Source organism: Streptomyces sp. NPDC002057 (assembly GCF_040296665.1).
Taxonomy (GTDB): domain Bacteria; phylum Actinomycetota; class Actinomycetes; order Streptomycetales; family Streptomycetaceae; genus Streptomyces.
In genome coordinates this window covers 1-56,843 of the sequence record NZ_JBEOXR010000048.1, presented here as the reverse complement: position 1 = coordinate 56,843, position 56,843 = coordinate 1, and the positions used below count along the sequence as shown (strand labels likewise).

Annotated in this window: 48 protein-coding genes and 3 pseudogenes; 28 read left to right on the top strand and 23 right to left on the bottom strand. The window is 70.9% G+C overall.

The genetic code is table 11. From position 1 onward, the window contains the following. Positions 1 to 69: 69 nt before the first annotated feature. Both ABT129_RS29365 and ABT129_RS29360 read right to left on the bottom strand, forming a co-directional pair. The gene (locus ABT129_RS29365; RefSeq protein ID WP_502981951.1) at positions 70 to 462 is read right to left on the bottom strand and encodes an STAS domain-containing protein; all 393 of its coding nucleotides are present in this window, start codon (positions 460 to 462) and stop codon (positions 70 to 72) included. Between the two features lie 121 nt (positions 463 to 583). Beyond that, positions 584 to 1,745: pseudogene (locus ABT129_RS29360) on the bottom strand (PP2C family protein-serine/threonine phosphatase). A 242-nt stretch (positions 1,746 to 1,987) separates the two neighbouring features. On the opposite strand from ABT129_RS29360, the gene ABT129_RS29355 reads away from it, so the two are divergent. Then, positions 1,988 to 2,569 carry a DUF2231 domain-containing protein gene (locus ABT129_RS29355; protein ID WP_351907606.1) on the top strand — a complete coding sequence of 194 codons (582 nt, stop codon included), beginning with the start codon at positions 1,988 to 1,990 and terminating at the stop codon, positions 2,567 to 2,569. Between the two features lie 16 nt (positions 2,570 to 2,585). Here ABT129_RS29355 and ABT129_RS29350 read toward each other — a convergent pair whose 3' ends face one another. Then, the gene (locus ABT129_RS29350) at positions 2,586 to 3,845 is read right to left on the bottom strand and encodes a preATP grasp domain-containing protein (protein WP_351907604.1); all 1,260 of its coding nucleotides are present in this window, start codon (positions 3,843 to 3,845) and stop codon (positions 2,586 to 2,588) included. 129 nt (positions 3,846 to 3,974) lie between these two features. Continuing rightward, positions 3,975 to 5,566, bottom strand: a pseudogene (locus ABT129_RS29345) (phytoene desaturase family protein). A gap of 609 nt (positions 5,567 to 6,175) precedes the next feature. On the opposite strand from ABT129_RS29345, the gene ABT129_RS29340 reads away from it, so the two are divergent. The 3 genes from ABT129_RS29340 (at position 6,176) to ABT129_RS29330 (ending at position 8,376) form a co-directional block, all read left to right on the top strand. Continuing rightward, on the top strand, positions 6,176 to 6,655 hold the full coding sequence (locus tag ABT129_RS29340; protein WP_351907602.1) for an MSMEG_6728 family protein: 480 nt from the start codon (positions 6,176 to 6,178) through the stop codon (positions 6,653 to 6,655). Between the two features lie 909 nt (positions 6,656 to 7,564). After that, entirely contained in the window at positions 7,565 to 7,720 is a 156-nt protein-coding gene (locus ABT129_RS29335) for a DUF6131 family protein (protein WP_351907600.1), read from the top strand. A gap of 329 nt (positions 7,721 to 8,049) precedes the next feature. Further along, positions 8,050 to 8,376 (top strand): hypothetical protein, encoded by a 327-nt coding sequence (locus ABT129_RS29330; protein ID WP_351907598.1) that lies wholly within the window; start codon positions 8,050 to 8,052, stop codon positions 8,374 to 8,376. An 840-nt stretch (positions 8,377 to 9,216) separates the two neighbouring features. Here ABT129_RS29330 and ABT129_RS29325 read toward each other — a convergent pair. Next, the gene (locus tag ABT129_RS29325) at positions 9,217 to 10,335 is read right to left on the bottom strand and encodes a spore photoproduct lyase family protein (RefSeq protein WP_351907632.1); all 1,119 of its coding nucleotides are present in this window, start codon (positions 10,333 to 10,335) and stop codon (positions 9,217 to 9,219) included. 832 nt (positions 10,336 to 11,167) lie between these two features. Between ABT129_RS29325 and ABT129_RS29320 the strand changes: the two genes are divergently transcribed. From ABT129_RS29320 to ABT129_RS29300, 5 genes are all read left to right on the top strand, one after another. Next, positions 11,168 to 11,920 (top strand): VOC family protein, encoded by a 753-nt coding sequence (locus ABT129_RS29320; RefSeq protein ID WP_351907630.1) that lies wholly within the window; start codon positions 11,168 to 11,170, stop codon positions 11,918 to 11,920. A 184-nt stretch (positions 11,921 to 12,104) separates the two neighbouring features. Continuing rightward, a complete protein-coding gene (locus tag ABT129_RS29315; protein WP_351907596.1) occupies positions 12,105 to 12,608 on the top strand; it encodes a GNAT family N-acetyltransferase in 504 nt (167 codons plus the stop codon). Between the two features lie 271 nt (positions 12,609 to 12,879). Then, a complete protein-coding gene (locus ABT129_RS29310; RefSeq protein ID WP_351907594.1) occupies positions 12,880 to 13,596 on the top strand; it encodes a nitroreductase family protein in 717 nt (238 codons plus the stop codon). A gap of 281 nt (positions 13,597 to 13,877) precedes the next feature. Beyond that, the gene (locus tag ABT129_RS29305) at positions 13,878 to 15,563 is read left to right on the top strand and encodes an alkaline phosphatase D family protein (RefSeq protein WP_351907592.1); all 1,686 of its coding nucleotides are present in this window, start codon (positions 13,878 to 13,880) and stop codon (positions 15,561 to 15,563) included. Between the two features lie 153 nt (positions 15,564 to 15,716). After that, positions 15,717 to 16,160, top strand: coding sequence for a hypothetical protein (locus ABT129_RS29300; protein WP_351907590.1), 444 nt, complete (start codon positions 15,717 to 15,719; stop codon positions 16,158 to 16,160). An 88-nt stretch (positions 16,161 to 16,248) separates the two neighbouring features. Here the strand turns inward: ABT129_RS29300 and ABT129_RS29295 are convergent, their stop codons facing one another. After that, positions 16,249 to 16,821, bottom strand: a complete 573-nt coding sequence (locus ABT129_RS29295; protein WP_351907588.1) for a GNAT family N-acetyltransferase — start codon at positions 16,819 to 16,821, stop codon at positions 16,249 to 16,251. Between the two features lie 245 nt (positions 16,822 to 17,066). Between ABT129_RS29295 and ABT129_RS29290 the strand changes: the two genes are divergently transcribed. Continuing rightward, on the top strand, positions 17,067 to 17,990 hold the full coding sequence (locus ABT129_RS29290; RefSeq protein WP_351907586.1) for a serine hydrolase: 924 nt from the start codon (positions 17,067 to 17,069) through the stop codon (positions 17,988 to 17,990). Between the two features lie 153 nt (positions 17,991 to 18,143). On the opposite strand, the gene ABT129_RS29285 is transcribed toward ABT129_RS29290, so the two are convergent. From ABT129_RS29285 to ABT129_RS29275, 3 genes are all read right to left on the bottom strand, one after another. Continuing rightward, the gene (locus ABT129_RS29285) at positions 18,144 to 20,006 is read right to left on the bottom strand and encodes an FG-GAP repeat domain-containing protein (RefSeq protein WP_351907584.1); all 1,863 of its coding nucleotides are present in this window, start codon (positions 20,004 to 20,006) and stop codon (positions 18,144 to 18,146) included. A gap of 341 nt (positions 20,007 to 20,347) precedes the next feature. Further along, positions 20,348 to 20,872, bottom strand: a complete 525-nt coding sequence (locus ABT129_RS29280) for a hypothetical protein (RefSeq protein ID WP_351907582.1) — start codon at positions 20,870 to 20,872, stop codon at positions 20,348 to 20,350. Positions 20,873 to 21,062: 190 nt separating this feature from the next. Then, positions 21,063 to 22,070 (bottom strand): ArsR/SmtB family transcription factor, encoded by a 1,008-nt coding sequence (locus ABT129_RS29275; protein WP_351907580.1) that lies wholly within the window; start codon positions 22,068 to 22,070, stop codon positions 21,063 to 21,065. Between the two features lie 85 nt (positions 22,071 to 22,155). On the opposite strand from ABT129_RS29275, the gene ABT129_RS29270 reads away from it, so the two are divergent. From ABT129_RS29270 to ABT129_RS29255, 4 genes are all read left to right on the top strand, one after another. Further along, positions 22,156 to 23,226, top strand: coding sequence for an alpha/beta hydrolase family protein (locus tag ABT129_RS29270; RefSeq protein WP_351907578.1), 1,071 nt, complete (start codon positions 22,156 to 22,158; stop codon positions 23,224 to 23,226). 134 nt (positions 23,227 to 23,360) lie between these two features. Then, positions 23,361 to 24,104 carry a DUF6426 family protein gene (locus ABT129_RS29265; RefSeq protein ID WP_351907576.1) on the top strand — a complete coding sequence of 248 codons (744 nt, stop codon included), beginning with the start codon at positions 23,361 to 23,363 and terminating at the stop codon, positions 24,102 to 24,104. Positions 24,105 to 24,172: 68 nt separating this feature from the next. Beyond that, a complete protein-coding gene (locus ABT129_RS29260; RefSeq protein WP_351907575.1) occupies positions 24,173 to 25,228 on the top strand; it encodes a Fic family protein in 1,056 nt (351 codons plus the stop codon). A gap of 332 nt (positions 25,229 to 25,560) precedes the next feature. Further along, positions 25,561 to 27,423 (top strand): glycosyl hydrolase family 18 protein, encoded by a 1,863-nt coding sequence (locus tag ABT129_RS29255; RefSeq protein WP_351907573.1) that lies wholly within the window; start codon positions 25,561 to 25,563, stop codon positions 27,421 to 27,423. Between the two features lie 136 nt (positions 27,424 to 27,559). Here the strand turns inward: ABT129_RS29255 and ABT129_RS29250 are convergent, their stop codons facing one another. The 3 genes from ABT129_RS29250 to ABT129_RS29240 form a co-directional block, all read right to left on the bottom strand. Next, entirely contained in the window at positions 27,560 to 28,816 is a 1,257-nt protein-coding gene (locus ABT129_RS29250; protein WP_351907571.1) for a hypothetical protein, read from the bottom strand. A 10-nt stretch (positions 28,817 to 28,826) separates the two neighbouring features. Beyond that, a complete protein-coding gene (locus tag ABT129_RS29245; protein WP_351907569.1) occupies positions 28,827 to 29,357 on the bottom strand; it encodes a GNAT family N-acetyltransferase in 531 nt (176 codons plus the stop codon). Positions 29,358 to 29,440: 83 nt separating this feature from the next. Then, on the bottom strand, positions 29,441 to 30,379 hold the full coding sequence (locus tag ABT129_RS29240) for an alpha/beta fold hydrolase (protein ID WP_351907567.1): 939 nt from the start codon (positions 30,377 to 30,379) through the stop codon (positions 29,441 to 29,443). A 127-nt stretch (positions 30,380 to 30,506) separates the two neighbouring features. Between ABT129_RS29240 and ABT129_RS29235 the strand changes: the two genes are divergently transcribed. Both ABT129_RS29235 and ABT129_RS29230 read left to right on the top strand, forming a co-directional pair. After that, on the top strand, positions 30,507 to 31,142 hold the full coding sequence (locus ABT129_RS29235; RefSeq protein WP_351907565.1) for a TetR/AcrR family transcriptional regulator: 636 nt from the start codon (positions 30,507 to 30,509) through the stop codon (positions 31,140 to 31,142). A gap of 122 nt (positions 31,143 to 31,264) precedes the next feature. Then, positions 31,265 to 31,642, top strand: a complete 378-nt coding sequence (locus tag ABT129_RS29230) for a hypothetical protein (RefSeq protein WP_351907563.1) — start codon at positions 31,265 to 31,267, stop codon at positions 31,640 to 31,642. A gap of 91 nt (positions 31,643 to 31,733) precedes the next feature. On the opposite strand, the gene ABT129_RS29225 is transcribed toward ABT129_RS29230, so the two are convergent. Then, positions 31,734 to 32,666 carry a YihY/virulence factor BrkB family protein gene (locus ABT129_RS29225; protein WP_351907561.1) on the bottom strand — a complete coding sequence of 311 codons (933 nt, stop codon included), beginning with the start codon at positions 32,664 to 32,666 and terminating at the stop codon, positions 31,734 to 31,736. A gap of 430 nt (positions 32,667 to 33,096) precedes the next feature. Between ABT129_RS29225 and ABT129_RS29220 the strand changes: the two genes are divergently transcribed. The 3 genes from ABT129_RS29220 to ABT129_RS29210 are packed head-to-tail and all read left to right on the top strand — an operon-like array spanning position 33,097 to position 36,205. Continuing rightward, entirely contained in the window at positions 33,097 to 34,674 is a 1,578-nt protein-coding gene (locus ABT129_RS29220) for a PP2C family protein-serine/threonine phosphatase (protein ID WP_502981952.1), read from the top strand. Next, complete coding sequence (locus ABT129_RS29215; protein ID WP_351907559.1) at positions 34,671 to 35,795, top strand: cobalamin B12-binding domain-containing protein; 1,125 nt, start codon at positions 34,671 to 34,673, stop codon at positions 35,793 to 35,795. Before ABT129_RS29220 ends, ABT129_RS29215 begins: the two co-directional genes overlap by 4 nt. After that, positions 35,792 to 36,205 (top strand): STAS domain-containing protein, encoded by a 414-nt coding sequence (locus tag ABT129_RS29210; RefSeq protein ID WP_351907557.1) that lies wholly within the window; start codon positions 35,792 to 35,794, stop codon positions 36,203 to 36,205. Before ABT129_RS29215 ends, ABT129_RS29210 begins: the two co-directional genes overlap by 4 nt. Positions 36,206 to 36,276: 71 nt before the next feature. On the opposite strand, the gene ABT129_RS29205 is transcribed toward ABT129_RS29210, so the two are convergent. Further along, complete coding sequence (locus ABT129_RS29205) at positions 36,277 to 37,404, bottom strand: NHL repeat-containing protein (protein ID WP_351907555.1); 1,128 nt, start codon at positions 37,402 to 37,404, stop codon at positions 36,277 to 36,279. 154 nt (positions 37,405 to 37,558) lie between these two features. On the opposite strand from ABT129_RS29205, the gene ABT129_RS29200 reads away from it, so the two are divergent. Beyond that, on the top strand, positions 37,559 to 38,272 hold the full coding sequence (locus ABT129_RS29200; protein WP_351907553.1) for a hypothetical protein: 714 nt from the start codon (positions 37,559 to 37,561) through the stop codon (positions 38,270 to 38,272). 223 nt (positions 38,273 to 38,495) lie between these two features. After that, positions 38,496 to 39,434, top strand: a complete 939-nt coding sequence (locus ABT129_RS29195; RefSeq protein ID WP_351907551.1) for a hypothetical protein — start codon at positions 38,496 to 38,498, stop codon at positions 39,432 to 39,434. Positions 39,435 to 39,721: 287 nt separating this feature from the next. On the opposite strand, the gene ABT129_RS29190 is transcribed toward ABT129_RS29195, so the two are convergent. Further along, complete coding sequence (locus ABT129_RS29190; RefSeq protein WP_351907549.1) at positions 39,722 to 40,849, bottom strand: PI-PLC domain-containing protein; 1,128 nt, start codon at positions 40,847 to 40,849, stop codon at positions 39,722 to 39,724. Positions 40,850 to 41,235: 386 nt separating this feature from the next. On the opposite strand from ABT129_RS29190, the gene ABT129_RS29185 reads away from it, so the two are divergent. The 3 genes from ABT129_RS29185 (at position 41,236) to ABT129_RS29175 (ending at position 45,059) form a co-directional block, all read left to right on the top strand. Beyond that, the gene (locus ABT129_RS29185) at positions 41,236 to 43,188 is read left to right on the top strand and encodes a bifunctional phosphatase PAP2/diacylglycerol kinase family protein (RefSeq protein ID WP_351907547.1); all 1,953 of its coding nucleotides are present in this window, start codon (positions 41,236 to 41,238) and stop codon (positions 43,186 to 43,188) included. Then, on the top strand, positions 43,154 to 44,131 hold the full coding sequence (locus ABT129_RS29180; protein ID WP_351907545.1) for a YihY/virulence factor BrkB family protein: 978 nt from the start codon (positions 43,154 to 43,156) through the stop codon (positions 44,129 to 44,131). The genes ABT129_RS29185 and ABT129_RS29180 overlap by 35 nt, the downstream gene beginning before the upstream one ends. 124 nt (positions 44,132 to 44,255) lie before the next feature. Then, a complete protein-coding gene (locus ABT129_RS29175; RefSeq protein WP_351907544.1) occupies positions 44,256 to 45,059 on the top strand; it encodes a phosphatase PAP2 family protein in 804 nt (267 codons plus the stop codon). Between the two features lie 204 nt (positions 45,060 to 45,263). Here the strand turns inward: ABT129_RS29175 and ABT129_RS29170 are convergent, their stop codons facing one another. Next, positions 45,264 to 45,803, bottom strand: coding sequence for a hypothetical protein (locus tag ABT129_RS29170; RefSeq protein ID WP_351907542.1), 540 nt, complete (start codon positions 45,801 to 45,803; stop codon positions 45,264 to 45,266). Between the two features lie 461 nt (positions 45,804 to 46,264). Here ABT129_RS29170 and ABT129_RS29165 point away from each other — a divergent pair, with 461 nt between their 5' ends. Then, positions 46,265 to 46,930: a deoxynucleoside kinase gene (locus ABT129_RS29165; RefSeq protein WP_351907540.1), complete on the top strand. Its 666-nt coding sequence runs from the start codon at positions 46,265 to 46,267 to the stop codon at positions 46,928 to 46,930. A 239-nt stretch (positions 46,931 to 47,169) separates the two neighbouring features. On the opposite strand, the gene ABT129_RS29160 is transcribed toward ABT129_RS29165, so the two are convergent. From ABT129_RS29160 to ABT129_RS29140, 5 genes are all read right to left on the bottom strand, one after another. After that, positions 47,170 to 47,640, bottom strand: a complete 471-nt coding sequence (locus ABT129_RS29160) for a Dps family protein (protein ID WP_351907626.1) — start codon at positions 47,638 to 47,640, stop codon at positions 47,170 to 47,172. Positions 47,641 to 47,782: 142 nt separating this feature from the next. Then, positions 47,783 to 48,829 carry a fatty acid desaturase family protein gene (locus ABT129_RS29155; RefSeq protein WP_351907538.1) on the bottom strand — a complete coding sequence of 349 codons (1,047 nt, stop codon included), beginning with the start codon at positions 48,827 to 48,829 and terminating at the stop codon, positions 47,783 to 47,785. 255 nt (positions 48,830 to 49,084) lie between these two features. Next, positions 49,085 to 50,629, bottom strand: a complete 1,545-nt coding sequence (locus ABT129_RS29150) for an oxygenase MpaB family protein (protein ID WP_351907536.1) — start codon at positions 50,627 to 50,629, stop codon at positions 49,085 to 49,087. Next, positions 50,626 to 51,345, bottom strand: a complete 720-nt coding sequence (gene uppS, locus ABT129_RS29145; RefSeq protein WP_351907533.1) for a polyprenyl diphosphate synthase — start codon at positions 51,343 to 51,345, stop codon at positions 50,626 to 50,628. The genes ABT129_RS29150 and uppS overlap by 4 nt, the downstream gene beginning before the upstream one ends. Before the next feature lie 592 nt (positions 51,346 to 51,937). Beyond that, on the bottom strand, positions 51,938 to 52,369 hold the full coding sequence (locus tag ABT129_RS29140) for a response regulator (RefSeq protein ID WP_351907532.1): 432 nt from the start codon (positions 52,367 to 52,369) through the stop codon (positions 51,938 to 51,940). 483 nt (positions 52,370 to 52,852) lie between these two features. Here ABT129_RS29140 and ABT129_RS29135 point away from each other — a divergent pair, with 483 nt between their 5' ends. Then, the gene (locus ABT129_RS29135) at positions 52,853 to 54,451 is read left to right on the top strand and encodes a sensor histidine kinase (RefSeq protein ID WP_351907531.1); all 1,599 of its coding nucleotides are present in this window, start codon (positions 52,853 to 52,855) and stop codon (positions 54,449 to 54,451) included. Then, the gene (locus tag ABT129_RS29130; RefSeq protein WP_351907530.1) at positions 54,448 to 55,644 is read left to right on the top strand and encodes a PP2C family protein-serine/threonine phosphatase; all 1,197 of its coding nucleotides are present in this window, start codon (positions 54,448 to 54,450) and stop codon (positions 55,642 to 55,644) included. The genes ABT129_RS29135 and ABT129_RS29130 overlap by 4 nt, the downstream gene beginning before the upstream one ends. Positions 55,645 to 55,755: 111 nt before the next feature. Here the strand turns inward: ABT129_RS29130 and ABT129_RS29125 are convergent, their stop codons facing one another. Both ABT129_RS29125 and ABT129_RS29120 read right to left on the bottom strand, forming a co-directional pair. Then, positions 55,756 to 56,205 carry a GvpU-like protein gene (locus ABT129_RS29125; RefSeq protein ID WP_351907528.1) on the bottom strand — a complete coding sequence of 150 codons (450 nt, stop codon included), beginning with the start codon at positions 56,203 to 56,205 and terminating at the stop codon, positions 55,756 to 55,758. A gap of 112 nt (positions 56,206 to 56,317) precedes the next feature. Continuing rightward, positions 56,318 to 56,485 (bottom strand): annotated as a pseudogene (locus ABT129_RS29120) (CsbD family protein); the annotation flags it as partial. Between the two features lie 77 nt (positions 56,486 to 56,562). Between ABT129_RS29120 and ABT129_RS29115 the strand changes: the two are divergent. Continuing rightward, entirely contained in the window at positions 56,563 to 56,724 is a 162-nt protein-coding gene (locus tag ABT129_RS29115) for a hydrophobic protein (protein ID WP_351907526.1), read from the top strand. Positions 56,725 to 56,843 lie beyond the last annotated feature (119 nt).

Sequence of the window (56,843 nt, the reverse complement as noted above, 5' to 3'; positions counted from 1 at the left end):
GTGCTTGTCGGCGCGCGCCCGGCCCGCTCGGCCTTGGTGCGCTCGGACTTCGACGCACTGCAGCGGCATCTATGGGACGGGCGCATCATCGTCGCCGGCGACTGTCGGTCTCGGCCCGGTGGGGGCTGGACCGGTTGCGGTTTCGGGGGCGGGCGGCACGTGGAGGATCTCTGCCAGGCCGAGTACGTGCAGGACGCGCAGCGTATGGGCCGGCACGGCGGAAAGGGCGATGGCGGCATCGGCGGCAACGGCGTGATTGCGCGCGGCGATCATGCCGCCGATACCGCTGGAGTCACAGCACTCCATCTGTGAGAGGTCCAGGGTGAGAAGCTGGCCCGCCGTGAGCCCCAGCGCATAAAGCCCTTCACGGAGGACGGGCGTGGTGGTGTGGTCGAGTACGCCGATGATCTCCATGACGGGACCGGTCCGGGCGTCTCGGACCGCGATACGCAAGGGGCTCATGATGCTTTCTTCGTAGCGGGACAGAAGGGCGGATGGGTCATGGAGCCATGCTGAGTGCCACCGCTCGGTTCCAGTCCTCACCGCCGACCCGGCAGTCGACCTCGTACTTCAGGGTCCACCGTCATCCACGCCAGTCGAGGCACAGGACGGTGGCGTCGTCTTGGGGCGGTCGGCCGTCGTAGGCGTCGGTGACGGCCGCGACCAGTGTCCGTACGACTTCGCGGGGATGCTCGGTCGCGGTCTCGCGCAGGAGGGCGGGCAGGTCCACCGTCTCCGCTTCGCGTTCCTGCATTCCGTCGGTGTGGAGCAGGAGGCGGTCACCGGGGCGCAGGTCCAAGGCTTGCACCTGATAGGCGCCCTGCGGCGCGACGCCGAAGGGCAGGTTGACCTTCAAGCGCACTTCTTCGACCGCTCCGTCGCGCAGTCGGAGTGGCCAGGGGTGGCCGGCGTTGACGAGTTGGGCGCGGGATCCGTCCAGGGCGATGCGCACCAGCTGGCCGGTGGCCAGGGTGTGGCGGCCGTGTTCGAGGAGGGCGTGGTGGGTCTGGCGGGCCTGTTCGGCCAGGTCCTCCCCCGCTCGGCGGGCGCCTCTGGAGGCGTTGACGAGGAGGGTGGCCATGAGGGCGGCGCTGACGTCGTGGCCCATGGCGTCGGTGATGGACAGGTGGAGGGTGTGGGTGTCGAGGCTGTAGTCGTAGGTGTCGCCGGCGATGTCAGAGGCAGGGACGAGAGTGCCGGCGAGGGTGAACCGGGGAGTTTCGCAGCAGGAGGCCGAGGGCAGCAGCTGGCGCTGGATCTCCGCGGACAGGCTGACGTCGGCGGTGCGGTTTCCCCAGTGGTAGAAGTCGGTGAAGCGTCGGTCGGTGACGATGATGTAGGCCAGCGCGCGGGCGGCTTCCTCGACTTCCCGCAGCACCTCCTGGGGAGCGTGGGTGAGGAGGAGTTCGAGGAGCCCGATGACATCACCGCGGTTGGTCACGGGGGCGAGCACTCGTACTCCCTGATCCCCTTCCGGGAACGACACCAGCCGCTGACCTCGTAGCACTTCGTCGTAGGCCCCGGAGACGGAGAGCGGGTACCTGGGCAGCTCGCTCCTTCTGATGTGCGGCCGCGGTGTCGTGGACTCGGAGCAGACGCCGACCGATGATGTCGACGAACAGGAACGACACATACCGGGCACCGAACCGGTCGCGGAGATCCCCCGCCACGACATCGAGGGAATCGACCGGCGCGGCAGCCTCAGCCGCCGCCAGGACCTCCGCCAGACCGTTCCGCTCGCCCATCACATCCGTCTCAGAACACCCAGCCGCCACGGCACAGAGCGGCCAGCGCCGGCTGCCCTCCTCGGGACGCTACACACTCAGGGATCGCAGACCTGTTCCCACGCCGTAGCGCCGGTTCCGGACGGCGGAAGCCGTGGCACCCCCTACCTCTTGCGAGGTCGTGGTCCCGTCGGCGGGCTCGTCGTTCGGGTGCAGTCGGCGCCAGGCCGGGATGGCGGCGTGTGGGCGGGTAGGCGTCGTGTATGAACTCACGCACCCCGGACACCTCACCCACGGCCAAGCCGACCGCGGCCCTCGACAGTGCCTCGGCATGTTGGCTCACATCCCTGGACCGGCTCGAGCGGGCCACGGTGGCCGATCCGGCCATCAGGGTCCTGCAGCGGGGAATCCGCTCACTCCCCTTGGGCCGGATGCGCGATCTGCTGCGCGGCAGGCATCTGGGCCACCCAGTCCACCCCGTGCTCGTACAGGTGCCCATCGGATGCTGGCTGTCGGCCTCTGTACTCGACTTCGTGCCCGGGACACGCCACGCGGCGACCACCCTGACCGCCGTTGGACTGGCCGGCGTCGCCCCGGCAGCGGTCGCCGGCTGGGCGGACTGGGCGGACCTGCCGCCGGAGCAGGCCCGGGTCGGCTTGGCTCACGCCGCGACCAACGTCGCCGCGGTGGCCTGTTACGCCGCTTCCCTGACCGCACGGCTCCGCAGCCACTCGGCGAAGGGCCGACTGTGGGCACTGGGCGGGATGGCCGCCGTGGCCGTCAGCGGTGCGCTGGGCGGACACGTGGCGTACCGGCAGGCCGTCGGAGCGCACGCCGCAACGTGAGCCGGCCGAAGGCGGGTCAGACGCCCTCGAATTCGAGGACCTCGGCCAAGGCGGCTTCCTGCTCCTCGACATCCCCAGCGCTCCCGGCGATGACCACATACCGCCAGGAGCGGCCGTCGGGTGGTGCGTCCGCGTACAGGACAACCCCCTCGCCCCGGTCCGGGTCGAAGGCGAGACGGGAGGCGCCCAATCGGGCAAGCACCTCGTCGAAATCCAGGGGAAGACCTGTCCGGCCCTTCGACACCGACCATGCCGGACGCGCGGTGGCGGAACCCTCAGTCAACCGGGTGACCATGGCGTGTGGTGTGGTGGTGGCTGTACGACGGATGTTGCTCTCACTCGCGTACGCGACACCGTCCACGTCCACCAGCGCGTCGAGCCCGAAGGGCCCGGCGTAGGGCCGGCCAGGTAGCGGCCCAGGGCCGTCCCCCACGTCTCCAGCTCGGCGGCCACGTGAGCGCAGGACGGCGGCAGCGGAGAGGCGTATCCCGTGAAAGGAGCCCTGCACCGTGCGCATCGCTCCGCTGAAGATGACGCGCGTTCCGGAGGCGGTGACCTCCACCTGGACGCTGACGGAGTCGGCCACGCGGAGGTACTCCTCCACCACCCACAGTCCTTCGGGCCCACCCACCGTGCCGAGCGCCAGGCCCGCCCCGCCTCTCAGGTCGTCGCGGGACACGAAGCGCATGCCGTGTCCTCCGGCCGAACGGTCGGGTTTCACCACCACGCGCTCGTGGTCCCGCAGGAGATCGAGCGCCGTGCCCTCGACCTCCGGGCGCCGGCACGTCCGCCCTCTCGGCAGACGCATGCCCAAGCGCTCAGCCGTCCGGCGGAAGCCGCTCTTCGTGTTGAGCAGCATGGTCGTCCTCAGGGCCGCCTCTGCCGCTTCGACCGTGGGGTGCAGGTGGACGTCGATGCCCAGGTCCCGGGCGAACGCGATCGCTGACGCGTCGAGCGCCGTCGGCAACAGCGCCGCGCCCCGGTCAGCGGCGAGAGCCCGAATCCGCTCGACGAGGCCGGCCTGGCGCACCGCCCACGCCAGCGGGACGGCTCCGGCGGGAGGCACCTCGATCACCGCCACGGATTCCGGGGGCACCCCCGTCAGGCCGTGCACGTATCGCAGGAACTCCCGGCTCAGCGGCACGGGAGTGACGAAAATGTCCCCCGGCCGAAGCAGCCACGTCTTCCGCGGCGCCTGTTGCGCCCACGTCGTCAGGATCTGCCCCTCGTCGAGATCCACCGCCACGTCGGAGAGGAAGTTCGCGAACACGATCATCGGGGCCGTCTCCGTCACCGCTCTGCTCCTCTGGTCGTCGCGCAGCCGTCCGCGGTCGGGCCGGGATCCCCTGCTCGGCCCATCGCGGGCGGGGCCGGGCGCGGGACGGGGAGCCGCGTGCCGTGCGGCTCACACACGCTGGGCTCGGTGGAGGAGGGCGTGAAGCCCGTGTGCGCGCAGGGCGGCCCGAGCGGCGTTCGCGCCCGGGGCACCGTGTACGCCGCCTCCGGGGTGGGCGGCCGCTGAGGCCAGGTAGAGGCCCTTGACCGGTGTCTCGGGGCGACCGGTGCCCGGGGTGGGGCGGAAGACGGCCTGCTGGTGCAGGGCGGTGGTGCCGTTGTTGACGGCTCCGTTGTGCAGGTTCTCGTTCATGTCCTGCAGCGTGGTGGGGGCCAGGATGCGGCGGGCGCCGATGAGCCGGCGGAAGCCCGGCGCGAAGCGCTCCACCTGTGCTTCGACGCGGTCGGCCATGGCCTCCTGTTCGCGGGGGTCCCCATCTGCCGGTGATGTTGTCGGGGCCGGCGTCGGAGGTGATGTGCTGCGGGAGGTGCGTGTAGGCCCAGGCCGACTCCGTCCCGGCCGGTGAGGGGGTGGGGTCCGCGGTGGTCATCTGGCCGAAGAGGGCGAAAGGCTCGTCGGGGACCTGTCCCATGGCGAGTTGTGCGGCGAACCGGGTCAGGCCGTCGGCGACGTCGGCGACGTGGACCGTACCCGCTCGGGCTGCCTGCGGCGCCGTCCACGGCACCGGGCCGGTCAGCGCCCAGTCGACCTTGAACGTCGCGAAGTCCCACTGGAAGTGATCCAGGTCCCGCAGGAGACGGGACGGGAGGTGCTCTTCGCCGACGAGGTCCCGGTGCAGGGCCGGCGCCGATGTATCGGCCAGCACGGCCCTCCGCGCGCGGACGGTCTCCCCGCCCGCCGTCCGCACCCCGACCGCCGTGCCACCGCGTACGACGACCGCCGCGACCCGCTCCCGGCAGCGCAGCACTCCTCCGAGTCGTTGGAGACGGCTCACCAGTGCCACGGTCAGGGCGCCGGCCCCGCCGACGGGGACCGGGAAGCCGTGGCCCTGCCCGAGCATCGACATCAGCCAGCCGAAGCCGCCGCTGCCCGCCGCCTCGGGGGCCAGGTCGGCGTGCAGGGCGTTGCCTGTCAGCAGGAGCCGACCGCCCTCTCCCTGGAACTCCTCCTCACTCAGGAGGCGTACGGGCAGGGACAGCTTCCGGGCCAGCCGCAGGCCCCCGGAGGTGCGCAGTTTCGCGGCCAGCCGAAGCCCGGAACGAACCGGGGGGGAAGGGTGTGAACAGCGCCTGTACGAGGTCCGGCCCCACGCGTGTCCACGTCCGGTACAAGTCCTCCCAGGCGTCCGCGTCAGCGGCCGCGAAGCCGGCCAGGCCGGCGCAGGTGTCTTGTATCCGTCGTTCCAGCACGGCGCATCTCCCGTCCAGCAGGGGGTGGGCCAGTACGGAGGGGGCGTGGCTCCACCGCAGGCCCTCCGCGGCGAGGTCGAGGCCCGCGAGGACCGGGGAGGCCACGGCGAGCGGGTAGAAGGCGCTGAACGTGTCCGAGACGTAGTCCGGGTGCACCCCGCGATCACTGCGTACGGCTCCTCCGGGCTCTTCCTGCGTCTCCAGGACTTCCACACTCCACCCGGCGTCGAGCAGCAGGTTCGCGGCCACCAGTCCGTTGGGGCCGGCGCCGATCACCACCGCGTCAGGCACGGTCCACCTCGCCAAGCTGTTGTTCCACGATGCCGGCCGGGCGGGCCGGCACGTCCCGGTGCCGGAACCGGAGGGTTCCGACCACGGAGTGGTGCAGGGATCCGCCCACACCGCGCAGGGGATGCTCCTCGCAGATCACCCTTGTCTCCTCCCCCACGGCCGGAACTGGAGGAGGATCCTCGCCCCCGTGGCGTACCGCCGTCACTCCTTCGGCCGCCAAGGGGCCGAACCGCACGGTGTGGCGCCGCCGGGATACGACCTCGGGCCACAGCCGATCCAGCGGTGCGGACGCGAAGGGCCCCACCACCCCGTACTGGCGCTTGCGCTGGGGGCTGGAACCTCGGGGCATGACGAGACCTCGCATCGGCGACCTGCTGTCACGGTCATGGTGCGGGTACCCCGATCGCATCGCATCTCACGCAATTCAGGCAAAGAGCTTTCGGCGTGGGGGCGGGCCGAGTCCTTCGTTGCGGCACTGAGGAGGAACCGGGCCCGATCGTCCTGCCGGGTTGTGCGGGCGCGGCACTCCGGTGTGTCTGCCAGGCTCGCTCTGTGCCCTCCATGGCAGTGGGGCGCCGGTTGCACCGCCGCGTCGGGGGGAGAGATCCTGTGCAGACGTTCCTTCCGTACCCGTCGTTCGACGCCTCGGCCGCCGTGCTGGACGCGCGAAGGCTCGGCAAGCAGCGGGGCGAAGCCGTGCAGGTGCTCCGTGGCCTGGTCGTCCCGGGTTACGGGTGGCGCAGGCACCCCGCGGTGCGGATGTGGGCCGGGTACGAGGAGGCACTCGTCCGGTACGGGTTGGAGATCTGCGGGGTGTGGACCGCTGGAGGGCATGCCGATACCTGTGCCGTCACTCTGGTCCAGGACCTGAACGCGTGGCAGCCGGTGGGAGCGCTGCGCACGCAGGAGCAGTTGGCCGACGACGGGGACCTGCCGCCCTGGCTCGGGGCACCGGACTTCCATCGAAGCCATCAGTCCGCGCTGGTGCGCAAGGATCCGGCCTTCTACCGGGAACGCTTCTCGGACGTGCCCGACGACCTGCCCTACGTGTGGCCCCGCTCCGACCGGGATACGGACGCCGTGCTGTGAGCACCGAGCCTGTACGGGGATGGATCGGGCCAGCCGGGGGTGCTCACGCCGGCGACTCGGGGCGTCAGGCTCCGGTCGGCACCTTCTCTCCGGGGCGCCTGGGTGCGGACGCGTGTCGGGCCGGGCGGAGAGGGTAGCCGCAGAGTAACCGATCCGACCATCCGTTCGGATTCCCAGTTTCAGGAGGTGATGGCCGTGGGCGCCGTCAACAGCCCCACCCGCTCCAAACAGACGGAGACCCTCACGGGTCAGATCAGGACGTGCCGACCGGCCTTCAAGGAACGCGATGTCGACCCGGGCCCGGATCGCACGGGGCAGGACGTTGACCCGGATCCCCAGATTGTCCGTGGCGAGGATTGATGCGCGAGCCCCGCCCCGCCGACGCCTTTCGTTCACAGCGCGACTTGGACACGGTCGGACTCGACGACAAGGGGTGCGGGCGGCTTCTGCAGCCTGGTGGCAGTGCGGCAGCGCCCCTGACTCAGGTCTCGGCGTTGCGGCCCCGGTCGGGGTGAGAACCGGCCTCGCGGGCCGGAGGTGAGGAACGGTGAGCCGGAGCGCATCGCCGCACGGTCGCATGAGCAGGAATTGTCGCGTGACTGACATGGCGACCAAGGGGTAGAGGCCACCGTGACGGGCCCGCGCCTCACGTGCACGAAGCTCGCAAACCCAAGGGCCTTTCCGTGCTCCCCTGACCAATGATCCCGCCCAGTGACTTCGGCCGTGCACACGCGCCTCAGTCGCCGGGGCGGGGCCGGCGGGGAGTGGGGGGAGTGGAAGGAGGAGTACATCCGTGTGGACCGCACAACACCGTCCGAGCGTCTTCTCCACCATGGTCCACCCGACGGGCCGGCCTGACAGGGGCACGCCTGCTCTGCCATCGGGACACCCGCGAAGCCGGAGGTCATCATGATCATTCTCGGGGTTATTCTGCTCGTCATCGGGTTCGTGGCCAGCATCTCCATCCTGTGGACCATCGGGCTCATCCTGGTCGTCATCGGAGTCGTCCTCTGGATCCTCGGGGCGGTGGGCCACGCGGTTGGCGGACGCCGTCACTACTGGTAGACGACCGTCGCACTGACCCGCTCAGGACGTACCCGTCAGCCTCGCCGTCCTCTGGCCGGCGAGATGCCAGGCGCATGAACCGGGCGCCCCCGAAGCCCCGCCGCTTCGGGGGCATGCGGCTTCTCCGTCCCTCTGACCGATCTCCGCAGGGGCGGACACGACCGCGAGAACGCCTGATCCCGCTTCTTGGAGCGGGCCGAACTCCGCACAGACATGCGCCCTCCCGGCGCCCCAGATCGGGCGACGCCGCTCCGCCTCCACCGTCACCGGCGCCACTCCCCCACCCGGCCCTGCGCGACGTGCGAGTCCTTCAACGACCGGAGCCAGTGATGTCCCGAGAGACCCCGCCGGAACACACTTCGGACGGCCGCTACGTCATCATCGCCGGCAGGCGCTGGCGGGCCAGCGACCCGGACCTCCCCGCCGACACCGACGCGCGCCTGCGCACGCACCTGATGGCAGCCCGGCGCGCCGTCGGCGTCGCCCTGCGAGCACACGATGAGGAGGCGGAACGCGAAGCGAGGAGCCGCGTTCAGACGGCCAAGGTCGCCCTCGGCGAACGTGGTACTCCGTGGTGGGAGCAGACCAGCGCGGAACGCCGGGCACGCTGGCTGAAGGGACTCGCGATGCTGGACGGAGGACCAGGCCCGCCCTAGGCCGGATCCCGCTTCAGACGTCGCTTCTGGGCAGCCGACGCTCCCAGCAGTGGTGAATCAACGACGGGAAGACGCCCGTACATCAGCGTCCGTCACACCACGTCAGTCCACGGGCATACCCATGACTTGGTACTCGCCGGACGGCGTCAAGTCCCGTTCCGCATACGCACCGTCGGGCCTCATCAATGGTGAGTTGACGGTGACAGGCGGTTTCCAGACCCATGCGCGTCGGCACGGGCCACTTCCGGCGGTTCCCACATTGCCCGGCCATCACGGGGCAGGAGCGGTACATGATCGACCACTGGTTCGGCCCCCGTCGCCGGCTGCCGCCCCCTCCTGCACACCGGGACCGCCCGATGCCGCTCACCGCAGGTATCCCCTCCCCCGCCGCGGATGCGGCGCACGACGCCGCTCACAGCACCGCGGCCCGGTTCCAGCACGGCGCCTACTCGGTCCCGTGCACCACCTGCCACGTCCCGGCCGGCGAACTCTGCCTCGCCCGGCGGACGATGCACGCCTCCCGCCGGTCCCTGTACCACCGAGACCCGAAACGCAACGGCCCGATGCCGCTCCGCACGGGCGGCGTTCGGTGAGCGCCCTCGGCGTCGTGCGCGATGCCCCCACCTCGGTTTCGCAGGTGTCCTCGGCCCATCGCCCGCGCTGACAATCGCATGCTCGCCGGGGGTCGAGCACCAGGTTTCCGGTGTCGAGGTCGATGAGGTTCCCGCCGAGGAGTGTCTGCTCCGAACAGTCTCTACGGCTGCGAAAGGGCCGAGCGGGCGGGCGGGCGCTGAAAGGCGGCGCGGGGAGCAAGAGGGTGATGTGCCACAGCACCGGTGTTCAGAAGGCGTATCGAATCCTCAGCCACGGCGCATGGGTGGCCACGAGCATGCGCATGGTCTCCACGGCTGCGGACTTCACACCGGGCCGGTAGCGAACGTTCCAGCTGCCGTTCTGTGAACGCTTGGGCTGCTGGAGGTCGGGCCGCCAGAGGGCGTCTTCCGCTCGCGGATGCCAGCCGAGGTTGAGACCGTGCAGGTCTTCGTTGTGGGTCAGCATGATCACCTCCGCGGCTGCCTGGGCTTTCACTTGGCCGGGCAGAACATCGTCCAGGTGCCGCAGGAGCTCAGCCCAGTCCGCTTCCCAGCCTGGGCGTAGAACGACGGGTGAGAGGTTGAAATGGACCTCGTATCCCGCTTCGAGGAAGTCTCCGGCGGCGGCGATACGGTCCGCCACCGGGCTGGTGCGGATGTCCAGGAGCTTCGAGTCCTCCTGCGGCATCACGGAGAACCGCACGCGGGTGCGTCCGCGGGGGTCCAGCAGGAGGAGATCCGGGTTGACGAATTTTGTGGCGAAGGAGGCTTTGGCGGACGGCCAGCGGGCGAAGGAATGAATGAGATCGGCGACATTGTCGCTGATCAGGGCGTCGACGGAACAGTCGCTGTTCTCGCCCACGTCGTAGACCCACGCTGTCGGGTCACACTGGTTGGCCTCCGTCTTCGGTCCGAGGCGTGCCACGTGCCGCGCGAGGTGGGCGATGATGCGGTCGATGTTGGTGAAGACGGTGATCGGGTTGGCGTATCCCTTGCGGCGCGGGACGTAGCAGTAGGCACACGCCATTGCGCAGCCGTTGGCGGGGCCGGGGGCGATGTAGTCCGCTGAACGGCCGTTGGGCCGAGTGGCGAGCGTCTTCTTCTCCCCGAGGACCAGGATCTCCCTTTTGATCCGTACCCAGCGGTCGACGTTGCCCGCGTTGCCATGGAGGTCGGGGATTGCCCAGTGGGAGTCCACAGGAACGATCTCGGCGTTCGGAAAGCGGGCGAGGATCTGCCTGCCGCGCGGGGAGGCGGCAGCGGCGGGCTCGGCGCGGATCTCCCTGATGGAGAGCAACCGACGCGCGGACGGCGAGTCACGAAAGAGGGGGCCGGTGCCGACCGGGACGCGCGACCGCGGCCCCATGTCGAGGTCCTCGACAGCGAACAGCGCGTCGGCATGGGGGTCGTTCGGCCGTCCCCGGTGGGGCTGGATCGAGGGGCTCACGAGTGGCTCCTGCGAGGTGTGGGGCCCGCTGGCGGCTGCGCGGGAGGCGTGGATGGTGGGACGGCCGTGTGCCGGGGTCGCCTTCTACTCTAGGAGGTCCTGACAGAAGCCGCCGCTGATGCGATTGTCCGCTTGGATGCCGGCTGGCCCGTCCGGTCCAGGAGCGTCCCGAAGGCAGCGTTTGCCGGACAGCGATTGTCACGGTGAGACGCTTGAGGTCGGTTGGCGACTCTTGGCGACTCTTGGCGACCAAGCGGTACTTCGGGGCCCGGTAAGTCCCCTGCGATCCCTTGTTGCCCGGCCCGGAGTTGCCACTCGCCTGCGACGGCTCGCCGAGTGCCCCTCCACGGCCACGGATGTGTCGACAGGCTGGGCGAGCTGTTGGTCTCGCTCGGCTGTGGTGCGGCGGGTCGGGTCGGTGTGGGGCACGCGGGTTGCGTAGCGCGCCAGACCCTCAGGTGTCTTCCGGCCGGTGACGGTGTGCGGCTCCGTGCAGACACGGGCGGCTCTCGCGTTCGGCATCTGCCTGTCTGCTGGAGCGCCGGCATCCGCCGCACGGACCAGATCCTCCTGTTGGGGGATCCGCTCAGCGCAAACCGACAACGTCGAGTCAAATCCTCTCTTTTCGGTCTTTTCAAGGTGTAAAAAATGGATATGGGACGACCGTCCCCTGTCGAACGTCACCCCGGAGGCACACGTGCCCACCCAGACGAACCCCTACCGGCCCGGAACACCGTGCTGGATCGATCTGATGGTCCCCGACCAGCAGGCGGCCATCGATTTCTACAGTGACATCTTCGGCTGGCAGGGCGAGATCGGCCCGGCCGAGCAGGGCGGGTACGCCGTCTGCACGCTCAAGGGAAAGCCCGTCGCGGGAATCATGAAGGCGATGAACCCGGACGGTACGATCCCCGATCCGCTGCCGCCGACCGTGTGGACCACCTACCTGTCCACAAGCGACATCGACGCAACGGTCAGTGCCGTCACCGGCTCGAACGGGACGGTCATGATGGGCCCGATGGACGTCATGGACCTCGGCCGCATGGCTCTGATCGCCGACCCGACCGGCGCCGTGGTCGGCCTGTGGCAGCCCGGCACCTTCGACGGCGCAGGCATCGTCAACGAGCACGGCGCGCTGATCTGGAACGAACTCACCACGGGTGACATTCCGGCGGCATCCGCGTTCTACTCCACCGTCCTGCCCGTCACCACCTCCCGGTCCCAGATGCCCGGCGCCGAGGACTACATCGAGTTCAAGGTCGACGACCGCGCGGTGGGCGGCATGATGGACATGAGCCGGCTGCCGCCGGGGGTGCCCCCGCACTGGCAGCCGTACTTCCACGTGGACAGCGTCGACGACATCCAGGCCGCCACCGTCCGGGCCGGCGGCACGGTCCTGGCCCCGGCGTTCGACATGGCGGCCGGTCGTATGGCTGTGCTCGCCGACCCGCAGGGAGGCGCCTTCTCCGTGATCACCGGGGCCGACCCGGAGCAGCCGGCCTGACTCCGCAGCGATGGCACCACGCGCTGCCGAGCAGCCGTTGCCATACCGATCATGGAGCCTTCCGATCGGACGGGAGTCTCGATCGGTTGATCGCGGGCACTGCCCGGCATGGAGAGCCGGACCTGGTGGTATGCGGGAAAAATCGAGGAGGACGGTCGGCCGCGCGCTGCTACGGTCGGGCGTTATGAGCTGGCTCCCCGACACCTTCGTCCATCCCGTCCTGGTACCGCTGCCGGGCAGTGGTCATCACCTGCGGCCGATCCGGGAGGCGGACACCCCGCTCGACTATCCGGCTGTGATGGGTTCGCGCGAGCGACTGTGGACCATCTTCGGCCCGGCCTGGGGCTGGCCCGCGGCCACCATGACCTACGAGGCCGACCAGGCCGACCTGTTGCGGCACGAGAAGGAGATCGCCGCACACCAGTCCTTCAACTACGCGCTGTTCGACGCGGCGGAGACCGCTCTGCTGGGTTGTGTCTACATCGACCCGCCCGCCAGGGCCGGCGCGGACGGCGAGATCTCCTGGTGGGTGGTGGACGAGCTGGTGGGCAGCGAGGTCGAGCAGGCCCTCGACGAGCTGGTGCCGCAGTGGATCGCCGCCGACTGGCCGTTCGAGCAGCCGCGCTTCCTCGGCCGAGAGATCTCCTGGTCGGACTGGCTCGCCCTGCCGGAACACCCCGACGCGTAACTGTTCGTTCCGGAACGCCGTCCTGCGGAGACGCCGGCGGCCCGTCGAACCAACCCCCTCAGCCACGGGCTCAGGGGGCCTCTTGACGCCACGGATCAGGACCCGCGGAACGCGGTGCGGTGGCGTGGACGTCCACGCGGACCCCGGATCGACGGCACGGCGTCGAACTGCGGCTGGATCAGGGGCGAAGCCGTGGGTCGGCGCCTTCGCCCAGTGAGACGTCGCCGGCCACCTCTTGCATGTGCGATGACGAGGTCTACACTCCGCGATCATGAGCGATCTCACCGGTGTGGACTCCGACCCCCGTCTCTTCTCGACCATGTCCACCATGCGCGCCATGCGCCGCATCAAGCCCGATCCGGTCCCCGAGGACCTCATCGAGCAGCTCGTCCAGGCTGCGGTCTGGGGACCCAGCGGTGGCAACATGCAGCGCTTCGAGTACGTCGTCGTCACCGACCGGGACGTCATGGCCCGTCTCGCCCCCCTGTGGCAGCGCTGCGTCGACGCCTACCTCGCCACCACGGGCGCGCTGGCCCCTGCCGGGATGGACGAGGCCGCCTACCGTCGGATGGTCGCCGCGATCGAGTACCAGCGTGACCACTTCGCCGACACCCCCGTACTGGTCATCCCCTGCTATCAGTTCCCCGCACCGCGGGTCCCCGAGGAGGGCTACCTCGTCTCCGCCCAAGCCCTCGGACCGGCGGCAACCCAGCGCATGATGGACACGCAGGAACGTTTCATGGCGCTGGCGGAAGGATCCTGCGTCTACCCGGGCGTGCAGAATCTGCTGCTCGCCGCCCGAGGCCTCGGCCTCGCGGCGAACATCACCATCTGGCACCTGATGCTGGAAGAGGAGTGGAAGCAGGCCCTCGGCATCCCCGAGGACATGCGCACCTTCGCCGCCATACCCGTCGGCTGGCCGATGGGCAACTTCGGACCCGTGCGCCGCCGTCCGGTCTCGGAGGTCGTGCACCGCAACCACTGGTAGTGCTCACTCGTCAGATCTGCGCAGCGGGGTGGCCGGACGTCTCGGGCCGAGGGTGACCGGTCGCGCTGCGAGCGTGGTGGAGTTCGGGTGGTACGAGGGTCCGCCGTCGGTGCGGACGGCGGGCGCGTGCGGGTGCGCTCGACGGTGGCGCTGTCGGCAGGCAGCACGGCCCCCGCTCCGCCGGGTGCCTCCGGGCGTCGCGACGGCGCTGTTTCCCGCGTAGTTGAGTACCGTACAGAGCGGCCGATCCGTACCGTGCGGAGCGCCGGAAGGGACTCTCGATGGCCGGTCTGAGGCTGGGCCCGCTCCTGCGACACGTGGACTGGGAGTCGGGCACGAGCGCGACGGTATGGGTCGAGACCGACCGGGCGTGCACGGCAGAGGTCCGATGCCCGGACGGTGCCGGTGGTTCGGCTCCCACCTTCTCCGTCTCCGGCCACCACTACGCCCTAGTGGTCGTGACGGGTCTCGCCCCCGGGTCCGCCACACCGTACGAGGTGCTGCTCGACGGCGAACGGGTGTGGCCCCTCGCGGACTCGCCCCAGCCGCCCAGCACCATCCACACGCCGTCGGTCCCGGCGACGGACGCGGTGGTCGCCTTCGGCTCGTGCCGGTGGGCGGCACCCGCCGCGGGCAAATCCGATCCGGTGGGCCCCGACGTCCTCGACACCCTCTCCGCCCGGCTCGCCGCCGACCCGGAGGCCGAGCGTCCGGACGTTCTCCTCCTCCTTGGCGACCAGGTGTACGCGGACGAGACGTCCGCCGACACCCGTGCCTGGATCGCCCGGCATCGGCGGGGCACCGGCTCCGCCGCCCCACCGGACCAGGTCGCCGACTACGAGGAGTACACCCACCTCTACGACGAGTCCTGGGGCGATCCCGAACTGCGGTGGCTGCTCTCGACCGTACCGACCTGCATGATCTTCGACGATCACGACGTCATCGACGACTGGAACACCAGCGCCGCCTGGGTGGCCGACATGCGCGCGACGCCGTGGTGGCACGAGCGGATCACCGGCGGTCTGATGTCGTACTGGGTCTACCAGCATCTCGGGAACCTGTCCCCCGCCGAGCTCGCCGAGGACAAGTTGTACGCGGCGGTCGTGGCGGCGGACGACGGCACCGAGGTGCTGCGCGCGTTCGCCGAACGCGCCGACGCCGACCCGGCGACCGTGCGCTGGAGCTACCGCAGGGACTTCGGCCGCACTCGGCTGCTGATGGTCGACACCCGGGCCGCACGGGTCCTGGAGGAGCAGCACCGGGCGATGCTGGACGCCGAGGAAGCAGCCTGGCTGAGGACGCAGGCCTTCGACAACCCTGGCGGCGTCGACCACCTCCTGGTCGGAACCTCGCTCCCCTGGCTGCTGCCCCCCATGGTCCACTTCGCCGAGAGCTGGCACGCGGCGCTGTGCCGGGGTGAGCGCGGGCCACGCTGGGCGCGCTTCGGCGAGTGGCTGCGCCGGCGCGCCGACCTGGAGCACTGGGCGGCGTTCACGTCGTCGTTCGAGAGGCTGACGGAGACGGTCGCCGAGGTGGGGAGGGCCGACACAGCGCCGGCAACCGTGTGTGTGCTCTCCGGGGACGTACACCACGCGTATGTGGCGGAGCCCGTCTGGGCCGAGGGACAGCCACGCTCCCGCGTCTACCAGTTCACCTGCTCGCCCCTGCACAACTCGGTGCCCGCGGCCATGCGGGTCGCGTTCCGGTTCGGCTGGAGCCGGTTCGCCAAGGGAATCGGTCATCTCCTGGCCCGTCATGGCCGGATCGCGAGGCCGGCGGTCCGTTGGGAGCGCTCCGGCGGACCGTGGTTCGGCAATCAGTTGATGACGCTGACGCTGCGTGGGCGCACGGCGCGCCTGCGACTGGAGAAGGCCTCGGCAGGTGCGAAGCGGGGGCGCCGCGGGACGGACCGTTCGGGGGCGCGGCTCGTGGGTGTCCTCGACCGGAGCCTGACGGAAGGACACTGACGCTCCGCCGGGCGGTGCGCGGACCGGGCTCGATCCATGAGACGGTCCCTGGAGTTGCCCAGCGAAACGCGGGGGCGCGAGACAGACAGAAGGGAACGTAGGGTGACGGCCGGCGGTATTCAGGAGGCGCTCTGCTGGAGAGGTCCGGCCTCGGTGAACCTGTTCGCCCTCGGTGCCGGCAGCACACCGCTGCCGCACGAGGCTTTCCATCTCGCTGGGCTCATTCCCGACAGTGTGCTGCCGTTCCCGTTGGTGGATCCGCCGGAGGCCATCGCGCGGGTCGGTCTCATCTCGTACGACCTGGACTTCGAGGACACCTCGCTCGATCTCAGCGCGTACACGCGAGCAGCCCTCCGCCGGGTCTGTGAAGGCGCGCAGGCAGTCGCCTGGGCGGCGTTCGAGGGGTCGTTCCGATACGACGAGCTTCTCACCGACAAGGTGGCCCAGCAGGTCTACGGCTTCTGCGTCAGCGGCGCAGAGCCCGTGGCCGAATGGGATCTCACCGCCTTGCGGGGCGACGAGTGGAAGTCGCGCGTCGCGGAGGCTCGCGCGGCCCTGGAAGCGCTGCTGTCCGTACCGCAGGATGGGGACGCGTAGACCGGCCGACCCGCCCAGGTCTTGAGCCGGGCCATGGCTCTGTCGAACGAGCTCGCCCGGCCCTCTCTCGGACGAGCAGACCGACCTCTCAGCGGCCTGCGGCCGGCACGGTCGACGGATGCCACTCTCGCCTGAGCAGACCGAACACCCACGAGTCGGATACCTCGCCGTTCACGACGCAGTCCTCCCGCAACGTCCCTTCACGCACGAATCCGACCTTCTCCAACACCCGGGCGGATGCCTCGTTGCGTGTGTCGGCCTCGGCCTGGACCCTGTTCAGGTCCAGGGCGTCGAATGCCCACCGCAGCAAGGCGTGCGCGGCCTCCGTCGCGTAGCCGTGGCCCCACATCGCGTCGTCGAGGCAGTAGCCCAACGACGCACTGCGGAAGTCCGGGTCCCATCCGGTCAGACCGCACCAGCCGACGAAGGCACCGTCAGAGGCACGGTCGATGGCCACCCGTGCCCCGGTGCCTTCGTCCGCGATCTCCCCGCATATCGCGATGAAGCGATCGGCGCGGGCGGGTTCGGTCCAGGGCGGGGAGTCCCAGTAGCGCATCACGTGGGTGTTGCTGTGCAGCGCGAAGAGGGGCTTCGCGTCGGCATCGGTGAAAGGCCGCAGTCGCAGACGGGCGGTGTGCAGTACGGGGGTGGCCAAAGTCATGCGCACCATCTTGTGCCCTCAGGGGGCGGGAAGGACAACGAATACTTCTCTTCAAGCGCTCCTCGCGGGCGTACGCCCGTCGGCCGGGGCGCGGGGCCAACAGGCCGGCCTTTCGCGGGGCGTCAGGCCCCCGGGGGACCGATCCTCCGACTTCGATAAATTCGTACAACCATCCGCACGCTCAAGAGTCATGTAAGGCGAGTGTGCGCCGTAGGCGTGTTCGTTTCATTTCCAGGGGGATCCTCATGAATCACCACATATCGCTGCGCGCCCGGGTGCTTCCGGCCGTGGCTGCGGCCGGGATACTCGTGCCCGTCGTCGCGGGCGCGGCGCCCGCTTCCGCAGCCACCGCGCCGCAGGTCAGCTGTACGTCGGGCAAGGCCGGGCTCGCTGCCAAGCTCCAGAAGGACATCACCGCCGCCCTCGCCACGCGCAGCGGTACCGTCGCCGTCGGCCTGCACGACCGCACCACGAACACCACCTGCACCCTGCGCGCCACGGTCTCGTACGACTCGGCCAGCGTCGTGAAGGTGACCGTCCTCGCCACACTCCTGTGGGACGCCAAGAAGACCAACCGGCTTCTGACCTCGCGCGAGACCACGCTCGCGACCGCCATGATCACCAAGTCCGACAACGCGGCCACCACCTCTCTGTGGAACCAGCTCGGCGTCACCAAGGTGAAGGGCTTCCTGGCCGCCGCGGGCATGACGCGGACGGTGCCGGGGTCCGGCGGCTACTGGGGGCTCACCCGGATCAACGTCACCGACGAGCAGCGGCTGCTCTCGCTGATCAGCGCGAAGAACACCGTCCTGAGTGACAACTCCCGCGCCTACATCCTCAAGCTCATGGGGAACGTCGTCACCTCGCAGAAGTGGGGGACGCCCGCCGGCGCGCCCTCCTCCGTGTCCGTGCACGTCAAGAACGGCTGGCTGCAGCGCGCCACGCGCGGCTGGCGCGTACACAGCATCGGCGCGTTCAAGGGCGGCGGCCACGACTACACGATCACCGTGCTCACCGACGGCAACAGCTCGATGAGCTACGGCGTGAACACGATCCAGGCCGTGTCCAAGGTGATCCACCGGGATCTGACCCCGACCGCGTCCGCCGCACACCGCTTCAAGCCGACCGCCACGCCCAAGGAGGCGTACGTCGCTGTGCCCCAGCGCTGAGACCCCGATCGGGCGGTGATCCGGCTTCCCCCGTCAGCACCGGCCGACGACCGCGGTGGGGTCGTCTCCCGCCGGGGCGCACAGGGGTTCGCGTACGAAGCCGCCGGTCCTTCGCTCCGGCGGACCACCCGGGCCCGCCGGAGCGTACGCCCGTCAGGCGACGTGGTTGTACGAGGCCCCGCCACCGTGCATGTCGGTCTTCGCCCGGGCCTTGAACGGCGCCCGCCAGTTCCCGGTGCCGGAGTACAGGTGGACCGTCTTCTCCGACGAGCTGTAGGCGAGGAGGTCCGCCTTGCCGTCGTGGTCGACGTCCCCGGCGCCGACGAGCTCGGAGTAGACGCCCCAGCCGCCGCCGATCCTCTTCCGGGCCTCGTAGCTGCCGTCGCCCCTGCCGAGGTAGAGCCACAGGGTGCCGGAGGAGTCGCGGGCGACGAGGTCTCCCGCGGGGCCTCCGGCGACGTCGCCGACGGCGGTGAGCTGGTTGTAGACGCCCCAGCCGGTGCCGACCTTCTTGCGCGCGGCGAAGGGGGCGGTGGCGGATCCGGTGGCCCTGTAGAGGTACAGGCCGCCGGTCTTGTCGACCGCGACGAGATCGGGGCGACCGTCGCCGGTGAGGTCGGCACCGCCTGTGAACTTGTCGTACGTCTGCCAGCCGCCGCCGATCCTGGAGCGCCCGGCGGCGAAGTACGTGGTGGTGGCGCCCTGGTAGAGCCAGAGGACGCCGGCCCTGTCCCGGGCGACGAGGTCTGCGTGAGCGGAGCCCGCGACGTCCCCGACGGACTCGACCCTGTCGTAGATCTGCCAGCCGCCGCCGATCCTCGCCCTCGGTGCGCCGTCCCTGCCGCCGTCCGCCCAGAGCCCGCCGGAGGCGTCCCGGGCCAGCAGGTCCGCGGTCCCGTCGGCGTTGAAGTCGTGCAGGACGGCGTTGGGGTTCTTCGTCCGTGCGACGAGCGAGACGACCGGCTTGCCGTTCGCCCCGAGCGAGACCCGGTGGAGGGCACGTGGCTCGGTGCTCACGCTGCCGTGGACCAGCAGACTGCCGTCAGAGGCGTCACTGCTGCCGACCAGGTCGTCGAGGAGTCTGATCTTCTCGCCGGTGATCAGGTTGTGGGCCGTCAGGCCCCGGAGAGCCGCGGGCTGCGACCGCCAGCGCTCACCATGGACGAGCCAGTCGCCGATCAGCGAGATGTCGATCTGCCCGGGCGTCTGCGTCTCGCCCAGGACGACCTCTCCGGTGCCTCGCGTCTCCCGGTTGCGGACCATCGCACGCACGGTCCCGTTCTCGGCCACGAGCCAGGCCACGTAGGTGGCTGAGGCGGCGGCGTCGAGGGTGTACGAGTTCCACGGGACGATGTGCGGCTCCGGCGTGAGCCTGGCGGTCGCGAGGTCGACCAGCCCCAGCGTGCGACCGAAGGGCCCCCGGTACCGGACGAGGGCCTCCGTGGACGTCCCCGGCTGCACCTGGTCGAAGACGCTCCCTCCCTCCGGAACGTCGGTGACGAGACGGCTCTCCCCCTCCTTGGTGTGCAGCCGCAGTCGCTGTTCGCCGTTGGCGTGCGTCCCCGTGAAGACGGCCTTTCCGGCGCCGCCGAGGTAGCGGAAGTCCTCGACGGCGTCTCCGGACGTCTTCCGTACGGTGAACGAGGTTCCGGTCGCCATGTCCGTGACCGGGAAGGAGGCGCTGTCGGAGAGCACGGCGATCCTGTCGCCGGTCACCGAGACCCGTTTACCTATCACGTCGATGCGCAGGTCGCGGGAGGCTCCGCCCGCGTAGGGAGTCCAGCGGAACGTGTCGGTGCCGTCGCTGTGGTCCGGGACGCTGGTGATGAACCCCTCCGCGCCGGCGGAGACGAGCGAGGCTCCGGGTGCCAGCGCGAGGACACTGTCGGTCGTCGCGGCCCCGGCGGCCGCCGCTGCGAGTGCGGGCGGGCCGCCGGTGGCGAGCGTACCGGCGGTGACCGCGAGGACGGCGGCCACGGCGGCCGCCAGGCGACGGCGGGGCGAACGGTGGTACAAGACTGATCTCCTCAAAGAACCGGGCACGGCGCGTGCTCGCCCGGTCAGACACGCGAAGGCGCCCAGCGGTTGTACGAGCGACCCGACGGAGCGGGGACGCATCGCGCCGAGGTCGGATCAGGGCACTGCCCCCGGCGACGCGGGGCGTGTCCGTGGTCGGAGCCGGAGACCGGGTCGAGGGCTAGGCCGAGGTCGAGGTCGAGGTCGGGTCAGGGGCGGGACCGAGTCGGGGGCGGGGTCACCGCGTCCTGTGTTGAGCTGCTCATGCCTCTGCGCTTCAACCGGCCCCTCCGACCGGTAGCCTCGCCGGAGGCCGCCCGGCGCGACTGTCGTCGCGCGGGCTACTCCCCTCTATCACCACCGGGGGTCCCTGTCGGTTCGGCGGCAACCGTGGGGTGGGCTGCGAGGCGGTGGGCTTCTGCCATGACCTCGACATCGACCTGGCTCACAGCTCTGTCGCCGTACTCGAGGATGTCGTACTCGTCGTCGAGTTCGGCGAGCCGTTCGGTCAGGGGCAGTTCGTGTCCGAAGCGCTGGTGGATCCAGAAGGTGAATTCCCGGGGTGTGAGCCGGCCGGCGAGCATGCGGCGTGCGAGGGCTCGGGCGGCGGCTTCCTGGCCGGTCCCGCTGGCGAGCGGATGGAAAACGAGGCCGAGTTCGTCGAGTGCGGTGGGAAGCAAGTCGTGGACGTCGTAGTCCGCCTCGGCGCGTGTGCGGGCGGCGAGGACGCGGAGGCCGGGGGAGTCGAGTCCGGCGACGAGCGCGTCACAGGCCGCGTCGACGACCTCGCTGGCACGGATCTCGCCCGCGCTCCAGAGGGCCGCACAGTCCTGTAGAGCGATTGCCGCTGCTTCGGTGGACGTCACTCGCCCATGATTCCTCTCACCGTGCGTGCCGGTCGAACGGGTTTACTCGAAGGCGCTGTTCAGCGACCTGATCCGACAGGGCTGGGCCGGCTTCACCCCGTCACTCATCCGAGAGAGTACGGCCGCCGAATCCCTCCGTCGGCCACCACCTCATGGCCCTCCCCCGGGGCGGCCCACCAGCGCTGCGCCGTCACCTCCGCTGCGCCGACGTTCCCTCTGCGAAGTCGCGCCCAGGCGGCGCCCCGGAGCCCGCGACCAGAGTGCCGAGGGCCGTGCGCCGGTGGGTGACAGAGCGGCCCGTGCGGGTCGTCGTCGCCATGCCCGCCGATCTGAGCGCCGCCGCGTGGGACGAGGCCGTCGCGTTGCTGACGCGGAGGGCGCGGGCCAGGGATGTCGTGGTGTGCGGCTCGGCGAGGAGGCGCAGGGCGTCCAGCCGGGTGCGGCCCAGGACGGCGGCCAGGGCCTCTGCGGGAGCGAGGGGTCGCCCCTCGGTGGGTGGAAGCCCGGAGCCGGCCGGGTAGGTCAGGACCACGGGACGGCCCGGGGTGTCCTGGAGGAGAGGGCCCGCCGGGTGGTGGAAGGTGGGCAGCAGAAGCAGCCCGCGCCCGTCGAGGAAGACATCGCGGGACGGCGCCGCCCCGGGCCATTCCCACACCCCCTCGTGGAGCCGGCTGCCAGGCGCCAGGCCGGGCAGCGTGGCGGCCACTCCGTGCTCGGCGGCAGCCAGGGCGTAGCGGGTGAACTCTTCGCGGTGCAGATCCTGTACGACGGACCAGACGGGGGCGAGCACCGTCTCGTACGCCGTCTGCTGGGCGCGGTGCAGGGTGCGCCAGGCCGTCTCGTCGCCCGCGTGGAGGCCGCGGATCCAGTCGGGCGCGGGCACCGCCTCGTAGACCTGCTCCAGTGCGGATCGGACGAGCCCGGGGCTGGTGGTGCGGATCAGCGTGAATCCGTCGGCCATGGTGTCGCCGAGGACGTCGAGGAAGGAGGGCGGGCGGCCCGCCGGAACCAGGTCGGCGAGCGGTTCACTGGCGGTCGGGAGGGATCGCAGCACGCGGCCGCGCCAGGGTGCGAACAGCGGCCCGCCGCGCCGGGTCACGACAGTCGTCAGCGCCGCGTGCAGCTCCTGGAGTGGCGCCGGGCGGGGTGCGAAGCGGATCCGGGCGAAGTCCGTCGCGGTGAAGTGGATGCGCAGCACTCTCACACCTCCTCGTCCTGGGCCAGCCTTTCGGTCAGGACCTGAAGCTTCGCATAGTGGCAGCACCCGCTCCGAGGATGCTCGCATGACTTCTCGACGCACTCTTCTCAAGGGCAGCCTGTTCGGGAGCGCTGCCGCCCTGCTGCCCACGGCCGCGTCCGCCTCCGGCGGTCCGGTCCTCCGGCTGCCCCCGCCTGCCGGCCCGTACCCCGTGGGCATCCGGACGGTCCATCTGGCGGACCCCGGCCGTACCGACCCTTGGGTGGGCGGCGTGAGGGAGCTGATGCTGACCGTCCTGTATCCGGCCCGATCCGTACGCGGCTTCTCCCGTGCTCCGCAGCTCACCCCTGCCGAGGCAGGGGTGTTCGCCGAGTACGCGCCGCTCATGCGCCCGGGGCTGCCCGAGCCGGGGGTGGTGGATTGGGGAGCGGTCCTCACCCACGGATACGTGGGTGCGCCCCCGCTGCCCGGGCGGCGGCCGGTGCTGGTGTACTCGCCCGGTGGCGGTGACTCCCGCACGCTGGGCACCAGCCTCGCGGAGGAGCTCGCGAGCCACGGCCGGGTCGTCGTTCTCGTCGACCACCCCGGGGATGCCTCTCAGGTGGAGTTGCCGAGCGGGATGCGTACGACCGTCCTGACCGGACCGCCGGATCCGGTGACCTTCCGCACCATGGTGGACACGCGGATCGCGGACCTTCGTTCGGTCCTGGACCGGCTCGGTGAGCTGCCGCTTGCACGGGTCATGGACTCTTGCCGGATCGGGTTGTACGGGCACTCCGCAGGCGGAACGGCGGCCGTGTACGCGGCCCTTGGCGACCGCCGGGTCGGCGCGGTGGTGAACCTGGAGGGCTCTCTCGACCTGTACCCGACGCCGAACCGCTTCGACCGGCCGCTGCTGCTGTTCCGCACCGATGGGTTCGAGGGCGCCGCCCGGGTCGAGGCCTCCTGGGCGGGCCTTCCCGGTCAGCGCGCGCTGCTCGCCGACGCGAGCCACTGGGCGTTCACCGACTACGGCTCGCTCGTCGCGCGGCTCCATACCGCCGGTCTCGTCACGCCGGCGGCGCGAGCCGCCCTGATCGGCACCGGCGATCCGATGGTGACTGCCGCTCAGGTACGGCGCCGGGTGGGGACCTTCTTCGCCGGCCATCGGTTGTAGCGGGGCGCGTGCGCGTCGAGGAGGGTACGGGGGCCATGGTCGGGGTGAGGTTTACGTGTTTCCACGGATGTGGGGCGGCCCGGTGGCCTGACAGGCTTCGGGCCGTTCGCTGAACCCACTCGACCGGAGGAACCGTGAAGCTCCGCCAGATGATGGTCGCCGCCACCCTCGGCGCGACCGTCCTGACCGTCTTACCTGCGGTGACCGCTCCGTACACCGCCTACGCCTGCGAGGACAACCAGTCGAACTGCGACGACCGTGACGACGAGGAGTACCCCTGGCCGGAGGACGACCCGTGGGGCGACCCCGGCGGCTTCCCTGGAGGCGGGGGCGGCTCCGACGGCGGCGGTTCGTCCGGCGACATCGACATGGGCGGCGGGTCCGTCGGCATGCCGGCGCATCCCACCCTTCCTCAGGTCGTCGTCGACGGTAAGGCGACCCGCCCTCCGGAGCCGATGAACCCCACCACTCCCCCGGTGTCCTGGGGCTACGACAGCGGTGCCCCGTCCAACGGCGCCGTGACGGTCCAGGCGGGCGCCAAGAAGGAGGTGGCGCAGAACTGCTACCGCAACGAGAACAGCATGCCCGTACGCATCAACACCAACGCCAAGTACCAGATCTCCTACCAGGTCAGCGCCAACATCTCCGCCAACGCCGCCGAGGTGCTCTCCGCTTCACTGGGCGCTCAGCTGAACACCGTGATCGAGCAGTCGTGGGGCGTGGACGTCACCCTCCAGCCCGGACAGTCCTGGACCCTGTACGTCGAGTACCAGACGTTCACCTACGCCGTCACCTCCACCAACTGGATGGGCTACAGAACCACGGAGTACGTGGAGGTGGTCAGGCCGACGGGCAAGATCACCAGCCGGTGGTGCTGATGACTCCACGCCCTCCGGGCACGGTGGTACGACAGGTCGCCCCTGTCGTACCACCGCTGGACGCGCAAGTGGTTCCGCCACCGGAGCGAGCCGCGGCGACCGCCGCGCTGGCCGAACTCTCCGACGCCGCGCGGCGGCACCTGGACAACCCCGACCTCTTCCACCGCCCCCGGTTCCGCACGGCCGTGCACAGCCGCCACCTGGCCCGGACCCCCCACCATCGCGTCACGGCGCAGATCGCCGCGGCGGCCGAGCAGCGGGCGGCTGTCGAGTTGCTGGCCGCCGCCTCCACCCGCGCGGAGGTCGCGGAACGACCCGGCCGCAGACCCTGCTTCACCCCGGACGCGCTCAGCGAACTCCACACGCTGCTCGTCGCCGGAGACCCCAGCATTCCCGGTCCCGGGGGTCTGCGCCGGTCGACGGCATCGGTCACCTGGGCCGACGGCCGGGTCTTCACCATCGCGGTGACGCCGGGCCGGGATCTGCACGGCCATGTCGAACGCTGGTACCGCTGGGCCGTACGCACCACCTCGCCGGCGCTCGACGCGGCCGCGCTCTCCATGGCCCGGCTCCTGACGATCCATCCGTTCGCCGACGGCAACGGGCGCACCGCCCGGCTGCTCGCCCAGTGCGACCTGCTGGCGGCCGGGCTGGTTCCGGGGCTGTTGCTGGACCTGGAGGGCTGGACGCACGCCCACCGCCTGGAGCACGACGAGGCGCTCGTCGCCGCGGCCGAGGGCCGGTGGGCGGTCTGGGGTTCCCTCTTCGCGCGTGCCGTCACCGAGACGGCCCGACATCGCACGGCCGGCATCGTGCGCTACGACGCCCTGCTCGCCCGGGCCGCCGCACAGGTCGCCGACGACCCAGCCGCGATGGCGGTCCTCGAAGGTCTGCGGTCCTCGCCCGCCGTCTCCGCCGTCCCTCCTGTCTCCGCCGCCTCAGTCGATCCCGCCCGCCCGAGGCCTCACCCGCAGGGCGCCGCCCTCGCTCGCCTGACGGGCGCGGGCATTCTCGTCCCGCACCCCCGGCTGCCCGGAGCACTGGTGCATCCGCCGTCCTTGGCGGTCCTCGACGAGCCCTGGGCACGCCCTGAGGGCGCGTCCGGTCCTCCGGGGGAGGACTAGCGCCCCTCGGCCGGTGGAACGGTTCCTGGCCCTGGCGGGCATGGGCGCTCCGAGAACCGCACCGGGAGCACGCCCGGGACCTTCGCGCATCAGCTACGACGGCCGGCTGCCGGTCAACCACGGCTCCGGACCGACGATCCGACGACCCGAGGGAAAAGCTCTAGCACCCAACAGCCTTTTGGTCCAGACCTCTTGACGATTGGTCTAGTCCTTCCTAGGGTCGCGGGGACACTGCGGTGGGTGCCGAGGAAGGACACCACGCACTCAGGGACACGCAGGGTTGACAGGCCAGGGACCACCCCTGCCCGCCGAACCTCACCCGAGGAGCATCCTTGAGCACTGAGACGCGACAGCGCCGCATCAGATCGGCTCTGAGCATCACCCCGAACAAGCGGTCCAAGGCCCTCGCGGGCGCCACCGCGCTCCTCCTCCCGCTGGCCGCCATGGTCGGCCTCGCCGCCCCCGCGGAAGCCGCCGCCTCGGCCACCGCCACCTACGCCAAGGCCTCCGATTGGGGCTCCGGCTTCGAGGGCAGGTGGACGGTGAAGAACACCGGCACCACCACGCTCACGTCCTGGACCGTCGAGTGGGACTTCCCCGCGAGCACCAAGGTCACCTCCGCCTGGGACGCCACCGTCACCAACTCCGTGAACCACTGGACCGCAAAGAACCTGGGCTGGAACGGCACCCTCGCCCCCGGCGCGTCCGTCTCCTTCGGCTTCAACGGCACCGGCACCGGTGCGCCCACCGGCTGCAAGCTCAACGGCGCCTCCTGCGACGGCGGCACCACCCCTGGTGACAACGCCCCCTCCTCCCCGGGCAAGCCCACCGCGAGCGACATCACCGACACCTCGGTGAAGCTGTCCTGGGCAGCCGCCACGGACGACAAGGGCGTCAAGAACTACGACGTCAAGCGCGACGGCGCCACCGTCGCCACGGTCACCGGCACCACGTACACCAACACCGGCCTGACCGCCGGCACCGACTACAGCTACACCGTGGTCGCCCGCGACACCGCCGACCAGACCGGCCCGGCCTCCGCCACGACGGCGGTCCGCACCACCGGAGGCGGTGGCGGCGAGAACCCCGGCGGCAGCGGCAAGATCAACCTGGGCTACTTCACCAACTGGGGCAGCTACACGGTGAAGAACCTGGTGACCTCGGGCTCCGCCTCGAAGATCACGCACATCAACTACGCCTTCGGCAACGTGCAGAACGGCAAGTGCACCATCGGCGACCCCTACGAGGACTACCAGAAGTCCTACACGGCCGCCCAGTCCGTCGACGGCGTCGCCGACGTGTGGGACCAGCCGCTGAGCGGTCACTTCAACCAGCTGCGCAAGCTGAAGGCGCAGTACCCGCACATCAAGGTGCTGTGGTCCTTCGGCGGCTGGACCTGGTCCGGCGGCTTCGGCCAGGCCGTGCAGAACCCGACCGCCTTCGCCCAGTCCTGCTACGACCTGGTCGAGGACCCGCGCTGGGCCGACGTCTTCGACGGCATCGACCTGGACTGGGAGTACCCGAACGCCTGCGGTCTGACCTGTGACACCAGCGGCCCGGCCTCGATCAAGAACATGATGCAGGCCATGCGTGCCAAGTTCGGCCCGAACAACCTGCTCACCGCGGCCATCACCGCCGACGGCTCCAACGGCGGCAAGCTCGACGCGGCCGACTACGGCGGCGCGGCGCAGTACGTCAACTGGTACGACGTGATGACCTACGACTACTTCGGCACCTGGGCCGCGCAGGGCCCGACGGCCCCGCACTCCCCGCTGACCTCGTACCCCGGCATCCCCGCGCAGGGCTTCAACTCGGCGGACGCGATCGCCAAGCTGAAGGCCAAGGGCGTTCCGGCCTCCAAGCTGCTGCTCGGCATCGGCTTCTACGGCCGCGGCTGGACCGGTGTCACCCAGTCCGCCCCCGGCGGCACCGCCACCGGCCCCGCGGCCGGCGTCGAGCCGGGCAACCAGTACTACAAGGTCCTGAAGACCACCTGCCCGGCCACCGGAACGATCGCGGGCACGGCGTACGCCCACTGCGGCACCAACTGGTGGAGCTACGACACCCCCGCGACCGTCGGCACCAAGATGGCGTGGGCCAAGAACCAGGGCCTGGGCGGCGCGTTCTTCTGGGAGTTCAACGGCGACACCGTCGACGGCGAACTCGTGAACGCGATCAGCAACGGCCTGAAGTAACCCCTGGTACGGCCACCGAGCCCGCCCGCCCCGACCATGGGGCGGGCGGGCTCCTTCGTGGCTGCCGAGCGGCCACCGCGTCCGCGTGCCGACGCCACGGGCGCCGGCCCCCGCGCGGCATCGTGGCCGTGCCGGGTCAGAGGATCGTGTTGTAGATGCCCCAGCCGTAGCCGATCTGCTTGCGGGTCGAGACCGGTACGAGGCGGGAGTCGCGGTAGACGCTGTCGTACGCCCAGAGCTTGCCGGACGCGTCACGGGCGATGAGGTTGGCACCCGAGCCCGTCAGTGTCCCGGTCCAGGCCAGGGAGTTGTAGGCGTTCCAGCCTCCGCCCACGCGCGTACGCGGGTAGAAGCCCGGGAAGCGCGAGGCGTACGCCCACAGGACGCCGTCCTTGTCCCGCGCCACCGGGTCGTAGCCCTGCGCCTGTCCCGCGATGGCGGTGTAGATGTTCCAGCCGTCACCCATGTCCCTCCGGCCTTCGAGCGCGTACGCCGGGTCGTCGGCGCCGGTGAACGCGTACCGCCAGACCTTCCCCGACCTGTCCCGCGCCAGCAGCCCGGTCGCGTGGCCGGTGAGGGCGGTGTACTGGTTCCAGCCGCCGCCCACCCGCGCGCGCGGCTTGAAGGGGGCGGCCGTGTTGCCCGAGCCCTCGTAGTACCAGAGGACGCCGTCCTTGTCGCGGGCCATGAGGTCGCCTTGGCCCGCCGCGTTCCGGTTCGTGACGGGCACGATCGCCGTGTAGGCGTTCCAGCCACCGCCGATGCGGGCGCGGGCCTTCAGGGGCTTGTCGGCGCGGCCCGAACTCTCGTACTGCCAGAGCACGCCGGACGTGTCGCGGGCGAGCACCGTCGTCCGCAGGTACGCCTCCGGGGTGCCCTTGACGAACCGGAAGGAGACGGGGCCGCGGTCGGTGACCCTCCCGGCCTCGTCGGTCACTTCGAGGGTGGCCGTGACCGTACCGAGAAAGGCCGCGGAGGTGGTGGCGTCGACGCGGATGTCGTACGCCAACGTGGTCGACTCCCCGGCCTGGGTGGAGACCTCCGGGAGCGGGGCCACGTTGTACGGGCTGTCCCACGAGCAGGGCTGGAAGGCACCTCCGTCGACGGCACAGGTGGAAGTGACGGTGTCGTACGAGGGCCGTTCGTTGCCGGCCTCGTAGGGTTGTGTCGGGAGGAGCAGACGCGCCTTCATCCTGCCGCCCGTGTAGTGCGAGAGCGCGACCTTCACCCGCGTGGTCACCGCCCCCTCCTCGCCGGAGGCCACCACCAGCGGACCGCCCTCCTGTACGACCGTCCCGGTCGCGGCGGCGGCGGTGGCGGTGACCGGCGGAGTCGGTGCCGCCGTCGCCGCCGTCGCGCCGACGGTGGTGACGACGGTCAGGGCCGTCGTCACCACCAGGGCCTTACGTGTATTTCTTCCCACAGTCCCCCCAAAAAGGATCTCGGTGTCTCGTTGGACCTCCGAGGGACCCGAAGGGTTGTACGGAGCCACTGCCACGGAGGTCCGGGCGGTTTCTGGGCAGCCCGAAGCCCGCCATCTCCTTCTCCTCGTACGACAAGAAGCCCAGGCTCCGGTAGAACGCGTGGTTGCGCCTGCCTTCCGGAGACGCCTCGTGGTCCGTGGACAGGAGGAAGAAGCGGCAGTGCGAGTAGCGGGGCATGAGGTGCTCGACCAACGCCCGGCCAATGCCCTGCCTGTGATGGGCGGGGTGGACCACGACGTCCTGGACGTAACAGATGTGCTCGTCGTCCGAGATGGTCCGGGCCAGTCCGAGGAGTGTTCCCGAAGCGTCCCGTGCGGTGATGACGAGATGCGAGTTCAGCAGGCCGCGGCAGAGCTTGTCGACGTCGCCGGTGTAGCCCTCCCAGCCGACCGACGCGTAGAGGCCGGCCACCTCCTCGGGGTCGAACTCGCTCTCTCCGGCTATGAACACACGAGACCCCTTTGCGGTGGTACTGCATCTGACGACGGACTCGGCGCCGCATCCGACGCACACATACGTGCTGCCCGACGCTTCTACGCGTCGGCCGCGGTGGAGTCGAGGGCGTCGACGTCCGCCATGAAGTCGAGCATCCGGGCGTTGACGACTTCGGGGTGGTCGATCTGCGGTCCGTGACCCGTCGCGGCGATGATCTCGGCCCGGGCCCCGGCCACGAGGCGTGGCACCCGCTCCAGCTGGCGCTTCGGGTGCACGAGCAGGCTGTGCTTGCCCATGATGACGTAGAGCGGGGTCCGGATGGAGCGCAGCGCGTCCTCGGCGAGTGGCAGGGGTGCGGGGCGGCGGATCCGGTACGCGCGGGCGCCGAGTTGGATCCATGTGAGCATCTCGGGGACGGCGAGGACCGGCTGGTCGAGCCAGGCCGCGAGGCGCGGGCGCAGCGCCTTGGGCGCGAGGGTGGCGAACAGTCCGGCGAACACCCAGGCGAAGAAGCGCAGCCCCACCCTTTCCAGGCCGCCCGGGTCGAGGGCGGTGACGGAGGCGAGGCGTCCGGGGCGGCGGTGGGCCTGGTTGAGCACCAGCCAGCCTCCGTAGGAGGAGCCGATGAGGTGGACCCGGTCGAGGCCGAGCGCGTCGAGTGCCTCGTCCATCCACTGGGCGGCTCGCTCGGGCTGCCACATGGGTGCGCGGTGGACGCTTCGTCCGGCGTCGCCGGGGGTGTCGAGAGCGTAGACGGGACGGTCGGCGCTGAGTCCGGGGGTGTTCGGGTACCACATGGCCGATGAGTATCCGGCGCCGTGGATCAGGACGATCGGGGTGCGGGATTCGGCCGCGGGGTCCTGGGGGCCGTACCGGTAGACGTGGGTGGTGCCGAAGCTGGTCTCGACGTCGGTCTCGGAGCGTATGGGTGCCCCCATCGCGTAGAGGACGTCGCCGGCGGCGAGGTAGCGGTCGCGCAGGGCGTCGTTGACGTAGCGGCCGACATCACGGCGGACACGGGTCGCGTTCTCGGGCACGGAGCACCTCCGGGAAGATCCGTTCATCGTGATACGACCGTACCATGACGTTGATACAGCGGTACCATGAAGGCGGCCGGGGAAGGCCCGCCACGAAGCACCCATCGAGGGGCGGAGACACCAGCACATGCCGAAGCGCGTGGATCACGAGGAACGGCGCACCCAGATCGCCGAGGCACTCATCCGAGTCGCGGGGCGGCGGGGGCTGCACGCCGTCGGCATGCGGGACGTGGCGGCGGAAGCGGGCGTGTCACTGCGGCTCGTGCAGTACTACTTCGAGACCAAGGAGAAGCTCCTCTACTACGGGCTCCAGCACCTGACCCGTCGCTTCACCGAGCGCGTCACCCTCCGCCTCGCCGCCGCGGGCCCGGACCCGGGTCCCCGCGCGACGACCGAGGCACTGCTGCTGGCCTCGCTCCCGATCGACGAGGAGAGCCGTACCTTCCACCTCGTCTACACCTCGTACTCGATCCTGTCCGTGACCGACGAGGCGCTGGCAGCCCAGCCGTTCATCGACAACCCCGACGCCGCGGAGAACGCGGTCGCGGGCCTCATCGCACGTGCCCAGGCGTCGGGATCGGCCGATCCCGACATCGACTGCCGCATGGAGGCGATCAGCCTGCTCGCGATGGCAGCGACCCTGGGCACCAGCGTCCTGGTGGGCCAGCGGGGGCCGGAATCCGCCATCGCCGTACTCCGCCACCACCTGGACCGGATCTTCACCACCGTCGGGACGACGGCGAGCGGCACGACCACCGGCTGACCCCCGGCCGCTTCGGCGGACGTTCCCGGCCCGTACGGGACCGCTCGCGGCGGGATGTGTCACGGAATCGCGGGAGCGGCGTTCTACTTCCTGGAACCCCTTCCCACGACGACAGGAATCCCATGGGCAGGAACAAGCCCGGCAAGCCCCGCCGCCCCCGCGTCCCCCGCCTGCACACCCTCCGAGAACCGAACCCTCCCGGTGCCGCCCACGAGGTACCGCTCCAGGTCCGGGCCGGCGGATCCGTCTGCGTACCCGACGGCGTATGGAACGACGTTCCCCTCGATGTCGCGGGCGCCGTCCTCTTCCTGCGCGCTTGCCGCTCGCAATCCGAGACCCCGGACCCGGAGGAGTACGGACGGCACATCGACGTGAACGGCCCCGACCACGCGCGTGAGCTCTTCGCGGCGGCCGAGGCCACCGGGTACGTCGACGAGAAGGGCTGTGACGCCTGTCCCGTCGGCGACCTCTGCACCCGTGCGGAGACGGAGGCCGGGTAGAGCCGATCGGCCTTGGTCACCCTGCCGCCGTGCGACCCGTCGATCGGCTTCCCGACCCACGTCAGCAGCCCGTCCCCGGCGGCAGCGCGGCTCACGGGTTCCCGGAGGAGACGGACGCGGTGCTCCGGTGCTCCGGGCGCGGGACCGAAGGAGCCCCGGTCCCTGCGGACACCGCGTTGAACTGCGCGCCGGCGAGCAGCGCCAGGTTGGTGAACCACAGCCACACGAGGAAGACGACGATCCCCGCCAGCGAACCGTAGAGACGGCTGTAGGTCCCGAACTGCGTGTAGACGGTGAAGAGCACGGAGGCACCGAGCCACAGGAACGCCGCCAGGGCGCCCCCCGGGAACCCCTTCCACTTTCCGCGCGCTTGAGCGGGCCCGGTCCGGTAGAGGATGAGGATCAGAGCGGTGACGATGAGCAGAAGCACCGGCCACCGCAGGACGTCCATGGCGCCCGTGCCGGAGTATCCGGCCGCCACGGCGATCCGGCGGGCCACGGGACCCGTGGCGACGAGGCTGGCGGCGCCCGCGACCAACAGGGCCAGCAGGACACCGGCGGTGAGGACGAGGACGTGGGCCGCCCGCAGGGGCGGCCGCGTGTCGGGCAGCCTGTGCATCGCGTGCAGGGCCCGGCGGAAGACCGCCAGGTAACTGGAGGCCGACCACAGTGCGCTCAGGACGCCGCTGACGAGCAGGACCCACAGGGAGGACGGCTCCGAGGTGAGGCCCTCCAGAGCGTCGCGGAGCACTTGGGCCGACTGCGGAGGCGCGTACGAGGTGAGGTCGAGGATCAGGCGCTCGCGGGTGTCGGCCCCGGCCATGCCCACCAGGGAGACGGGGACGAGCAGGGCGGGCACCAGCGCGAGCACCGCGTAATAAGTGAGGGCTGCCGCGTAGTCGGCGATGTTGTCGTTCCAGAGGCGTACGGCGGTGTCGCGCAGGTACGAGCGCGCTCGTCCCAGTCGCCCGCCGGCGCGGATTCCCGAGCTGCTCAGGTGCGTGCGTTGAGTGTTCGATGCCACGTTGCCCTCCTGCCCGGCGCGGCCGCTCTCATCCTCCGTACTCCGCTCCACCTGCGGCCCGGTCGTGGCCGTCGGACGAACCGCGCGGCCCTGCGGCCCTCTCTCCCCGAACCTCTCGCCGAACCTCTCCCCGTACGGCATGCCCGTCTCCCTCACCTGGCCGTACGTCCGGCCCACAGCGCGCTGGAGGCCACCCGGCCCTGCCGGACGTCACGTCACCTTCACATCTGTGCCGATCCGGCGGACGGGAAGTGGGCAGGTTGCCAGCGGTTGGCGGCCTGAGGGATGGTTGACCGAAGGCAACATTCCCTTCTATAGGTGAGGTGAGGGATTCGCACAGCGAGTCCTAGACATTTTGGCTGTATCCAGAGCGCGCACCGTCGCAGAAGCAGAGCAGAACTCTCCCTGGGGCCGTGCCCCGTACCCCGTTCTGGTAGCTGACGCCAGGGGCACAGTCATACAGCGCAACGACGCCGCCGGAGCGCTCCTGCCACGGGCGACCCCCGGCACGTCCCTCGCGGACGCGGCACCGGGGTGGCTCTCCGCGGCGCATGCCGGCCGCCGGATCCCCGCCCAGGACCCGGGAACGTCGGCCGCTCCGCCCTCCGGGGTGATCGAGGGCCGTTCTTTCGAGGCGCACCCCAGTGTCTGGGACGACGGCACGGTCGCCTGGTGGCTGATCGACGTCACCGATCGCCAGCAGGCCCGGGAAGACCTGCGCACGGAACGGGAGCGGACCGCGTTCCTCGCGAAGGCGTCCAACACCCTGCTGTTCTCCCTCAACCTGGGGCGCTGCATGGACGTGACCGCGCAGATGGCAGTCGAAAGCCTCGCCGATGTCGCACTGGTCATCGCGCCGGCCAGGGGGCACCGGCTCCCGGTGGTGACCTGTGTGCGCGGCGGTGTCCCCGTCCTGTCGCAGCAGACGGTGAACCCTGACGACGTGCCGGGGCTGGGAGAGGCTCTGCGCGGGTTCCCGCCCGTGCCCTCCCGGTGGATCGACCCGTCGGCGGCGCCCGAGTGGATGGTGCCGCAGGGCTTCGGGGCGGTCGGTTCGGTGGTGATCACCCCGCTGCCCGGGCACGGCGTCCCGGCCGGCGCCCTGGTCCTGCTGCGCAGGGCGAGGAGCGCAGCGTTCACCGAGGAGGAAGAGGTCTTCGCCCGCCTCTTCGCCGCCCGTTCGGGGGCGGCGATGTCGGCCGCCCGCCTGTACGCGGAGCAGACGGCGATCAGCGAGATCCTCATGCGGGATCTGCTGCCGCCGACCCTGCGTCAGGTGTCCGGGGTGGACTTCGCGGGCGGCTACCGGCCCTCGGGGGACCACGAGCGGATCGGCGGCGACTTCTACGACGTGCACCCCGCGTCCGTCGAAGGGGAGCCGTCCCTCGTCACGCTGGGGGATGTGTGCGGCAAGGGCCTGGAGGCCGCCGTGCTGACGGGCAAGATCCGCAACACCCTGCACGCGCTGCTGCCTCTCGCCGATGACCACTCACGGATGCTGAGGCTGCTGAACAAGGCGCTCCTGAACTCGCACCACACCCGGTTCGCGACGCTGGTCCTCGCCTCGGCGGTCCGCCGGGGTGACGAGGTGGATCTCAAGTTGACCAGTGGTGGGCATCCGGCCCCGCTGATCATCCGCGCCGACGGCACCGTGGAGGAGACCGACACCCACGGCACGCTGGTCGGAGCCATGCCCAGCGTGTCCGCCCACACCGCCGCTGTCACCCTGGCGCCCGGCGAGTCCTGCGTCCTGTACACCGACGGCATCACCGAGGCCAAGGGCGGCCCGATGGGCGATGTCCTGTTCGGTGAGGAGCGCCTCGCGCGCGCGTTGGCCGGGTGCGCGGGCATGCCCGCCGAGGGCATCGTGGAGCACGTCCTCATGCTGGCCGCGGAGTGGCTGGGCGGCCGTCGGCACGACGACATGGCCGTCGTCGTGATCGCCGCGCCGCGGGCCCACGCTCCGCGTGCGGTGAAGGACGCGGCCCGGGGCAGGTGCACCGGATGAGCATCGGTACGCCGCCCCTCCTTCCGAGCAGGCAGCACTGTGAGCAGCTGGCGGAGTCCCTGTGGAACGCCGTCTCCGTCGGCGACGAGTACGCCGCCACCGGTACGGTGGTGCGTGCTCTGGACGAGGGCACCGATCCGGAGTCCGTACTCCTGGACGTGATCGCCGTCGTGCAGGGCAGGGTCGGCGAGGAGTGGGCGGCCAACCGGATCAGCGTCGCCCAGGAGCATGCCGCCACCGCCATCAACGAACGGGCCGTCGCGGCCCTGGCCGTCCACACCGCCGCCCGCACCACCCCGACGCGGGGCAGGATCGCGGTGGCCTGCGTCGACGGCGAATGGCACGCCCTGCCCGCCCGTCTGCTGGCCGAGACGCTGAAGCTGCGGGGCTGGCAGGTCGACTTCCTGGGCGCTCAGGTTCCCTCACCGCATCTCATCGCGCACCTCCACCGCACGCGGGCCGACGTGGTGGCCCTCTCCGGTTCGATCGCGACGAGACTGCCCGCGGCGCACGCGGCGATCACCGCGTGCCAGGCCGTCGGGGTGCCCGTTCTGGTCGGCGGCGCCGCGTTCGGGCCCGAGGGGCGGTACGCCACCCTGCTCCGCGCGGACGCGTGGGCTCCGGACGCCCGTACCGCGGCGGACCGCCTGGCGCAGCGCCCGCTGCCGCGCCCCCGGGTCGAGCACCAGCAGTTGGACGACCTGCCGCACCTGGCCGACCAGGAGTACAGCCTGGTCACCCGTAACCGAGCGTCGCTGGTGCGGGCTGTCTTCACGGCGCTGGACGACGCGTTTCCCGCCATGCGCGGGTACACCGACCACCAGCGCGAGCGCACGGCCGAAGACCTCGCGCACATCGTGGAGTTCCTCGCCACCGCGCTCTACCTCGACGACGAGACGCTCTTCACCTGGTTCATCACGTGGACCGCGCGGATCCTCGTCGCCAGGGACGTGCCCGCGCGGAGCCTGCTGCCGGCCCTCGGCCTTCTCGCCCGCGAGCTGAAGGACTTTCCGCGAGCCACGCGCATCCTCGAGCGCGGGACGGAAGCACTCACCACCGGTCCCTTCGCCACCGGTGACATCACGACCGATCACTTCACCGCCGCCGGGAACACTGGATGACCACGCCGCACCCCGACCACCTGCGGCTGATCACAGTCGCCACCGAGAACGACGTACGCATAGAGCTCGTCGGAGACCTCGACTTCGACAACGCCGACCTTCTCCTGAGCGAGGTCACCGACCTGCTCGACAGCCGGCCGCGCCTGCGCGAGCTGCACCTGGGCTTCGGCGGGGTCGGCCTGGTCGACTCCATGGGACTCAGCATCCTGTTGATGATCGGCCGCCGCACCGCCGAAGCCCAGGTGCGCCTGCATCTGGACGACCGGCCCGCGGCGTTGGACCGACTCCTGGTGCGCACCGGTACCAGCGTGTACTTCGGTACGTCGCCCGCCGCCGACACCGGGGGAACCTCAGGTTCTCCGGAGGACGCGGCAACGGTCCGCCCCACCGGGCCGGACCACGCCGCTTAGGCCCGGTCCGGCCCGGTCCGGGCGGCCTCGGAGGACGCATACCTCCACATGCCCGTCGGGATGGGTCCGGATCAGCGGCGGATGCCCGCGTACGCCGACGGGGAGACACCGCCCTCCGCGCCCTCCGCGCCGCCGACCGTCCAGACCCGGCCCGCCGCGTCGGTCGCCGCCCCGTAGAGGAATCCGGCGCCGCGCGGGCTCTCGGTGCGGGTGAGCAGACCCTTGAGGTCGAGGGTCAGGACGTAGTTTCCGGCAGGGTTGACGTCGGGGTTCATGGTCTCCCCCACGATCACCGGGCGGCCGGAACCGTCGAAGGCGATGTCGAACAGCTGTCCCGTCTCGGCCGGGGTGCGGACCGTGCGCCAGGCGCGCCCGTCGAAGCGTACGACCACGGGGCGCCGCCACAGGCTCTCGTCCCTGATGTGGCCGACGGCCCACACGTCGTTCGCCGCCCGCACCTCGATGCCGTCGAACATCGCCCCGTCGAGACCGGCCGGCAGGGTCTGCCTGGTCCACGACGTGCCGTCGAACCGGGAGACGCCGTCGCCGATGGCGTGGACGACGCCGCGGGGGCCGACCTCCAGCTGGGAGACCCAGTTGAGCCCGGTGTTCGCCGGCAGCCGGGTCCAGCCGCCGCTGCCGTCCGCGTTCCCCCGGAACAGGGCGGGCACGTACTCCCCGGTCGCGTCGGTGTAGCCGCCGTGCGCCCAGACCGAGCCCTTGGCGTCCACGTCGACGGCCGACAGTGACGTATCGCTCGCGCCCTCGGGGAACGGCGGGGCGACCTCGCTCCAGGCGGTGCCGTTCCAGTGCTGCAGCAGCGCGCGTCCCCGGTCCCAGTCCGTCTCGCCCACCGCTTCGTAGCGGGTGCCGACGGCCCACACCTCGTCGGGCGCGCCGACGGCGAGGTCCTCGAGGCGACCGTGGTCGGCGGGCTGCGGGGGCGCCTGCCAGCCCTGGGCGGTCCAGCGCAACGCCACCGGGGCCCAGGGGCGGGTGGTCTCGTCGGTGCGCTTCCCCACCGCCCAGGTGGCACCTCCTGCCGTCTCGACGTCGAACAGCACGCTGCCGCTGCTGCCCGGCGGGCTGACGTTCCGCCAGTTCTGCGCGTGGGCGGCGGCGGGTGACGCGGCAACGGCGACGAACGCCGCCAGTCCGACGGCGACGGCGGTGGCCGCACGGGGCACGGAAAGGGTCATGAAGGGCTCCCCCGAATCGAGTTGGGTCATGTGCTCGCTCTCGATACCTTTGACGCGCCGAGCCCTTGGATATGTTTCACCCTCGCCCGAAAGAGCGTGCCCGCGTGGCGCCGGTGGCCGAGGGCGCGGGTGACCCGGCCAGAGAGGGGACCCGATGTCCGACCATGTGATCGAGGACCTGATCGCGGACTCGGTCCGTGTCCTGGACCGACACAGTGGGTCCGACGATCCGCGCGTCAGGGACCGGATCGGGGCCCTCTACGGCTTCGAGAGCGGCTTCGACTGCTCGTTCACCAGGTTCCGCGTGATGGACATCCTGCTGCGCCGGGGGTACGCGTACCGGTTCCCGGTGAACCGCCACCCCGACCATGCCGAGCGGCCCGCCCACTTCGACGCGCTGACCGAGTTCACCGGCCTGCGCGCCTTCGACGAGGACGCTCCCGACTTCGACGGCTACGAGTCCTGGCTGGAGGACGGTTACGTCCAACCGCCGTTCCTGTACTGCGAAGCCGGCACCACACTGTGGCGGCGGATGGTCGCGCGCGGTGAGCTCCACGGATCCGACGCCGCACCGCTCCGTCGTACGCCGCTGATCGACGTGGTCCGCGAGGTCGCGGTCGCCGCCGAGAAGGAACGGGACCACGAACTCATCGGCCTCTGGTACGCGTTCGGCTGTGAGGCCCTCCTCGGGGGCCCCGCCGGCTGCCCCTACGACATCGAGGAACTCGCCGAGATGGACGCGGTGCGAGACCTGCGAGCCGTCGTCCGCCGCACCGACGCGCTGACCGTCGCGCTGCGGTCTCCCTACGCGTGCCCCGTCGAGTTCGCCGAGGAGCCGGACCTCGAAGCGTGGTGGTGGCGGCTGTAGGCCCCGGCGACGGCAGGTCGCCCGGAGGATCACGCGGTTGAGCCCGGGGATTTCCCCAACGAGGGTTCGCGATCTCTCTAAGCTTGTCGGTGACCGCATGAAGGCGGTCACCGCCTCTTCGTGCGGCGGGGGGAAGCGCCGACCGGGGGCGCGGCGCGTGCGCTCGCGCGCGGGGGCCGACGGGGGCGCGGCGCGTGCGCGCACGCGCGGGAAGGGAGCCGTCATGGCAGAGCAGACGCACCTGATCGAGCAGCCGAGGCCGCCGCTGGACGCCCGGAAGCTGGCGAGCCTGTGGAAGGTGACCTCGGTCGGGTACTTCGATCTGAACCCGGCGTCACCGAGAGACGCCGCGGGAGCCCTGGGCCTGTCGGAGGGCGTGGTCTTCGGGTACACGAGCGAGATCGGCTACGAGGGTTGTGGCCTGCGGTGGAACGAGGCCGCCGGACTGCTCGAACTCGACCGCCCCGTGCCCGAGTGGTTCAAGTGTGCCTCGCAGGTGTTACGCAAGGACGTCCACGTCATCGAGCCGATGGTCTACCGGTCGGACGAGGAGTGGCCGGGACACTGGTCGGCTTGGATGACGGACCGCCCGATCACCTGGGTGGGCGCCAGGCCCACGGTGAACAGCGGCTACACGCTGTGCCTGGACATCACGGCGGAGACCCACCTCGTTCTGCGGCGGGCGGAGTTCGAGCACTGTGCGGACTTCACCGAGGCTCTCCAGAGGGTCTACGGAGCGCTCCAGGCGTTCCTCTCGGTGCCACAGGAGCGGCGCGTCGGCAAGGACGAGGCGATCACGGGACTGATCCGGCTGATGACCGCCCACGGCTGCCGGCGCCTGTTGCCCGCCAACCCCTGGCTCCTGGAGTCGTGGCACCAGCACCTGTTCGACGTGGTGCAGGCGCTGACCTCGCAGAGCAAGCGCGGGCGCGACGGCGACGGGCTCGGCGCGGCCGGCCGCCACGCGCCCCACCGGCCGACCGGCTACGTGGCGAAGGTCGGCCACATCATGGCGGCGGACGGCGGACGGCGTCTTCCCGCGATCATGCTGACCCCACAGCTGAAGCCGGCCAACAACGAGCCGGTGCTCGCGCTCTCCGCGGTGGACGGTGTCGACTACTACGGCAAGGCCGCCACGCATCCGAGGAACGAGGCGAAGTAGCCGACACCGTCCGTCGGCTGCCATACCGCCACGACCTGGACGAGACACACGCGCAAGTGAGCGATTACGTGATGCGCGGCGGGCCGACGCGCCGCCGACTCTGCGGAACCGACGCGTCCGCACCCTGACGTCTGCGGACCGACGCGTCCGCACGCCGATGCGGAGTTCTCGGCGTCGCCACCTCGCTCAGCGACCTGCGGAGCCCGTCCGGCCGATGGCGCGGGATGGGGCGATCCACCCGCCGTGACACCGGAGGCGGGTGGATCGCGAGGGGTTGCCGACGGGGCTCAGTTGCGGGCGTTCAGCTCCGCGACGATCGAGGCCGGTGTGTGGCCGCTGCGGTCGGACACCCGGTGGAAGTCGACCGAGACGAAGTTCGGGTCGCGCCCGCCGGCCGCCGGGCGGCACCGCTGGTCGATGCGGTCGCGCAGCTTGGTGCCGTTGTCGAGGGCGGCGTTGATGAGCGTGGGGACGTTCCGCTGGTGGCTCATGGTGAAGAGGCGGCGGAAGCCCGGCTCCTGACGGTCCAGTGGCACGTCGGCCCACCGGGTCACGCAGGAGACGTCGTTGCCGAGGTCGCCGAGGCTCCAGTAGTTGCTGACGGTCCAGGCCTTGTCGTACATGACGCCGAGGTGCTCGCGGTCGGGCTCGTCGCTGAAGATCAGCAGGCGCTTCCCCGAGGCGACGAGGTCGGTCATCCTCGGCCACCCCTGCTGGCGCACGTTCCACGCGTCGGGCCGGAAGAGGACCTGGTCGAGGCCGCGTACCCGGCCGAGCGAGTTCCCCAGCTGCTGGGCGCTGACGTAGTCCTCCAGGAAGATCGACACCACCTCCTGGGGGTTGGCCGCGAGGAAGTCCACCACGGTCTGCATGCTGCCCTGGAAGGACTGCCGGGGCAGCGCGTACGTGACGCCCGCGAAGGTCTTGCACTCCCCGTGGCACAGGTAGACATCGCTCGGGTAGCAGTCGCTGCCGAAGCTGATGACGCAGAGCCACCTGCTCTTCTCGTACCAGTGGGTGTCCAGGCTCAGGCCCCGCACCCCGTTGTCGAGCTGGTGGCGGATGGACTCGGACTGTGCCACGGAGCTCCAGCGGGAGTCCTCGTAATTGGCGAAGGCGTTGTGGGTCGCGAGGAAGGAGACCTCGTCGAGTCGCCGGTCGCCCCAGCGGGCCCGCGCCAGTGCCACGGCGGGGGCGTTCGCGGTCGCGGGCGCGGCGGCGGCCGTGGCGGGGCGGGCGGGCGTGGGAGGCGGCGCGGCGCTCGCCAGAGCCGGTGTCCCCAGGAGGCCCAGCAGAAGAAGGAGGACGACGGAGAACCGCCCGGTTCTCCGTGAGGACGTGGTCCGGACCGAGCGCGGTGCGCCCCGCGGGGCCGCGCCGAGGCGAGCTCGAAATGGCATGTTCATGGTCGGCATGCGCAGGAGCGTAGCGCGGCGGCGGTCGATTCGACCCCTGTCGGGAGGGTAATTGTTGGTATGCACCAATATGCCCGCCCCTCGCCCCTGCTCCGACGAGCGGAGCGGGGCGCTGCCGGGACCTCTGCGAGTCGTCCGCCCCACCCCTGCCGGTGGCGCGCAGCTCCGCCGCTACTGAACTACCAGTCAGTCACATGCACTGTGTACCCCCTCGCGCCGACCGGGCACAAGACTCCGCACCCCGCGAGCTCAAGCCCGCCTCCGAGGCGGCTCCGACCGCCGAAGTCCCCCACCGGGTAGGGGGTGTTCAGGCGCCGATCGGCCCGACGGCGGGCCGTGCGCCACGGTGCACGCATTTCCTGGCGCTTACGGGTAACACGCGGTCAATGACGAACGCACACAAGGCGGGAGCCAGACCCGGTCGCCTCCTCCTGTTGCTGCCCGTACAGACGGCCGTGGTGGCCGCGGTGGGGTTGCTGATCACCGGGCCCCTCTCGAACCACCCGCCTCTGTCGGCGGAAGACGGTGTCAACCGTGCCCTGGCCGCCCATCGCACCCCCTCCGCCACGTGGCTCACCGACGGATTGTCCATGCTGGCCGACACGCAGAGCGTGATCGCCCTGACCGTTCTGGCCGCGGTCACCCTGCTGCTGGCTCCCCGCGTGCCCCGGTGGCGGGAGGCGACATTCCTGGCCCTGACCGTGGCCGCGCAGTCCACGGTCTTCCTCCTCGTCACCCTCGTCGTCAACCGCGATCGCCCCGGGGTGCCTCATCTCGACCCGGCCCCGCCGACGTCCAGCTTCCCGTCCGGTCATGTGGGGGCCTCCATGGCTCTCTTCGGGGGCCTGGCCGTCCTCGCCGCCCGGCACCTGCGCGGTGCTCGGCGGAACGTCGTGGTGGGGTTGCTCCTGCTGATCCCGTTGGCCGTGGCGGCCTCCCGGGTGTACCGCGGCATGCACCACCCTTCCGACGTGGTCGCCGGGCTGCTGAACGGCGCCTGCACGCTGGCCCTCGTGGCGTCCGCGCTGCTCCCGACGCGCCGCCAGAACGCCGAGGCCGCCACGGACTCGACCCGGGACCCACACACGGACGTGGACCTGGACCCGTCCTCAGGCCCGAACTCAGACGTGGACTCAGCCGTGGACGCAGCCGCCGGCGGAACTCGGCGGGCTGTGGTGGTACGCCACCCGCACGCGTGCGGCGACGAGACCGCTGCCCGGGTCCGTGCCGTGCTGCAGCACCACGGGTACACGGAGCAGCAGTGGACCCGGACGACCCCCGAGGACCCGTCCGGCGCGCTGGCCCCGACCCTGGCCGGGACGGACGCCGACCTGGTCGTCGTGTGCGGCGGGGACGGCACCGTGCGTGCCTGCGCCGACGTGGTGGCCGGAACGTCGATCCCGCTGGCGATCGTCCCGTGCGGTACGGGGAACCTCCTCGCCCGCAACCTGCGGCTGCCGACCGAACCTGCCGCCGCCCTGCGGGAAGCCCTGTCCGGGCAGACCGTCGGGCTCGACATGGGCCGGATACGGGGCGACGGACTCGCGCCGACCCGGTTCGCGGTCATGGCCGGTGCCGGATTCGACGCCGCCATGGTCCGGGACGCCTCGCCGCGGCTCAAGGAGAGCCTGGGCTGGGCCGCGTACGTGCTCTCGGCCGCGCGGCACCTGTGGGACCCGAGGATGCGCCTCTCGATCCGGCTCGACGGGGGCCCCGTGCTGGAACGACGGGCCCGCATGGTCGTCATCGGCAACGTGGGCACCCTGCAGGGCGGGCTGCCCCTGCTCCCGCAGGCCCGGCCCGACAGCGGCCGCCTGGACGTCGTCCTGCTCGACCCGCGCGGGGTGACGGGCTGGCTCGCCGCCGCCGGGTACCTCCTCTCCCGCACATCGGGCCGCCGTGCGCCGTACGCGTCCGGCGCACCGCACGAGTCGGCACCCTGCGAGGTCGGTGCACCGGGCGAACCGGCGCCGTACACGTCCGACGCACGGGAGCGGCCCGTCGCGCAGGGCGCCCTGGAGTACTTCGGCGCGACCCGCGTCGATCTCCACTTCACTCGCCCCCAGCCGCGCGAGGTCGACGGCGACGTCTTCCCGGCGGGCACCCGACTGACCGCGGAGATCGAGCCCGGGGCGCTGCGGGTACGGCTGCCCGCGCCCTCCCGCACAGGCACGCCGGACCGGGCCGAAGTGCCCGGCCCGGCCGACCGGACCGCGGTGACCGGCGCTCCGGGCGAGGCAGGCCAAGCTGTCACGGCTGCTACGGCAGGCACGGGTGGTACGACCGGAAGGGAAGGGGGAGACCATGGGCACCGCGACGCGCGTACCGCAGCGCAGTGAGGTCAAGGCCGTCGAGGCCGAGCTGCGCCAGCAGGGCGACAGTCTGTCCGGCGAGGACGCCTGGGCCGCGCTCCGCCGCTACGGAGGCTGGGCCCTCCTTCGGGACTCCTTCGTCCGGTTCCGGTACGCCGACGGGTTCAGCCACTCCCGGGCCCTCGCCCTGCAGACCGTCCTCGCGATCCTCCCCTTCGCCATCGCGCTCATAGGCCTTTCCGGTGTGCTGCACACCGAGGACATCGGGCGGATAGCCGAGCTGACGATCCGCCGGATCAGCGGCCCGAGCCAAGGTGTCGTGGACGACGCCCTGCGCGAGAGCCGTCGCCACGCGGGAGAAGGCGGCGCGGCGGCCCTCTGGCTCGGTCTGCTGTTCTCGGTGGCCAACGTCACCACCGGCATGTGCCAGGTGGAACGCGGCGCCAACCGCATCTACGGGGTGGAACGCGACCGCCCGTTCCTGCACAAGTACGCCCGTGGGCTGGTGATGGCCGTCCTGGCCGGGCTCCCCCTCGGACTGAGCTTCTGCGTCACCGTCCTCGGATCCGACCTGAGCCGCGCCCTGATCGAGGTCTACCATCTCGGCCCGGCCACCCACCGCGCATGGGACGTGCTGCGCTGGCCGGTCGGGATCCTGCTGGCCGTGCTCGCCACCAGTGTGGTGTTCCGCCGCTCGCCCCGCCGTACTCAACCGGGCTACACCTGGCTCGCCTTCGGCGCGACCGTCCATCTCCTGCTCTGGCTCGGGGCGACGTGGGCACTGAGCCTGTACGTGGGCTCCTCCAGCTCATTCACCATCGTGTACGGCCCGCTCAGCGCGTTCATGGCGCTGCTGCTCTGGTCGTACCTCACCTCGCTCGCGCTGTTCCTGGGCCTGTCCTTCGCCGCCCAGCTGGAAGCCGTACGAGCGGGGGTGGCCGCTCCCGTCACGAAGGATCCCGGCGTCTGAAGCCCCCGGCAGGACCTGCCCCTGCCCCTCTCCCCCGCACGGCCTGATCCGGCCCCCGGCAGGCCTCGTCCCCTCCCCGGGCGACCCCCTTCCGCCCCAACAACCCAAAGGAGCCGTACCGACCATGACAGAGCGTTCCCCTGGCACCTGGCGGCTTCGTCTCCGCCGGCTCGTGGCGGGACACGGCGGGCCCGACGCCCGGTTCGGTGCGCGGCTGGCGGTGGGCGTGGTGCTCACCGCCCTGGCGGCCGTTCCGTTCTCCCTCGCGCTGGTTCTCGTGGAGTCGCGCTGGGCACCGCTGCACCGGCTCGACCAGGACGTGGCCGAACGTCTGCACCGCTCGGCGCTCGACCATCCCGCCTGGGTCCGCGTGCTCGAATTCCTCACGCACGTCGCGTGGGGACCGCTGACCATGCGGCTGCTGGTGGCGGCGATCGTGGTGTGGCTCTGGAGGCGCCGGGCCGTGCGGCTGGCGGCATGGGCGGCCGTCACCGCGACGGCGAGCGGGCTGGTCGGCCTGCTCGCGAAGCATGTGGTCGAGCGCGCTCGGCCGCATCTGCCCGACCCCGTCGCCGACGCTCCCGGCTTCTCCTTCCCCTCCGGGCACGCCATGACGGCCACCACGTCCTGCGCCGTCCTGCTGCTGGTCCTGCTCCCGCTGGTACCCCGGAAGTGGCGGCCTCTGCCGTGGGCCCTCGCCGTGGTGGCGGTGCTCGGGGTGAGCTACACCCGGGTCGCGCTCGGTGTGCACTGGGTGAGCGACGTGGTCGGGGGCTGGCTGCTCGGACTGGCCGTGGTCACCGCGACCACGCTCGCCTTCGAGGCGTGGCGCGGCGACATCGGCCGCCGGCACACCACACCCGCTGAGGGTCTGGAGCCCGAAATCACGACGGCCGTGCCGGAGCCGGTCAGTCGGCCTCGATCCTGATGACGCACGCGCCCGGCTCCCGGCCGGGCGTCCGGAGGGGCCGCTCCGAGCGGGGCCCGTACGGTTCACGTGGCCGGCGGTTCTGCCCTCAGGGCCGCATACCACCGAGCGCGGCGGTGTGGCCTGTGTCCGCACAGGGGCGATCCCCGACCCGCACCCGGGCGCGGGCGGCGGACCCGAGGAGCGGGCGGCGCTCGATCGCCGTCACTCCGGCAGCGACGCGCCCCGCTCCTCCAGCGTCTCGGCGAGGATGCGCACGGCCTTCGGACCGACACCGTGCATGGCCAGGAGTTCGCGCCGCGTGCGCTGCGCCACCTGGTCCAGAGTCGTCAGTCCCGCGCCCAGCAGAGCCCGCGTCGCCGGCCTGCCGATACCGGCGGGCAGGTCGCCGCCCGGTTCGTCGGCCGAGGCCTCCGCGGCGGCCAGCGCTGCCGCGAGTTGCTTCGGCGCCCGGCTGAACCAGGAAGCCCGCACCAGGGCGTTCAAGTCCTTGCCGTTGACATCGGCCAGGGGCACGCGGAATCCGATCGGCCTGCCCGCCCGGATGACGCCCTCGCCGGTCGCGTGCGCCGCCACTGCGGCTTCCGTCTCGTCCTGGGGCAGTCGCAGGAGTACGTGGCCGTCCTTCGCCACCGAGACGAAGCCGTTGCCCCGTACGGAGAAGGCGACCCGGCCACGAGACGTGCCCTCCTCGACCTCCGGGAGGGCCGTGGCGTACGCGCGCAGGTGAACCACGGTAGTCATCCGTGCAGTCTTCCACGGTGGAGCGGGCAGAGCCCGCCCGACGAGATCTCTGACGATCGCCGCACAGGGCATCACCGACGGCGTGACCATGGGCGCGGGCCCAGGCGCGGATCTCGTCGGTACGGACAGGGCTGCCGCAGGCGGCTCGCTCGGGTGTGGTGGCGAGTCCGCCGGACGGCGCCCGACGCCGGCGCTCTGTCCAGTGCGGGGCGCATCGTCATCTAGGATTCAGGACGGCTGCTGGGCAGCGCCATGTCAACCTGCGCGGCGACCGCGTAGCGGTCCATCCCGCAGGTCGACGAAGATCGGTCCGATCCACGTCAGACCGTGATCCCGCCCCCGACCAAGACCACATGACGCTCATCACAAGGCTCCTGGGAATCATGTGCCCGCCGATGTGCGTCTCAAGGGTGCGGGAGCCAGCTCGCCCGCACGAACATGGGTTTCAGGAGAAGTGAGGTATGCCGGTGATCTGCGTCGGCGGCATGATCGGAATCGGCAAGACGAGTGTCGCCGAGCTGCTCGCCAGGGAACTGGGCAGCGAAGTCTTCTACGAGAGCGTGGAGGACAATCCGATCCTTCCGCTCTTCTACACGGCGAGCGCCGAGGAGATCCAGGCGAACCGTTATCCCTTCCTGCTTCAGCTCTACTTCCTGCAGACGAGGTTCGCGTCGATCAAGGCGGCGTACAAGCAGGGCGACAACGTCCTCGACCGGTCCATCTACGAAGACTGGTACTTCGCCAAGGTCAATCACGACCTGGGACGGATCAGCTCACTCGAGATGCGGGTGTACGAGGGCCTGCTCGACGAGATGATGCGCGAGATCGACGGCCTGCCGTACCGCAAGGCGCCCGATCTCATGGTCTACCTCAAAGCGGACTTCGAGACGGTGCTGCACCGCATCGGCCTGCGGGGGCGCGACTTCGAACAGGACGAGCACCTCGTCGAGTACTACCGAACGCTGTGGTCGGGGTACGACGAGTGGGTGTACAAGCACTACACGGCCAGCGAGGTCCTCGTCGTCGACATGAACCGCAGGGACGTGGTGAACAACCCCGAGGACGCGGAGCGCCTGGTGCGCGAGGTCAAGGACGCCCTGGCCACGGCCAGGCATCAGGCTCTCTGAGCTGCCCTTGGCCGTGAGCCAGCCGGCCGTGAGCCAGCCGGCCTTGAGCCAGCCGGCCGTGGGCCGGGACGGCGCCGGGACAGTCGTCACCGGCACGTACGCCGAGTGGGCCACGGTGAGGCTGACGCCCGCCGTGGCCCTCCCGCCGTCAGGTGCGGTCGCAGGGCGGGGTGACCAGGACGGCGGAGAACGCAAGGGCGTCGAGGACCGCGCGTCGGGCTTCCGCCGGGCCTCCGACTTCAGGCGCTCTCCGCCTGGTACATCCAGGCGTGCTTCTCGAGATCGGCGGTGAGCGCGATGAGGATGTCCTGGGTGACCGGGTCAGGCGCGTCTGTGGCCTTGATCCGCTCGCGCATCCGCGAGATGACCGCGCCCAGAGCGTCGACGAGGATCTTCACGGCGTCGGTGTCCTTGATCCAGCCGGTCGGGACGGTACCGATGGCACTGCCCGAGGCCACCGTTTCGGCCCGGCCGTCCGGGTTCACCCCCACCGCCGAGGCTCGTTCGGCCACCACGTCGGAGTGCTGACGAGCGGTGGCGACGACCTCGTCGAGCTGCAGGTGCACCGAGCGGAAACGCGGCCCGACGACGTTCCAGTGGACCTGCTTGGCGACGAGACTCAGGTCCACCAGGTCGACGAGGGCCCCCTGAAGGGCGTCCCCGACCGTCTTGAGGTCGGATCCCGACAGCGGACTCTTCACCACAGACATGGACATTCTCCAATCATTGGTACGTTTCCTCCCCTCCACACCTGACCGGAAAGACATATTTCAAACACCGAGAAACAAGAGATCAGACCGACACTTCTCGGTGGTTCACGAGGCGCCCACCCCGCAAGACGGCGCTGCCTCGTCAGGCGGTGCGCGGCCTTCTCAGGGCGGCTCCCGCCGTATGGAGGCTGGCGAGGGCCTGACCGTAGGAGCGGAACAGGCTGGTCTCCAGATAGCTGACCCCGAGCTCCCGGCAGTGGCCGCGGACGATGGTCTGAGCCCTGCGCAGGTGCGGGCTGGGCATGCTCGGGAAGAGGTGGTGCTCGATCTGGTAGTTGAGGCCACCGAGGACGATGTCGGTGAACCGGCCTCCCCGCACGTTGCGCGACGTGAGGACCTGGCGCCTCAGGAAGTCGGGCCGGTCGGCGCCCCTCAGGATCGGCATGCCCTTGTGGTTCGGGGCGAAGATCGAGCCGAGGTAGACACCGAAGAGGCACTGGTGGACGAGGAGGAAGACGATCGCCTTGCCGGGCGGCAGCACCAGGAACAGCACGCCGAGGTAGCCGGCGAGGTGCGCGGCGAGCAGGGAACCCTCCCACGCGCGGTGCTTGAGTGAGCGGCCGAACAGCGACCGCACCCCGGCCAGGTGCAGGTTGAATCCCTCCAGCGTGAGCAGCGGGAAGAACAGGAAGGCCTGCGAGCGGCCGAGCAGTCGCGGCAGTCCCCTGGCCGCGCGGGCCTGGTCCTGCGTCCAGACGAAGATGTCCGGGTCGAGATCGGGATCCAGGTCCTCGTGGTTGGGGTTGGCATGGTGACGGGTGTGCTTGTCCTGCCACCAGCCGTATCCCATGCCGATACCGAGGTTCCCGGCAACGCGCCCGGACACCTCGCTGGCCCTGCGCAGCCGAAAGACCTGCCGGTGGGCGATGTCGTGCGCGAGCAGCGCCACCTGTCCGAACACGAAGGCGATGAACCCGGCCGCCAACAGCGTCCACCAGCTGTCGCCGATCAGGACGAAGGCCGTCCACCCGGCGGCGTACAGGGCCGTGACAGCCAGGATCCGCAGTGCGTAGTACCCGGGACGCCGGGCCATGAGCCCCGCTTCCTGGATCTTCCGGGAGAGCCGGGCGAAATCGCTGCCCTTGTCCGCCCGAGCGGGAGGAGGACGCACCGTCTGTGAGGAGCTCATGATCAGAAAACGCCTTCCGTAGGGCCGAACAGAGAAACCGGCGGCGCCCGGGCGGAACGCCGCGCCCCGGGCCCACCCGGCACGCGGGTGACTCCCCATACTGCGCATACCCGGGATCACGGACTTGACGTACGACTCGTCCCGGATCTTCGCGTATCCGTACCGAGGTTCCGGGCAGCTCCACCGGCCCCTCCCCATACGGCCCCCGCGCGGGCATGTCTCTCTCCCTCGCCCGAGGATCCCGACGCCACGCTGTCAGGCATCGGCGAGGAGGGGGTCGTACGGGGTGCTCGTGCGGCGGCCCGACATGAAGGAGAGGAAGTCGCCGACGAAGGCGCTGCGGCCGTAGGCGCCGCCGGTGGCGGTGAGGTCGCGGTGGAAGGCGGTCCGGAAGAGGGTCCGGTACTCGTCCGCGTCGATGGTCCCGCTGCCGTCCTTGTCGGTGGCCTCGAAGAGCACCTCGGCGACACGGATGAGCGCGGGTCCGGCGAGGGACGGTACGGCGGCGGCGTACTCCTCGACGCTGACGCGGCCGTCGCCGTCCGTGTCGAGGGCGGTTTGGAGCTCGCGCCACCAGGCGGCGAAGGCGTCGTAGAGCCGGGTCTCCTCGGGTTCGTCGAGGTCGAGGCGGGTGGAGAGTTCGCGGGCGATGGCGGCGAGGTCGGGCCAGTCGAGGTGGCCGTCGCCGGTCTGGTCCAGCACCTGGCGGAAGAACTCCTCCGCCGAGCGTCGGCCCTCGCCCGTGGTGGCGGAAGGTTCCGAAGCGGCGTCGGGGTCGGCGCCCAGCGGTGCGAGGAGGCGGAGCAGGGCCGACGCCCGCTTCATGCGGGCGCGCAGGGCGGTCACGGTCCGGGCGCGCGGGTCGTCGCTCTCGGGCGAGAGCGAGAGGACTTCGATGATGTTCTCGGCGTTGATCCAGCCTTCCGGCAGGAAGCGGGCGAGTCCGGCAGCGAAGTAGGCGCCCTGCATGAGGGTCGGGGCACCGGGCATCTCCGGCAGGCCGGCCCGTCGCCGGTAGGGCTCGGGAAGCGAGGCGACGGTGATCGCGCCGAGGAGCGGACCGGCGACGGCTCGGCCCGCCGCCCACAGCGTCGGGGCGCCGTCGAGCAGCGCCGGGGCGGGCAGGTGGTCGAAGAGCCGGTAGAGGATGACGCGGGCTGCCTCGGTGTTCTCCAGCTCGTTCTCGACGACCCCGTCGAAGTACCGCCAGAAGTCGTGGAGGTCCGCGGGGAGTTCACCGGCGTCGCCGTCGAGCGCGGCAAGAAAGGCCCGGTACTCGGCGTACATGCGCTCCATGGTGTGCTGGTCGAGCGGCTGGCCGCTCAGCCGGCACATGGTGACGCCGCTCTCGAAGAGGGTGGCGACCACACACGCGCGGGTCGCGCGGTTCATCGCCTCGTAGGCGCGGCCGCGCGAGTCGGAACCGCTCATCCGGGCGTGCAGCCGGTTGAGCCGGGCGGCCTCCCGTTCGCGTACCGCCGGGTCGGTGTCGAACATGCGCCGCATGCTGAGGAAGGTGTTGCGGAGGCGGCGCCAGGGGTGGGCGACGAAGGTGGAGTTGTCGACGAGGGCGGCGCCGATCTGCGGGTGAGCGGCCTCGAGCACGGTGGCGCGGATCATGGCCAGCGCCCAGCGCGGGTCATCGAAGAAGGCGCGGAAGTGCGAGTCGGGGCCGAACAGGTCTCCCCCGTCGGCCGTTCCGGTGGTTCCGGTGGTTCCACCTGTTCCGGTGGTTCCGGTGGCTCCCGTAGTTCCGGTGGTTCCCGTGGTTCCCGTAGTTCCGGTGGTTCCGGTGCTCATGATGGGTCTCCGTTGGTCCGGGGCGGCACGCCACCGAAGCGGCGGTCGCGGCGCCGGTAGGCGTGCAGGCAGGCGAGGAAGTCGGGGGCCCGGAAGTCCGGCCAGAGCGCCTCGGGGAAGACCCACTCGGCGTAGGCGACCTGCCAGAGCATGAAGTTGGAGATGCGCTGCTCGCCCGAGGTGCGGATCACCAGGTCCACGTCGGGGGTGTCGGGGAACGGGAGATGGTCCGCGAACACCCGCTCGGTCACCTCGTCGGGGGGCGTCCCGCTACGGATCAGCGACCTCGCGGCCTCGACGATGTCCCGGCGCCCGCCGTGGTCGAAGGCGACGGTCAGCGTCATGCCCCGGTTGTCGGCCGTCAGCGTCGTGAGGTCGTCGAAGTCCCGTGCCAGCTCACGGGGGATGCGCGGATCGGCGGCCCCGAGGAAGCGGCACCGGATGCCCCGGGCGAGCAACAGCGGCGCGTGCTTGCGCACGACCCGGCGGACCAGACGCATCAGGTACTCGACCTCGGCGCCGGGGCGGCTCCAGTTCTCGGTGGAGAACGCGTACAGGCTGAGCCACTCGACGCCGGCCGCCCGGGCCGCCTCGATGACGTCGATGACCGTGGTCTCCGCGGCCCGGTGGCCCGCCGTTCGGGGAAGCGAACGCTGCTGCGCCCAGCGGCCGTTGCCGTCCATCACGCAGGCCACGTGCCGCGGCACCGCACGCACCTGTTCGCCGGCATCCTCGCCGGGCTGCCGCGGGCCCGGTCGGCCCTCGCGGGCCGCACGTGCGGGCGGGACTCCGCGGTCCGTCCCGCCCGGCCCCGCCCCATCGGGATCGGCACGACCGGTCGTCCCGCGTTCAGCCACGCCCACCCTGTCCCGCCGCCCCCGCCTCAGCCACGCCCCACCGGCGCGCATCCTCCCAGGAGTCTGACAACGTGAAGGGGCCCTGACCGGCGGAAAGGGTGGCTGTCACCCTTGGCGCGTACGTCCGAGTCGTTCGCGGCACCGGCCTCGGGCAGCGCTTCCTCCGGTGATCGCCAGGGGCCCCTCCGGCTCTCTCCCATGCGACGCCGGGTGATCGCCGCGCGGCGGGGGCCCGGTGCGACGGGGCCGGCGGCAGGACCTGCCCGGGCACGGGTGAGCGCCCGCCTCGGGGGATGATGGCGGGCGCTCAGCAGTCATTCCTCGGTCCGGACCCTCCCGGATGCAGCCCGCCCGGGTCCGGATGCGGCCCGGAAGAGTCCGGACGCAGCCCGGACGCAGCCCTGACCCAGTCCAGGCCTTCCCGATACGGACGAAGCCGGGTCGTCCGTGATCAGTCGCGGGGCGCCCGAGTGGCGGTGTCGAGGTAGAAGGCGTCGATGCTCTGGACGGCCGTCTCGAACTCCTCCAGATTCACCGGCTTGGTCACGTAGGCGTTGGCGTGACTGCTGTAGGCGCCGTTCACGTCGTCGGGGGCGGAGGAGGTGGTGAGGACGACGACCGGGATGGTCTGGAGGTCCTCGTCGGTCTTGAAAACCTTGAGCAGGTCCCGGCCGTTCATGCGGGGCATGTTCAGGTCCAGGACGATGAGGTCGGGGCGGCGGGTGCCGGGAGCGCGCAGGTGCTCGAGTGCCGCGACACCGTCGGTGACCTGCACCAGATTGCGGGTGCCCCGTTCGGAGAGGGCCTCTTCGATCAGCATGGCGTCGGCCACGTCGTCCTCGACGAGGAGGACGTCGAAGGGCTGGGCAGGGGCGGTCGTCATCGGGTGCTCCATGGGTGCTGCGTCGGAGTGGTCGAACAGTCCGGGCCAACGGCGCCGGGCGCTCTGGCGGGTCTCATCCCGCATACGTCGCCGATCCGGGGGGTATCCGGCGCCCGCGCGGGCCGCGGTAAGCGCCGCGGTTCGCTGAAGCCGCTCGGCGGCCTTGTGGATGTGCTCCAGCAGGTGAAGCAGGCTGAGGGACTGCGCCGCATCTCGGGGCACGATGTCCGCTCCCCCCCTCCGGGGCGATGTCCTCGGCGGAGAGATGGAGGGTGAGGCGTCCCGCCAACTGGGCGACCGCCGCTGTCGCGACGGCGGCGGTCTCGTCGGATGTGGTGCGCAGAACCAAGTTCCTGCTGGGCATATCCGGCACTGTAGGCCCAGATCCGACCCCGCGACAACATCTGTTGTCGCTCACCCCTCTACAGTGTGCACTGCCGCCCGTCTCTGTTGAGGGTGGCCACCACCGGAGGGGCATGCGGCATGAGTGGAACGGCAAGATCGCGCACGGGGAGGCTGTCGACCTGGACGACCCGTCGGTGGCTGCGCGTGGGCGTGGCGGCCTCACTGACGGTTCTCACCGTCCTGGGCCTCACCGGGGCGTGGGTCCTGGGGCGTACGGCCTCACTCAGCGACGACCTCGTGAGCGTCAGGTCGCCCTCCCTGAGTACGACCTTCCGTCTGGAGTCGGCGCTGCTGAAGCAGGAGACCGGGGTCCGGGGCTACGGACTCACCGGAGCCGCCGACTTCCTGGAGCCCTACCGGCAGGGTCTCGACGAGCAGAGGACCTTCACCACCCGACTGCGTGAGTTGCTTCGCGGTGACCCGGCCGGAACGAGGGACCTGGCCGTGGTGGAGGAACGGGTGGAGGCCTGGCAGGAGCGGATAGCCCGACCGATCGCGGCCGCCCCGGCCGGCTCGGCCTCACCCCTGGCCACGGAGCGGGCCGCGGAGGGGAAGCGGGCGTTCGACGCGGTCCGCGCCGCGCTGAGTACGCAGCAGGCTCGTCTGAGTACCGAGCGTGCGCGCGCCGCAGAGGATCTGTCGGACACGATGTCGCTGCGGAACTGGGTGTTCGGCACGATCGCCGGGCTCATCCTGCTGCTGGCGGCCCTGGTCTTCGAGGCCCTGCGCCGCGGCATCACCGCCCCCCTGGGGCAGCTCGCCACGGATGCCAGGGTCATCGCGGGCGGAAACTTCGAGCATCCCATCGTGCCGACGGGGCCCGCGGACCTGCGGCAGCTGAGCGGCGAGATCGACTCCATGCGCCGGAGACTCGTACGGGAACTGGCGTTCGCCGAGGAGGCCCGCGAGCGTCTCGACGCACAGGCGGCCGACCTCCAGCGGTCCAACGCCGAGCTGGAGCAGTTCGCGTACGTGGCCTCCCACGATCTTCAGGAGCCGCTGCGCAAGATCTCCAGCTTCACGCAGCTCCTGCAGCGCCGCTACGGCGGACAGCTCGACGAACGGGCGGACCAGTACATCGCGTACGCGGTCGACGGAGCCAACCGCATGCAGGTCCTCATCAACGACCTTCTCGAGTTCTCCCGGGTGGGGCGCCTGCAGGACGACCTGAAGAGCGTCGACCTCGAGGAACTGCACGAGCGGACACTGTCCTCCCTGAGCATGAGCATCGAGGAGACCGGGGCGTCGATCACGCACGACGCGCTGCCGTCCCTGACCGGCGTCGGGGCCCAGCTGAGCATGTTGTGGCAGAACCTGATCGGCAACGCGATCAAGTTCCACCGCCCGGGCATCCCGCCGCGCATCCACGTCTCCGCGGAACGGGACGGCGACCTGTGGCGGTTGGCCGTCACCGACAACGGCATCGGCATCGCTCCGGAGTACGCCGAGAAGGTCTTCGTGATCTTCCAGCGGCTGCACACCAAGGACGCCTACAAGGGCAGCGGCATCGGGCTGGCGATGTGCAAGAAGATCGTCGAGTTCCACGGCGGCACCATCGCCGTGGACCCCGACCACCGCGACGGCGCCCGCATCACGTTCACCCTCGCCGGCGCCCCGGCCTCCGAACAAGCCACCGGAGCGCAGCCGGCGGGCGTCGTGTCGGAGCAGACGCCGTGACCCTCACCCGCACCCACGTCGCGACTCCGGCTCCCGCCGATCCGACGTACCGGATCCTCCTCGTCGAGGACGACGAGGCCGACGCCCTGCTCGTCGAGGAGCTCCTCCACGACACCGGGCTCCGGTTCGAGCTGACCACCCGGACCACGCTCGCGGAAGCCCGCCCCGAGCTCTCCTCCCACGCGCACAACTGCGTGCTCCTCGACCTCCACCTGCCCGACGTATCCGGTGCCGAGGCCGTCGCCGCCGTCCGTGCCCTCGCCCCGCACACCGCCGTGATCGTGCTCACCGGCCTGTCCGAGAGCCAGGCCGGCGCCGAGACCATGACCGCCGGCGCCCAGGACTACCTCGTCAAGGGCCGGGTGGAGCCGGAACTGCTCCGCCGGACCCTGCGCTACGCGGTCTACCGGAGCGCGACCGAGCGCTCCGCCGCCCAGGCCCAGAAGGCCCGGCTGCGCGCCGAGGAGAACGCCCGCCTCGAACGCCGACTGCTCGCCCAGCCCATCCTGGACACCACGAGCGTCACCGTGACCAGCCGTTACCTGCCCGGTGCGGAGGGTGCCCTGCTCGGCGGAGACTTCCTCGATGTCGTCGAGGGCGACGACGGACTGCTGCACGCGGTCGTCGGCGACGTGAGCGGACACGGCCCGGACGCCGCCGCCGTCGGCGTCTGCCTGCGCGTCGCCTGGCGCTCCCTCGTCCTCGGCGGCCACCGCGGCCCCGCGCTCCTGGGGCTCATGGAACGGGTCCTGGTGGCCGAGTGCGGCGACGAGCCGCTCTTCGCCACCTGCACGATCATCACCCTCGACCAGAAGGCGGCCACCGCCACCTTCCACCTCGCCGGTCACCACGGTCCCCTCCTCACCACGGCCGAGGGCACCCGGGAGGTGACCGCGGCACACGGGACGGCTCTCGGCCTCGCCCCGGGGATCGGTCACTGGACTCCCACGGTCCTTCCGCTGCCAGCGGTCGGCGCACTGACCGTCTACACCGACGGTCTCACCGAAGGACACCACGGCTCCGGCCGCGACCGGCTCGGCGTGGAGGGCCTCCTGAGCCTCATCCAGCAGATCCCGCCGGACGACCCCGCCGCGCACGTGGACCGTCTGATCGCACAGACGCAGGCCCTGAACGCGGCACGCCACACGGACGACGTCGCCGTCCTCCGGCTGGACTGGAGGACAGCGCGGTAGGACGGCTCACGGTGCCTGGAACGGTCGCCGCGCACCACGCGGCCGGTGGTGCGCGGCGTCCAGGGCATCGCGATCGGTATCGGCCGCCGGAGTAGCCGGCCCGCCCCTCGCCTACGCCTTCGGGTCGTCCCTCAGGACGCCCAGGAACCAGCCGGACACGTCGGCCAGCCGACCACGCCAGATGGGGAACCGCACCAGCTGGTTGGGCGTCATGACAGCGGCGTCCCGAAGGTGGATCCACCGCGGGAAATCAGTGGGCTTGGGAACGCCGGCCCGGTCCAGCGCCCTCTCGGCCTCCCTCTGAAACCCTGAGAGGCCGGACATGCCCGATCCTCTGGTCAGAGCGTCCCAGCTGTCCAAATACGCTTCGCGTCCGATGATGTTCCCGGAGACGATTCCTCCGGGAACGTTCAGAGTGACACCGACGGCGGCCTCCTTGGCCTCGTCGGAGTCCATCAGGTCGACCAGAAGCCGCAGGTCCATGTCGAGCACCGGCTCCACGATGCCCGGGTGCCCCACTTCAGTGTCGGGCTCCGTTGCGGGCCCTTCGGAATTCGACATTGCCGTCCGCCCCTCGTCAGGTGTGTTCTCGAAGCCCGCCTACCCCGGTCGACTCACTTCGGACCTGCCAGGTCTCCCTTTTCCAACGGACGGCTCCTTCCGAGGTGACTCGGAGGGCGCCCTTGACGTGCTCCTTGGCCTCGCGAGCCTTGCCCCTGGCCTGCTCCGCCCGCCCTTCGGCGGTCATCCGCTCGTTGCCGACCACGCGGCCCAACGGTTGGCCTGTGCTGCCGAGCGCGCGGCTCCGCGCCGATCCGGGCGAGTACCACTTCCCGCTCAACGCCCTAAGAATCCCGTAAATATCGCACGCATGACCGAGGGATGGTGGGGCAGACGGTGCGTCGGAGGTTGATAACCATGGTTCCCCTGATTCTCGTTCTTCTGCTCGTGCTCATCCTGTTCGGCGCCGGCTTCGCGATGAACGTCCTGTGGTGGGTGGCGATCGTGCTGCTCGTCCTGTGGCTGATCGGCTTCGTCGCCCGCCCGAAGGGCAGCAGCGGCCGCTGGTACCGCTGGTGACCGCACCGTAGTTCCGTACCGTGTGGCCGTGGGCCCACCACCTGACAGGTGGTGGGCTGGGAGCACCTGAACATCGCGAACGACGACTTCATCCGCACCACGCAGAAGCGTCACACCGA

Bases quoted from the DNA above. Each gene is read 5' to 3' on its own strand.
- ABT129_RS29150 (WP_351907536.1), bottom strand. From the start codon at position 50,629: ATGAGCACCGGAACCACCGGAACTACGGGAACCACGGGAACCACCGGA.
- ABT129_RS29210 (WP_351907557.1), top strand. From the start codon at position 35,792: ATGACCACGCCGCACCCCGACCACCTGCGGCTGATCACAGTCGCCACC.
- ABT129_RS29140 (WP_351907532.1), bottom strand. From the start codon at position 52,369: ATGACGACCGCCCCTGCCCAGCCCTTCGACGTCCTCCTCGTCGAGGAC.
- ABT129_RS29320 (WP_351907630.1), top strand. From the start codon at position 11,168: ATGGTCCCCGACCAGCAGGCGGCCATCGATTTCTACAGTGACATCTTC.
- ABT129_RS29200 (WP_351907553.1), top strand. From the start codon at position 37,559: ATGTCCGACCATGTGATCGAGGACCTGATCGCGGACTCGGTCCGTGTC.
- ABT129_RS29310 (WP_351907594.1), top strand. From the start codon at position 12,880: ATGAGCGATCTCACCGGTGTGGACTCCGACCCCCGTCTCTTCTCGACC.
- ABT129_RS29315 (WP_351907596.1), top strand. From the start codon at position 12,105: ATGAGCTGGCTCCCCGACACCTTCGTCCATCCCGTCCTGGTACCGCTG.
- ABT129_RS29235 (WP_351907565.1), top strand. From the start codon at position 30,507: ATGCCGAAGCGCGTGGATCACGAGGAACGGCGCACCCAGATCGCCGAG.
- ABT129_RS29175 (WP_351907544.1), top strand. From the start codon at position 44,256: ATGACAGAGCGTTCCCCTGGCACCTGGCGGCTTCGTCTCCGCCGGCTC.
- ABT129_RS29215 (WP_351907559.1), top strand. From the start codon at position 34,671: ATGAGCATCGGTACGCCGCCCCTCCTTCCGAGCAGGCAGCACTGTGAG.
- ABT129_RS29205 (WP_351907555.1), bottom strand. From the start codon at position 37,404: ATGACCCTTTCCGTGCCCCGTGCGGCCACCGCCGTCGCCGTCGGACTG.
- ABT129_RS29125 (WP_351907528.1), bottom strand. From the start codon at position 56,205: ATGTCGAATTCCGAAGGGCCCGCAACGGAGCCCGACACTGAAGTGGGG.
- ABT129_RS29185 (WP_351907547.1), top strand. From the start codon at position 41,236: ATGACGAACGCACACAAGGCGGGAGCCAGACCCGGTCGCCTCCTCCTG.
- ABT129_RS29270 (WP_351907578.1), top strand. From the start codon at position 22,156: ATGACTTCTCGACGCACTCTTCTCAAGGGCAGCCTGTTCGGGAGCGCT.
- ABT129_RS29365 (WP_502981951.1), bottom strand. From the start codon at position 462: ATGAGCCCCTTGCGTATCGCGGTCCGAGACGCCCGGACCGGTCCCGTC.
- ABT129_RS29295 (WP_351907588.1), bottom strand. From the start codon at position 16,821: ATGACTTTGGCCACCCCCGTACTGCACACCGCCCGTCTGCGACTGCGG.
- ABT129_RS29355 (WP_351907606.1), top strand. From the start codon at position 1,988: ATGAACTCACGCACCCCGGACACCTCACCCACGGCCAAGCCGACCGCG.
- ABT129_RS29305 (WP_351907592.1), top strand. From the start codon at position 13,878: ATGGCCGGTCTGAGGCTGGGCCCGCTCCTGCGACACGTGGACTGGGAG.
- ABT129_RS29335 (WP_351907600.1), top strand. From the start codon at position 7,565: ATGATCATTCTCGGGGTTATTCTGCTCGTCATCGGGTTCGTGGCCAGC.
- ABT129_RS29190 (WP_351907549.1), bottom strand. From the start codon at position 40,849: ATGCCGACCATGAACATGCCATTTCGAGCTCGCCTCGGCGCGGCCCCG.
- ABT129_RS29160 (WP_351907626.1), bottom strand. From the start codon at position 47,640: ATGTCTGTGGTGAAGAGTCCGCTGTCGGGATCCGACCTCAAGACGGTC.
- ABT129_RS29135 (WP_351907531.1), top strand. From the start codon at position 52,853: ATGAGTGGAACGGCAAGATCGCGCACGGGGAGGCTGTCGACCTGGACG.
- ABT129_RS29350 (WP_351907604.1), bottom strand. From the start codon at position 3,845: ATGATCGTGTTCGCGAACTTCCTCTCCGACGTGGCGGTGGATCTCGAC.
- ABT129_RS29170 (WP_351907542.1), bottom strand. From the start codon at position 45,803: ATGACTACCGTGGTTCACCTGCGCGCGTACGCCACGGCCCTCCCGGAG.
- ABT129_RS29165 (WP_351907540.1), top strand. From the start codon at position 46,265: ATGCCGGTGATCTGCGTCGGCGGCATGATCGGAATCGGCAAGACGAGT.
- ABT129_RS29330 (WP_351907598.1), top strand. From the start codon at position 8,050: ATGTCCCGAGAGACCCCGCCGGAACACACTTCGGACGGCCGCTACGTC.
- ABT129_RS29230 (WP_351907563.1), top strand. From the start codon at position 31,265: ATGGGCAGGAACAAGCCCGGCAAGCCCCGCCGCCCCCGCGTCCCCCGC.
- ABT129_RS29195 (WP_351907551.1), top strand. From the start codon at position 38,496: ATGGCAGAGCAGACGCACCTGATCGAGCAGCCGAGGCCGCCGCTGGAC.
- ABT129_RS29325 (WP_351907632.1), bottom strand. From the start codon at position 10,335: ATGGGGCCGCGGTCGCGCGTCCCGGTCGGCACCGGCCCCCTCTTTCGT.
- ABT129_RS29155 (WP_351907538.1), bottom strand. From the start codon at position 48,829: ATGAGCTCCTCACAGACGGTGCGTCCTCCTCCCGCTCGGGCGGACAAG.
- ABT129_RS29290 (WP_351907586.1), top strand. From the start codon at position 17,067: ATGAATCACCACATATCGCTGCGCGCCCGGGTGCTTCCGGCCGTGGCT.
- ABT129_RS29115 (WP_351907526.1), top strand. From the start codon at position 56,563: ATGGTTCCCCTGATTCTCGTTCTTCTGCTCGTGCTCATCCTGTTCGGC.
- ABT129_RS29180 (WP_351907545.1), top strand. From the start codon at position 43,154: ATGGGCACCGCGACGCGCGTACCGCAGCGCAGTGAGGTCAAGGCCGTC.